Raw genomic sequence first — 56158 nt, 5'->3', positions numbered from 1 at the left:
CTTCGGCTGGTTGCTCGACGAGAGCATCGAAGGCTCGCTGGGCCGCTTCCTGACCCGTGCAGAGCAGCCGCAAGAGCTGCTGCTGGCCGATGACCGGCGTGGTAACCCGACACCGGTCGACGATGCCGCACGGGTGATTCTGTCGGTGCTCAAGCAGCTCGATTGCAGTGCGCCGCTCTGGGGCACTTACCATTACGCCGGCAACGAGGCGACCACGCCGCTGGCGCTGGGCCAGGCTATCCTTACCGAAGCAGGCCAATACCGCCAACTGGCGGTGCAGGCGCCGACACCGCAGGCCCATGCGGCACGGCCGGATGCCAGCGAAGAGCCGCAGAACGCTGTACTGGCCTGCAAGAAAATCCTTCATACCTTCGGCATCAAGCCGCGCGCCTGGCGCGCCGGCCTGCCGCCTCTACTGGACCGGTTCTACCGCCATGGCTGACGCCCCCATCCTGATCACCGGCGGTGCCGGCTTCATTGGCTCCCACCTGTGCGATGCGTTGTTGGACAAAGGCTACGCCGTACGCATTCTCGACGACTTCTCCACCGGCCGGCGCAGCAACCTGCAGGTTGACCACCCACGGCTAGAGCTGATTGAAGGCGATGTGGCCGACGCCGGGCTGGTCACGCAGGCTGCGGCAGGCTGCAGTGCCGTGGTGCATCTGGCGGCGGTGGCCTCGGTGCAGGCCTCGGTCGAAGACCCGGTGCGTACCCACCAAAGCAACTTCATTGGCACCCTCAATGTGTGCGAAGCCATGCGCGTGCATGGTCTGCGCCGGGTGCTGTTTGCCTCCAGTGCGGCGGTGTACGGCAACAATGGCGAGGGTGAATCGATTGCCGAAGACACGCCCAAGGCGCCGCTGACGCCCTACGCCGTGGACAAGCTGGCCAGTGAGCAGTACCTGGACTTCTACCGCCGTCAGCATGGCCTGGAGCCGGTCGTGTTCCGCTTCTTCAATATCTTCGGGCCACGCCAGGACCCGTCCTCGCCGTATTCCGGGGTAATCAGCATCTTCTGCGAGCGCGCAGTGCAGGGCTTGCCGATCACCATCTTCGGCGATGGCGAGCAGACCCGCGATTTCCTCTACGTGGGCGACCTGGTGCAGGTGATGGTGCAGGCACTGGAGCAGCCGCAGGTCGAGGAGGGGGCGGTGAACATCGGCCTCAACCAGGCCACCTCGCTGAACCAGTTGCTGGTGGCGCTGGAGAAGGTGGTGGGCAGCTTGCCGGCGATCAGCCATGTGGCGGCGCGTTCGGGTGATATTCGCCATTCGCGGGCGGACAACCAGCGGTTGCTGGCGCGGTTCGAGTTTCCGCAGGCGACGCCGATGGTTGAAGGTCTCGCGCGGTTACTGGGTAAAAGCTGATAGCGCTGGGGCCGCTTTGCGGCCCTTTCGCGGCACAAGGCCGCTCCTACAACGACCGCGTAAAGCCAATGGACTTACTGTCACTGTGGGAGCGGCCTTGTGTCGCGATGGGCTGCGCAGCAGCCCTAAAAATCACCCATGCCGCACAACCCTGCGCAGGCAATCCTCGGCCCCCAGTACCCGCCCATCCACAGCCCGCACCTGCAAAGTCTCAAGCGCCTGGCCCGTAACACCCTCCACCAATTCAGAACGCGCTTCCCCCGCTTCAAACAGGTATCGCTCCCCCCACTGCCTCAAGCCAACCACCACCGGAAACACCGACAGCCCTTTTTCGGTCAGCACATATTCCTTGTAGGCACTGCCATCCGATGCCGGCTGTGTCATCAGCAGTCCGCTTTCCACCAGCAGCTTGAGCCGTGAGGCGAGGATGTTCTTCGCCAGCCCCAGGTTCTTCTGAAACTCACTGAACCGCCGCAGGCCATCGAAGGCATCGCGCAGGATCATCAGTGCCCAGCGATCACCCAATACCTCCAGGGCTCGGGCCACCGGGCATTGGGCATTGTTTTCATCGAGCATGGGGTGGGCCTTTTCTGATTGTCTAGTTGCAGATTAAAACCACATTTGCTAAATAGCCAGGGGTGGTTTCAAATCGAAACCAAATTGACGAGGCCTGACCGATGACATCTGCGCTGACACGCGGGCTAACCCTGCTGCTTGCCATCACCAGCGCCATGGCGGTGGCGACGGTGTACTTCGCCCAACCTTTACTTGAATCGATGGCCGCCGACCTGGGAGTGGTGCAGCAGCAAATTGGCTGGGTAGTCGGCGTGACCCAGGCAGGTTATGCCCTGGGGCTGCTACTGATCGTGCCACTGGGGGACCTGATCGACCGCAAGCGCCTGTTGCTGGGCCAGTTGCTGTTTTCTGCCCTGGCGCTGGTCGGCGTCGGCATGGCGCCCAACTGGGCGATGTTGCTGCTGGCCTTGGCCATCACCGGGCTGATGGCCGTCATGGTGCAGATAATGGTGGCGCATGCGGCCAGCCTGGCTTCACCCGGTGAGCAGGGGCAGGCCGTGGGCACCGTCACCAGTGGCGTGGTGCTGGGGGTTCTATTGGCGCGCCTGGTGGCAGGTGGGCTTGCTGACTTGGCCGGTTGGCGCAGTGTGTATCTGGTTGCCGCAGGGCTGCTGACGCTGCTGGCCCTGGTGCTGTGGCGCAGCCTGCCCGGTGGGCAGCCGCTCGTACACCGGCCTGGCTACCGGGCGTTGATCGTGTCCCAGTTCCGTTTGTATCGGGAGGACAGGCTGCTGCGCCAGCGCGGCGTGTTTGGCGTATTGATCTTCGCTGCGTTCAGCGTGCTGTGGAGTGCCATGGTCATGCCCCTCAGCGCGGCGCCATTGGCGTTGAGCCATACCGAGATTGGCCTGTTCGGCCTGGCAGGTGTTGCGGGTACTTTGGCGGCTGCGCGCGCCGGTCGCTTGGCCGACCAAGGGCAGGGAGAGCGCACCACCGGGCTGGCGCTGGCGCTGCTGACGCTGTCGTGGTTGCCCACAGCTTTTGTCGGGCTGTCGCTGATGGCCTTTGTGCTAGGTGTGCTGATGCTGGACTTTGCCGTGCAGGCGGTGCATGTCACCAACCAGAGCCTGTTGCTGGCAGGGCGTGGCGCGATGGCCAGCCGATTGATCGGCGCCTACATGTGCTGCTATTCGCTTGGCAGCGGGCTGGGGGCGGTGCTTGCGAGTTGGGTGCATGCCCGATGGGGGTGGGCTGCGGTGTGTGGGCTTGGCATGGCCTTCAGTGCGGCAGCGCTGGGCTACTGGCTATGGCTGCAACGCGCGAGGGCGGCCGAAGCCGCCCTGCAGTGTTCAGGTCAGAACTTGTAGCCAAGGCCGACCATGTACACCCACGGGTCGACATCGACGTCGACCTTGGTCTTGCTGTAGCCCAGCGCGGTCGGGCCGTTGACACTGGCTTTGGTGTCGATGTCGACGTACCAGACCGAGGCGTTGACCAGCAAGTTTTCGGTCAGCATGTAGTCCATGCCCAGTTGGCCGGCAATACCGACCGAATCCTGCAGCTTGAGGTTGCTGAAGCCTTGTTGCTTGCGTGCGCTGCTCAGGTCTTCGTCGAAGAACAGGGTGTAGTTGATACCCACACCGGCGTACGGCTGGAAGCGCGAATTCGGCTCCATCGGGTAGTACTGCAGCGACAGGGTCGGTGGCAACTGCTTGATGTCTGCCAGCTTGCCGTCCAGCCCGCCGCCCAGGCCTTTAACGCCGACGGTGTGCTTGAACGGGGTGGCTGCCAGCAGTTCCAGGCCAATGTGGTCGGTGAGCATGTAGGCAAAGGTCAGGCCCAGCTGGGTGTCGCTGTCCAGGGTCGCCTTGGTGCCCGACACCTTGTTGCCGTCGAACTTCAGGTCGCCGCTGCTTTCGTTCGGGGCGGTGGTGATGGCGCCTGCGCGCAGGATCATGTCCCCCGCCTGGTAGGCGTGGGCGGCAGGGGCGGCGAGCGCAAGGGCCACAAGCGAGGCGCCGAGCAAGGACTTGTTCATGGAAGCTCCCAAAGGACGTTATTAATCGAGTAGTCCAATGGTACGGAGCTGTTTAAACAGAAAGTTTGACCCAGCTCAAAGAAGCGTCTTCACGAATTCGAAACAGTTCTCATCTCAGCTCATAAACGTATATTTTCTCGGCTTCCATCTGGTAGCCGGCGTCGGCCAGTTCGCTGCTGGAGGCTCTAACTTGCATCTTTCCCTCGATCCAGTACGGCTGGTAGAGGTCTTCGACGCGCACGCCCATCTCGCTGAAAATATGCACGATCTGGTTCGACGGCGGGGGTGGCACGTGGATGCACGCACCGTAGTAAGGGACCAGCAGGAACTCGGTGGTGCGGCCTTCTTCGCTTACCTCCAGCGGCACGATGTAGCCCGGCAGCTTGACCTGCTGGCCGTCGAGGCCCTTCACCACTGGGGCATCGGGGGCTTGCTGGCGCGCGGCGGGCGCGGACTCGGCAGACAGGGCGTTGCTGAGCTGTGACATGTCATGCAGCGGCGCCAGTTGTGGCGGGATGACCGGGGCGCCTTCGGGGATCAGGGCCGGCCAGTCCAGCTCCTTGGGTTCGGCGGCCCATAGCGGCATTGCTACCAGCAACAGCAGGGCCAGCAGCATGCGCATTGCCGGCCTCTTCGCGGGCATGCCCGCTCCCAAAGGTCCTGCACAAGGTTCGAAGCCTGCGGGGCTCCCTGTGGGAGCGGGCGTGCCCGCGAAGCAGGCGGTGAGGTGTCTGATCATTACGCGCACTCAGAGGTGTATGGACAGGCCATCGGCCAGCGACTGCCGATAGGCCCGCCACGCCGGCACGCTGCCCATCAGCAACGCCGCCCCCAGGATGATAGCCAGCAAGGTCCATTCATGAGCACTCGGCAGGGCCAGTGGCAGATACAAGCCATAGTTGGCCTGCACGTACCCCTGCGCCAGGGCAATCCCCGCATACAGCAAGCCAAGCCCGGCCACGATCCCGACCGCCGCCAGTGACAGCGCCTCCAGTATTAGCAGCCCCGCGATATGCCACGGCCTGGCCCCGACCGAACGCAAGATCGCCATCTCCCGGCGGCGCTCGTTGAGGCTGGTGAGAATCGCCGTCAGCATGCCGATCAAGCCGGTCAGCACCACGAACAGCGACACCACGAACAACGCTTGTTCCGCCGTGCCCATCAGGCTCCACAGCTCTTGCAGGGCCACGCCTGGCAGGATTGCCAGCAACGGCTCGCTGCGGTACTCGTTGATCTCGCGCTGCAGGCTGAAGGTCGCGATCTTGTTGTTCAGGCCCAGCATGAACGCGGTAATGGCGGCAGGTTGCAGGTCCATCGTGCGTGCCTGCTCGGCGCTGATGCGCCCGGCGCCTCGGGCCGGTACGCCGTTGTGCCAGTCGATATGGATGGCCTCCATACCGCCCAGGCCGATATGCAGGGTGCGGTCGACCGGTGTGCCGGTGCGCTTGAGCACACCGACCACGGTGAACGGCTTGTCGTCATGCTTGACCAGGCTGATGGCTGCCACGCCGTGGGCAAGCACCAGCTTGTCACCCAGTTTGTAGTGCAGCGCCTCGGCCACTTCGGCGCCGAGCACCACCTCGAACGGGTCGCTGGCAAACTCACGCCCTTGGCTCATTTCCAGATGCTGGCGGCGGCCGTACTGGTAATGGCTGAAGTAATCCGTCGTGGTGCCCATCACTCGGTAGCCGCGGTGCGAGTCGCCCAGCGAGATCGGGATCGCCCACTTCACGCGCGGGTCCTGTGCATAGTGCTCGAAGCTGTCCCAGCGGATGTTGTTGGTAGCGTTGCCAATGCGGAACACCGAATACAGCAGCAGGTTCACCGAACCGGAGCGGGCGCCGACGATCAGGTCGGTGCCGCTGATGGTGCTGGCGAAGCTGGCGCGCGCTTCTGTGCGAACACGTTCCACCGCCAGCAGCAGGCACACTGACAGGGCGATGGCGAAGGCGGTGAGAAAGGCGGTGAAGCGGCGGTTGGCCAGGCTGGCCAGGGCAAGGCGGAGCAGGTACATCAGGCCTCCCGGGGCTTGGCGGCGCGGTTGAGGTCGGCCAGGGAAAGGTGACGGTCGAACAGTGGTGCCAGGCTCTGGTCGTGGCTGACGAACAGCAGGCTGGCACCGGCTGCGCGGCATTCATCGAACAGCAGGCGGATGAACGCTTCGCGTGTGTCGGCATCCAGCGCCGAGGTCGGTTCGTCGGCAATCACCAGTTCTGGCTGGCCGATCAGGGCGCGTGCGGCGGCGACCCGCTGTTGCTGGCCGATCGACAGGCTGTCGGCGCGGCGGGCGAGCAGGGCGGGGTCGCCCAGGCCCAGGTGGGCCAGCAGCGTGCCGGCCGCCTGGTCGACACTGCCATGGCGCTGCTCGGCGCGGGCCTTGCGGCTGTGCGAGAAGCGGCAGGGCAGCTCGACGTTTTCACGTACAGAGAGAAACGGCAGCAGGTTGAACTGCTGGAAGATGTAACCGGTGTGATCGACCCGAAAGCGGTCGCGGGCGCCCTGGCCCAATTTGCCGAGGTCCTGGCCAAGCAACTGGATGCGGCCCTGGGCCGGCACGTTCACCCCGCCGAGCAGGCCCAGCAAGGTGGTCTTGCCACTGCCGCTGGGGCCCTTGAGGAACAGGGCTTCACCCGCGTCCAGGTGGAATGCCGGAATATCCAGCAACGGCGGCTGACCTGGCCAGCCGAACACCAGGTCATGCAGTTCGATCAACGGCTGGCTCATTCAGAAGGCGACCGCTGCCTTGGCCGGCGTGGTTTCCACGCCTTTCTGGCCGTTGGGGCCGATCAGTTGCACGTTGATTTTCTGGGTGGCCGGGAAGGCCTTGAACAATGGCGCCAGGTCCACCTGTGCCAGTTTGTCGGGGTTGGCGCAGGTGAGCTGGTAATGGGCACCGATGTCGCTGTGCTGGTGGCCATGCGCGTGTTCGTCACCCTCGTCGTCGGCTTTCAGGGCATCACCGAACAGCGGGCTTTCCAGCTCCTGCTGTTCTTCCTTGCAGTTCGCTGCTGCAGAAAGGCCGAACAGCTTGAGGGGTTGTTCGAGTTGCTGGCGCACGGCGGCGACCTTGGCCTTGTCTGCATCGCTGCTGGCGGCATGCTCGAAGCCCACCAGGTTCATTGCCGGGCTGTCCAGCTCCAGCTCCAGGGTGTTGTCATCAAGCACGACGTTGAGCTTGGCCACGCCATGCTCGTGGGCGCCGAGCGTGCCGTGGTCATGATCATGGTCATCGTGGGCATGGGCCACGGCCAGTGGCAGCAAGGCGAAGGGCAGGGCGAGCAGCAGGCGACGCATGGACGACTCCGGGGCGGGCTGGAAGATTGGGTTATGTTATAACAACTTTTCTGCGTATCGCCAGCCCACGTGGCGCAGGTTTCATCTTGGGGTAGCATGGGTACATTGACATGGGCTCAAGGAACGCATCGTGAGAATTCGTGGACAGATTGGTGACTGGCCGGTGGACCTGACCATCGAGCTGGAACCGGCGGAGTGGGCGCAGTTGGGGCGGCAAATCGAGGGGCAAGCACCGCCACCGGGTGGCACCGTGAGTGCTGCGGTGGTGCCGGCCCCGCGCCAGGATGATGGACAGTGGGCGGCAGCGCTCGAAATGTTGCGCCAAGCCGGGCGGCTATCAGGGCCAGAGTTGCTGGAGAGCCTGACGGGGCTGGCTGGGAGTCCGGCAGCAGGCAAGAGGCTGCTGGTGCGTTTGCGGCACTGTGCACAGGTCCGCGTGCTGGCAGGTGAAGATGCTCCGCTCTACTGTTGGCAGGAGAATGCAAACGGGTAGTATTGAGCAAATGCGGGCTGCGATCACCTGATGTTTCTGCCAGTTTTCATTGAGTGTTCCAAGGTGTCGAATGTGTAGATCTTCATACAGGAAGGCCTGCCATGCACACCCAGAACGCCCCGACAGCACAGCAGTACGACCTGCGCGGTTGGCGTACACACTTTGTTTTTGACGCTGAAAAACTGAACGCCTTCTGCCGGCATTATTACGAAATGCGGGCTGACACTGTCCACACCGACGCTGTGGATTTTGTCCATCAACGCCCTACCGGCTGGCTGACGACGCGTTGTGTATTGGGCAGTCCGCTGCCGGAGTTTCCAACCGGGGACGGTGAAACGATCACTGTGGCAAGGCGTTTTGTGTCATACACCAGTTACGAGTTTCACAGAGAGCATGGTGCCCATTACGCCGATATCGTTGAACTAGTTGCCGGCAGCCGGAATGAGCGCCGGGCACTGTTTCAGACCTTCAGGCTGGATCAGTGCGTTGGTACATACCAATACAACGATGACACAATTTTTACGCTGTCGGCAGGCTCCGACTTCTCAGTCGGATTTCTAGGATTCCCAGAGCGTGACACGGACGCAGGCCTGCCATTCAAGATCCGCTTCGACAAACTTCCTGCGGGTGAAAAAATCGTCGTGCTGCCCAAGACTGCGGATGTTACTTATGGCAAGTGGTTGATGCAGGATATACGTTTCTATCTGCGCCGCGTTCCAGGCCAGCTTTCGCATGTCATGTATATTGCCAATGCCGGCGATGGCGACGGCATAATACCTGCGAGCATGGAAGATGAGTGTGAGCAGGGGCCGGCAACAGCAGAAGATGCATTAGGGTATTGCTATGTAAGATCGACAGATATCCCTGCCGAAGGCTTTTATGGCCGAGACTTCGAAGAATTGGCACAGATACTCTTCCCGCTAGGGCGTGTGGCATACACCGATTTCGATTGGGGCGATCCGGTCGCCAAAGCCACGCTGGTTGAACCTTCCACGGGTCTTGAGACACCACTGCCAGACGCTGCCGTTTATTCGTCGCATATAGATCCCTTGGTCCGAATCGTATCTGCAGGCAGCGCCGGCCAGCGATTGGTGCTGAATACCGTCAACCCTGCCACGCCGATCTGGGAATTCACGTCGCCTGCTGTTGGGCAGTTAGTGCCTAACGGCCGCTCCTGTGATTACATCCCGCAAGACGAGGGGGGAGTGATTTATGGCGAAAACCCGTTGACCGGCCAGGAGGCTGCCCTGCTCAGTTCAATGACAAGAAACCCCGTCGATATTGTCCGGATTCTCTCGGGCTTTGCGCTACTTCCGTATTTCTCGACCATGGTCGTACTCAATGCCAGGCCTACCCATTACTTCAAACTCGACACGGTCGGCGGACAACTGCAGCTCACGTTACTTTATAAGCCGTGGGAAGGCGGAGAAACAGTGGTACCGCCGGAGCTTGTCGAGTGGAAAGTGCTGGCAGGGGATGGGAAAGTGTCAGATGGCATTTTTTCGCCTGGCACCATGAACAGGTTCAGTGTTGTACAGGCGATCCACCGGGACCCAGATTATTTGCTGTTCGCGGTAATCATCATTCCCATGCCATTGCTGACTGCCGCTGAGTTCGTGGCCATGCGCAATGGTGGTTGACGTCAAAAGGTGATGGGCAGGTAGCGGATGTGCTATCTGCCCTCGCTGTTCGGCTACGGTGCAGTTTAGAACATCGCCGCCGACAGCTTGCGACGATAAACGCCAACCAGCGGGTGATCACCACCCAGCAACTCGAACACCTGCAGCAACGCCTTCTGCGGCAGCCCATTCTCGTAGCCACGGTTACGCTGGAACAACTTCAACAGCCCATCCAGCGCCGCTTCATACTGCTGACGCGCCAGTTGCTGGATGCTCAGTTGGTAAGCTGCTTCGTCATCCTGCGGGTTCTGCGCCAGACGGCTTTTCAGGTCGGCCACTTCCGGCAGGCTGGCCGCCTGGCGCAGGAAGGTCAGCTGGGCCTTGGCACCGGCCAGCGCAGCTTTGTGCTCGTCGGTCTTGACCGCATCCAGCACCACCTGGGCCTCGCCCAGTTCACCGCGCTCGGCCAGGCAGCGGGCGTACAGGATCAGCGCCTCGGCATTGCTGTTGTCTTCACCCAGCAGCGCCTGCAACAGCGCTTCAGCTTCGGCAAAGCGGCTTTCGGCAAACAGCGCCTTGGCCTGCTCCAGTGGCGAAGCGGTGGGGGCGGCGGGCATCTGCACGTGTGGCTCGAGCATGGCGCGAATCGCCGATTCCGGCTGAGCCCCGGCAAAACCGTCCACCGGCTGGCCGTCCTTGAACAGCACAACGGTCGGCAGGCTGCGGATACCGAACTGGGCAACCACCTGTTGCTCCACGTCGCAGTTGATCTTGGCCAGCAGCAACTCGCCCTGGTAACCCTCGGTGATCTTGGCCAGCAACGGCATCAGTGCCTTGCACGGCGCACACCACTCGGCCCAGAAGTCCACCAGCACCGGCTTGTGGAAAGAGTTCTCGATCACCAGTTGCTGAAAGGTGGCATCGGTAGCGTCGAAAATGTAAGGCGTGTCTTGGGTCATCGCGACTCTCGCTAACTCATCAATGGCACCACTATAAGGCGTCGCGGCTGGCGTGGTACAGGCTGACCCTGCGGAATTCGTGTGGCTCGGCCAGGTCCGGCAGGGTCAGTGCTTCGAGCACGCCCAACTGCTGGTACAGCGGGTGGCTGAAGTCGCGTACCCGCGAGTCGGCCACCAGCGCCTGGCGGCCGCGGCTGAGGAAGGCATCCAGCAGCGGCAGATTGGCGCGGTCATACAGCACATCGGCGACCAGGATCAGGTCGAAGCGGTCGTCCTCGGCAAAGAAGTCGCTGCTGTAACTGAGCGCTACCCCGTTCAGCGCGGCGTTGGCGCGGCAGGCATGGAGGGCCAGCGGGTCGAGGTCGCAGGCCACCACTTCCAGTGCCCCGGAGCGCGCGGCGGCAATGCCGGCGATACCGGAGCCGGCGCCAAAGTCCAGCACGCGTTTGCCGGCCACCCATTCCGGGCGTTCGGCCAGGTAGCGGGCCATGGCCAGGCCACTGGCCCAGCAAAAGCTCCAGTAGGGCGGCTCTTCAAGAATGCGCCGGGTTTCGTCGCTGCTGAAGGCACGGTCCATGTTCTGGTCGTCGATCAACCACAGCTTCAGGTCACAGCCGGGCAGCTCGCTGACGATCAGGCGCGCTTCGCCGATCAAGCCGCCGAGAGCCTGTTGCAGGGCCAGTGGCGCCACTTAAGGTGCCTTCTCGAAACGCAGCGGGCCGGTGGCCTGGGTCTGGGCCTGGCTGATACGTACCGGCGGCAGGTGCATGATCAACTGGCCGGAACGGCTGGCGCGGCCACGTAGCTCGACCCTCGCGCCGGCCGGGAAGGCCTCGGGGTTGAAGCGAAGGTGGTAGGGCAACGCTTGCCCGGTGCCGGTCAGGTTGCTGCTGGCCAGCAGGCGTTGCGGGCGGTCGCGTTCGTCGATGACCAGCAAGGCCAGTTCCACGTCGGCACCGGCCGGGATTTCCAGCAAGGTGCCGCTCAGTTCACGCTGGTAGGCCGGCAACGGGCCCAATACTTCGGCCGGTTTGGCCGAGCGGGTTGGTGTGGGCGCCGGGGGTGTATCGGTCTTCGGCCTGTCGCTGCCGCAAGCGGCGAGCAGGGCGGCGCAGCACAGCACGACGAGCGCTCGGTAGTGCATGGGGGAGTCCTTAACGGGCAGATTTCCCATGGATGTTAACCCCTTTGGCTTGTCTTGCCAGTGCAATGCGCTACCATGGCCCTCCCTTTTTTTGTTGCCTGCCACCATGCACTGTCCCTTTTGCGGTGCCAACGACACCAAGGTCATCGACTCTCGCCTCGTTGCCGAGGGCGAGCAGGTGCGCCGCCGCCGCGAATGCGTGGCCTGTGGCGAGCGCTTCACCACCTTCGAAACCGCCGAACTGGTGCTGCCCCGGCTGATCAAGCAGGACGGCACGCGCCAGCCTTTCGACGAAGACAAGCTGCGCGCCGGCATGCAACGGGCCCTGGAAAAGCGCCCGGTCAGCGTCGAGCGCCTGGAAGCGGCGCTGGCCCACATCAAGAGCCGCCTGCGTGCCACTGGCGAGCGCGAAGTCAAATCGCTGGTGGTGGGTGAAATGGTCATGGCCGAGCTGCGCAAGCTCGACGAGGTGGCTTATATCCGCTTTGCCTCGGTGTACCGGCGCTTCCAGGACCTGGACGAGTTCCGCGAAGAAATCGACCGCCTGGCCCGTGAGCCGGCTAAAGAGTGAACATGCCCAGCCAAGCCGCCATCCTTGACGCCCACTACATGGCCCGCGCGCTGGAGCTGGCGCGCAAGGGTCTGTATACCACCCACCCCAACCCGCGCGTAGGCTGCGTGATCGTGCGTGATGGCGAAGTGGTCGGCGAAGGTTGGCACGTGCGCGCCGGCGAGCCGCATGCCGAAGTGCATGCCCTGCGCCAGGCCGGTGAGCGTGCCCGTGGCGCTTGTGCCTACGTTACCCTTGAACCGTGCAGCCACCATGGGCGCACGCCGCCGTGTGCCGAGGCGCTGGTCAAGGCTGGTGTGGCGCGGGTTGTGGCAGCCATGCAGGACCCTAACCCGCAAGTGGCGGGGCAAGGCCTGCGGCGCCTCGCCGAGGCCGGTATCGAGGTGGCCAGTGGCGTGCTCGAAGCCGAGGCCCGCGCACTCAACCCGGGCTTTCTCAAGCGCATGGAAACTGGCCTGCCGTTCGTGCGCGCCAAGTTGGCCATGAGCCTGGACGGCCGCACCGCCATGGCCAGTGGCGAAAGCCAGTGGATTACCGGCTCGGCTGCCCGTTCGGCGGTACAGCGCCTGCGCGCCCGCTCCAGCGTGGTGCTGACCAGCGCTGCCAGCGTGCTGGCCGACAACGCCCGCATGACCGTGCGTGGCGCCGAGCTGGGCCTGGATGCCGAAACCACAGCCCTGGCTCTCAGCCGAACGCCGCTGCGCGTACTGGTCGATGGCCGCCTGCGCCTGCCACTGGATGCGCCGTTCTTCCAGGCTGGCCCGGCACTGGTGGTGACCGCTGTCGCAGATGACCCGCGCTATGCCGCTGCCGGCCACGAATTGTTGAGCCTGCCAGGTGACAATGGTCAGGTCGACCTGCCGGCGCTGCTGCAGGCCCTGGCCGCTCGCGGTGTCAACGAAATCCTGCTGGAAGCCGGTGCCGGCCTGGTCGGTGCCTTTGCCCGCCAAGGCCTGGTCGACGAATATCAGCTGTTCGTTGCCGGCACCTTCCTCGGCTCCCAGGCCCGCCCGTTGCTGGACTGGCCGCTGGACAGGATGAGCGAAGCGCCGCGATTGAAAATTACCGAAATGCGGGCAGTGGGCGATGACTGGCGGGTCACAGCCATCCCCCTGCCGGCACCCGGCGTATAATGCCGGGCTTGCCCCGTGCAAACCGTTTTTGAGGAAGACCCCATGTTTACCGGCATCATCGAATCCATCGGCACCATCCGCAGCCTCACCCCCAAGGGTGGTGACGTGCGCGTCTACGTCGAAACCGGCAAGCTCGACCTGGGTGACGTCAAGCTGGGCGACAGCATCGCCGTCAATGGGGTATGCCTGACCGCTGTCGAACTGCCGGGCAATGGCTTCTGGGCCGACGTCAGCGTCGAAACCCTCAAGCGCACCGCGTTCATCGACCTCAAGAGCGGCAGCAAGGTCAACCTGGAGAAAGCCCTGACCCCCACCACCCGCCTGGGTGGGCACCTGGTCAGCGGCCATGTCGACGGCGTCGGCGAAATCATCTCGCGCAGCGATAACGCCCGCGCCATCCAGTTCCGTGTGCGTGCACCCAAGGAGCTGGCCAAGTACATCGCCCACAAGGGTTCGATCACCGTCGACGGCACCAGCCTGACGGTCAATGAGGTCAATGGCGCCGAGTTCGAGCTGACCATTGTCCCGCACACCCTGTCCGAAACCATCATGGCCGACTACCGCGCAGGGCGTCGGGTAAACCTTGAGGTCGACCTGCTGGCCCGTTATCTGGAGCGCTTGCTGCTGGGTGACAAGGCTGCCGAACCGAGCAAGGGCAGTGGCATTACCGAAAGCTTCCTGGCCGCCAACGGCTTCTTGAAATCCTGATTGAGAAGGGGGTGCCGCGTGGCGCTCAACAGCATCGAAGAACTGGTCGAAGACATCCGCCAGGGCAAAATGGTCATCCTCATGGATGACGAAGACCGCGAGAACGAAGGCGACATCATCATGGCAGCCGAATGCTGCCTGCCCGAGCACATCAACTTCATGGCCAAGCACGCCCGTGGCCTGATCTGCATGCCGATGACCCGCGAGCGTTGCGAAACGCTGAAGCTGCCGCTGATGGCGCCGCGCAACGGCTCGGGCTTCGGCACCAAGTTCACCGTGTCGATCGAAGCCGCCGAAGGCGTCACCACCGGCATCTCCGCCGCCGACCGTGCACGCACGGTGCAGGCCGCTGCCGCCAAGGACGCCAAGGCCGAAGACATCGTCAGCCCTGGTCACATCTTCCCGCTGATGGCCCAGCCCGGCGGTACCCTGGCCCGCGCCGGCCACACCGAAGCTGCCTGCGACCTGGCGCGCATGGCCGGTTTCGAGCCAAGCGGCGTGATCTGCGAAGTGATGAACGACGACGGCACCATGTCGCGCCGCGCCGAGCTGGAAGTGTTCGCCGCCGAGCACGGCCTGAAGATCGGCACCATTGCCGACCTGATCCACTACCGCATGATTCACGAGCGCACCGTGCAGCGTGTTTCCGAGCAGCCGGTGGAAAGCGAGCTGGGCGAGTTCAACCTGGTCACCTACCGCGACGCGGTGGAAGGCGACGTGCACCTGGCCCTGACCCTGGGCAAGATCTGCGCCGAAGAGCCGACCCTGGTGCGTGTGCACAACATGGACCCGCTGCGCGACCTGCTGCTGGTCAAGCAGCCAGGCCGCTGGAGCCTGCGTGCTGCCATGGCCGCCGTGGCCGAAGCCGGCAGCGGCGTGGTACTGCTGCTGGGCCACCCGCTGGATGGCGACGTGCTGCTGGCGCACATCCGCGAAAGCGCAGGCGATGCACCGGCCAAGGCACCGACCACCTACAGCACCGTGGGTGCCGGTTCGCAGATCCTGCGCGACCTTGGTGTGCGCAAGATGCGCCTGATGAGTTCGCCGATGAAGTTCAACGCGATATCCGGATTCGATCTGGAAGTTGTAGAATACGTGCCCTCCGAGTGACTTGAGGCGGCATTGACGCCCTCTGCTCGAGTCCAGACCCCTGTCGAGGCCGCTTGTATGCGGCCTCGCTCTTGAAGATGAGAATATCGGAATGACCCTGAAGACCATCGAAGGTACCTTCATCGCCCCCAAAGGTCGCTATGCTTTGGTGGTTGGCCGCTTCAACAGCTTCGTCGTTGAAAGCCTGGTAAGCGGTGCCGTTGATGCCCTGGTACGCCACGGTGTCAGCGAAAGCGACATCACCATCATCCGTGCCCCGGGCGCATTTGAAATCCCGTTGGTAGCACAGAAGGTCGCCCAGCAAGGCGCCTACGACGCGATCATCGCCCTGGGCGCCGTGATCCGTGGTGGTACCCCGCACTTCGAATACGTGGCGGGCGAATGCACCAAGGGCCTGGCCCAGGTGTCCATGGAGTTCGGTGTTCCGGTGGCCTTCGGCGTACTGACCGTCGACTCCATCGAACAAGCCATCGAGCGTTCCGGCACCAAAGCCGGCAACAAAGGTGCTGAAGCTGCCCTGTCCGCACTGGAAATGGTCAGCCTGCTGGCGCAGTTGGAGGCCAAGTGATTAGCGACGAAAGCGATCGTTTCAACCCGCGCGATCCAAAACCTGCGGATGCCGGCAAGCCCTCGAAAAGCGCCAAGCGCCGCGAAGCCCGCAAGCTCGCGACCCAGGCACTGTACCAGTGGCACATGGCGCAGCATTCGCTGAACGAGATCGAAGCGCAGTTCCGGGTGGATAACGATTTCACCGACGTCGACGGTGCCTATTTCCGTGAAATCCTGCATGGGGTTCCGGCAATCAAGGGCGAAATCGACAAGGCGCTGGTGCCTTGCATGACCATGACGCTGGAAGAGCTCGACCCGGTCGAGTTGGCCGTGCTGCGTCTGTCCACCTGGGAGTTCATCAAGCGCGTCGACGTACCGTACCGCGTGGTGATCAACGAAGGTGTCGAGCTGGCCAAGGTCTTCGGTGCCACCGATGGCCACAAGTTCGTCAACGGCGTGCTGGACAAGCTGGCACCGTCGCTGCGTGAAGCCGAAGTCAAGGCGAACAAGCGCTGATTCTGGCGCTGTAGAGCCATGGGTGAGTTCGAGCTGATCAACCATTACTTCGCCGCCGCGCCTTGTGCGCAGGGCGGCGAGGGCGTGGCCCTGGGTATCGGCGACGACTGCGCCCTGCTAGCCCTTCCCCCCGGTGAGCAACTGGCGGTGTCGACCGACACCCTGGTCGCCGGGGTGCATTTTCCCGCTGTCTGCGATCCGCTGCTGCTTGGCCAGCGTTCGTTGGCCGTGGCCGCCAGTGACCTGGCCGCCATGGGCGCGACTGCGATCGGCTTCACCCTCGCCCTGACCCTGCCGGACGTTGGCCCTGACTGGCTGGCGGCGTATGCCGACGGCCTCAGCCGCATGGCCCACCGTTGCCGCATGAGCCTGATCGGGGGGGACACCACCCGGGGCCCGCTGAGCATCACCGTCACCGTGTTTGGCCGCGTGCCGGCAGGCCAGGCGTTGCGCCGTAGCGGTGCGCGCCCAGGCGACCTGCTGTGCGTCGGTGGTGTGCTGGGCAAGGCGGCCGGCGCGCTGCCGCTGGTGCTGGGAGAACGCGAGGCACCTGCCGAGCAGGCCGAGCCGCTGCTGGCCCATTACTGGTCGCCAATGCCGCAGCTCACCCTCGGCACGCTGCTGCGTGGCCGGGCCTCGGCGGCGCTGGACATTTCCGACGGCCTGCTCGCAGATTGCGGGCATATCGCCAAGGCGTCCGGCGTAGCACTGGAGGTGAACCTGGCCCAGGTGCCGGTGTCTCCTGCTGTAGAGGCGTTTCTCGGGCGCGAGGCTGCCGTGCAGGCCGCCCTTACCGGTGGCGACGACTACGTGCTGGCCTTCACGCTGCCGCCTGAGGCGCTGGCGCCTCTGGCTGGCCTCGGCCTCGTCGAGGTGCATACCATTGGCCGTGTGCTCGAAGGGCAGGGCGTGACCTTGCGCGACGTGCAGGGCCGGGACATCACCCCCGTTCAGCGGGGCTATCAACACTTTAGGGAGACACCGTGACCGATCACCCCAATCAGGTGCCTGCGGAGTTCGTTCCGCCTTCGGTCTGGCGCAACCCGTGGCACTTCATCGCGTTTGGCTTTGGTTCTGGCACCTTGCCCAAGGCCCCGGGTACCTGGGGCTCGCTGGTGGCCATACCGTTCATCCCGTTGTGGCAGATGTTGCCTGACTGGGGCTACTGGCTATTGCTGGGCGTGAGCATGCTGTTTGGCTTCTGGTTGTGCGGCAAAGTCGCCAATGACTTGCGCGTACACGACCATGAAGGCATTGTCTGGGATGAGATCGTCGGCATGTGGATCACCCTCTGGCTGGTGCCAGAAGGCTGGCAGTGGCTGCTGGCAGGGTTCCTGATGTTCCGCTTCTTCGACATCCTCAAGCCATGGCCGATCCGCTGGATCGACCGCCATGTGCACGGGGGCGTCGGCATCATGCTCGACGATATCCTGGCCGGCGTGTTTGCCTGGCTGGGCATGCAGGTTCTGGTGTGGGCGGTTGCCTGAACAGGGAGCGCGTGAATGGCCATAAGGACGTTGCTGTTGGCAATGCTGCTGAGCGTTGCCCCATGGGTGGCGGCTGCTGAAGGCGTGCCGAAGCAGATCCACCTGGTCAGTGAGGAGTGGCTCGATTACACCAACGCTGACGGTACCGGGGTGGCCTGGGACGTGCTGCGCAAGGTGTTCGAGCCGGCAGGGGTCAAGGTGGTGCCGCAGAGCGCGCCCTACAGCCGTGCAGTCGGGCTGGTCAAACGTGGCGAAGCCGATGCCTGGGTGGGCTCGTACAAGCAAGAGAATGCCGACAACCTGTACCCGCGCTGGCACTTCGACATGGACCACATCTACGCCCTGGGGCTGGCCAGCAAACCTGCGCCTACTGCGCAGAATGTGGGCAAGTATCGCCTGGCCTGGGTACGCGGCTACGACTACGGCAGCTACCTGCCAGATGTGCATGAATACCGTGAAATTCAGCGTCGCGAAGGCATTCTGCCGATGCTCGAGCATGACCGGGTGGACTTCTACATCGATGCACAGACCGAAGTCGATTATGTCCTGAGCCAGTCATCCCAGCCCGAGCGCTTCCGTCGTACCCATGTGGCCGAGCTGCCGCTGTACCTGGCGTTTGCCCGCAACGGCCAGGCGAAGGCGCTGTGTGACCTGTTCGACAAGCGCATGGACGAACTGGTGCGCAGCGGCGAGCTGAAGCCGATTTTCGAGCACTGGAAACAGCCTTATCCGTTCACTGCAGACAGCAAACCGCATTGAAGCAGGGGCGCTTTGCACCCCATCGCCGGCAAGCCAGCTCCCACAGGATCACCACAGCTTCGAATCCTGTGCAGTACCTGTGGGAGCCGGCTTGCCGGCGATAGGGCCGAGCCTGGTTAACCTAAGCATCGAACTTTTCGATATTAACCCGCGGTATTCAGCCCGCCCACAGCCTGCAACCGGCTGATACAATCGGCCCACGAGAAATTTCCAACTTATTCCAGGAGCACAACGTGCCCGTCGTCTTTGTTGCCGCCTCTAAACTCCCGACGCCATTCGCGACCTTCACCATGCATGGCTTCCTCGACGAAGCCACTGGCCGCGAGCACGTAGTGCTCAGCTTGGGTGACATTGCGGACGGCCAGCCGGTGCTGGGGCGCCTGCACTCCGAGTGCCTGACCGGCGATGCCTTGTTCAGCCAGCGCTGCGACTGCGGTTCGCAGTTGGAAGCCGCGCTGCAGGCCATCGCCCGTGAGGGCCGTGGGGTACTGTTGTATCTGCGTCAGGAAGGCCGTGGCATCGGCCTGTTGAACAAGATCCGCGCCTACGAGCTGCAGGATGGTGGCGCCGATACCGTCGAAGCCAATGAACGCCTGGGCTTTGCCGCCGACCAGCGCGACTACGCCATCTGCTTGCCGATGCTGGAGCACTTGGGTGTGAAAGCCCTGCGACTGATGACCAATAACCCGCGCAAGGTCAAAGCGCTGACCGACATGAACATCGTGGTTGCCGAACGTGTGCCGCTGCACACCGGCCACAACCCGCACAACCGTTACTACCTGGCGACCAAGGCCGGCAAACTCGGCCACATGCTGGGCAATGAACACCAGGGCGAGGTGCCCCAGGCGTGACCCGTGCCGAGGTCAAGCGGCGCCTGGCACTGGCCTGGTGGCAGTATCTGGCGATGGGCCTGGTGCCGCTGCCGGTCATGGCCTGGGCCTTTGGTGGTGGTGACGCGCTGATCCCGGTGCTGGCCATGCCACTGTTCATCGCCGGCGCGGCGACCATGTTCCTCAGCCTGCCGCGCTTCGGCGCCTACAAGCGCGCACTGATCGCCACCTCCAAGGTGCTCGGCACGGGCGAAGAGCCCGCTGCCTGGATCGAACTGGCCCGGGTACGGCGCATGGCCATGTTGTACGCCTGCTTCCCGGCCTGGGTCGCCGCGCTGTCGGTGCTGGTCGGCCTTGAGGCGGTGCCGCAAATCCTGCTGGCACTGTCTACCGTGGTGGTGCTGTACCTCTATCGCATTCCACGCCAGCTCGGCTGATGCGCCTGCTGCCAGGCCTGCTGGCGCTGTTCGCCTGCACCGTGCTGGCCGCTGACCCCCTGCGGGTGGTCAGCCTGGCGCCCTCGATGACTGAAATCATGCTCGAACTGCGGGCCGACGACCTGCTGGTGGGGGTGCTCGACGGTGGCGAGCGGCCAGCAGCGCTGCGCGACCTGCCGTCGGTTGGGCGCCAAGGGCAACTGAACATGGAGCGCCTGCTCAGCCTGCGCCCCGAGCTGTTGTTGCTCTGGCCGGGCAGCGTGCCACCCGCCCAGCGCGACCAGCTCAAGCGCCTGGGCATCGCCACCTTCAGTGCGGAACCCCATGATATCGACCAGTTGATCGCGCAGATCGAAGCCATCGCCGAGCGTATCGGCCGTGCCGAACAAGGCCATCAGTACGCCCAGGCCCTGCGAGAGCGGCTGCAGCAGTTACGTGAGCAGTACCGGCGTGACGAGCCATTGCAGGTGTTCTACCAGGTATGGGACCAGCCGTTGTACACCCTGGGTGGCCGGCAGGTGGTGAGCGATGCCTTGGCAGTGTGCGGGGCGCGCAATGTGTTCGCCGACCTCAACCAGCCGGCACCGCAGGTGAATGTGGAGTCTGTGCTGCTGCGCAACCCACAGGTCATCCTGGCTGGCGATCCAGCGCAACTGGCGAGCTGGAAGGCCTGGCCGCAATTGCGTGCGGTTGCCGATGGCCGCTTGCTGGTGGTGCCCGACAAAGGTCTGGAGCGGCCCAGCGGGCAGATGATCGAAGCCACCGCACGCTTGTGCGCGTTGCTCGCGGCTAAAGCGCCGGCGTCCAGGTAACGCTGAACAACAGCGTGCGGCCTTCTTCGCGGTAGGGATAGTAGGCACCCTCGTAGCTGTACAGGGCACGGCTGTGAGTGTGGTCCAGCAGGTTATCCAGCTTCGCTTCCAGTTTCAGTTCGTCAGTGGCTGCCCAACTACCGCGCAAACCGAGCAGGCCATAGCCGCCGATGCGGTTGCGGTTGGCCTCATCGTCATAGCTGCCGCTGACCGCTTGCCAGCCTGCGCCCACGGTGAAACGCCCGAGTTCACGGTCCAGGTCCAGGCTCAGCGTGCGGCGTGCACGGCGGGCGAGGGTGTGGCCGCTGTCACGGTCACGAGGATCGATCAGTGCCAGGCCCAGTTGGCTGTGCCAGGCGCCCCATTGTTGCGCCAAGGCCATTTCGAAGCCGTTGATACGGGCCGAGGCAACGTTGCGGGGTATCGAGCCCTGGCCGAACACGATCGCATCGCGCAGGTCGGTGCGGTACAGCGAGGCTTCCAGGCGGCTGTCCGCAGTCAGCTGGCTGCGCCATTGCAGCTCGTAGCTTCTGGAGTGCTCGGGGTCCAGGTCCGGGTTGCTGAACTGGGGGTAGTACAGGTCGTTGAAGGTTGGCGCCCGAAAGCCTTCGCTGTAGGACAGCAGCACATCATTCTGTGCGTTCAACGGTACGGCCAAGCTGCCGCTCCAGGTGGTCTGGCCGCCGAACTGCTGGTTACGGTCATGGCGCACACCCACTTCGGTGGAAAACCGTTCGCCCTGGTAGCGGTGCTGGACGAAGACGGCGCGGTTCCAGCGGCTGTCTTCGGTGAAGTCGGTGCTGGCGTGCACACGGTCTTCGTACCAATCCGCACCCAGCAGCAGGTTGTTGCGTTCATCCATGACCAAATTGTTTTGCCAGGTTGCCTGGTCGCGATAGGTGTTGAACGGGGCGCTTGAATGCCTGAGCTTGTCTCGGCTGTCGTCGCGGTTTTCGCTATGCGCCAGTTCGAGCCTTGTATTCCACTGCTCGCTGACCTGAGCATCCAAGTAGCTGCCTATGCTGCTGACAGCGAAATTCGAATACGGCACTTGAGGGCTTGCACCGCGCGGCTCGTCGTACTCACTGCGGCCACGGCTGTCGAGCAGGTTCAGCCCGGCCTCGAAGCGCTCACCGAAGGTGTGGCTCAGGCTCAGGTTGAATGCCTTGTTGCGGTAAGCGTCGTGGCCGCCATCGCTGGCGAAGGACGGCCCGGTCGAGTCGATGCCGGCCGTTTCATCCAGGCTGGCGCCGAGGTTGAAGCGGGTTGCGCCATCCCCGCCTGAAAGCCCCAGGCTGCGTTGGAACGTCTGGTTGCTGCCGGCGGCCATTCGCAGGCGCGGCTGCAGGCCGGGGCCGTTGCTACGCCGGGTGAAGATCTGGATTACCCCACCAATGGCATCGCTGCCGTACACCGCTGAGCGCGAGCCGCGCAGCACTTCCACCCGCTCGATCTGGTCAACGTCGAGAAACTGCAGGCCGCTGTCGCCGGAGGTGGCGTTGGCAATGCGCACACCATCCACCAGTACCAGGCTTTGTGCGGCCTTGGTGCCGCGAATGAAGATGCCGGGCAGACTGCCACGGCCACCGGTAGGCGCCACTTGCACGCCGGGCACGCGGCTGAGCAGGTCGGTGACGCTGGTGGGTTGCAGGCGGTCGATGTCAGTGCGGGTGAAGACGGTGTTTGCAGCACTGGTGGCGGTGCGCGACTCGACCTGGCGGCTGGCGCTGATCAGCACGTCGGGGAGCTTGAGGGCGTCGTCGCGCTCGGCGGCCAGCAGGGGGAGGGGGAGGCAGAGCAATGTAGCAAAGCTTGGGGCTTTCATGGGCAGTACCATTTTGCGAGGGCTGCGCCCTCGATCGCGACACAGGGCCGCTCCTACAGGTGGGCGAGTCTTGGGGCGATTGTGTTGTGCGGCCTGTCAGGGCCCCATCGCCGGCAAGCCAGCTCCCACAGGTATTGCCCAAGCCTGGGGAGCGGTGCGGTCAATGTGGGAGCGGCCTTGTGTCGCGATGGGCCGCAGAGCGGCCCCGGGGATTACAAGCCGAGCATGGCCATGCGGGCCTTCACCGAAGCTTCGATCCCGGCCGCATCCAGCCCGCACTCAGCCAGCATCTGTGCAGGCTTGGCATGCTCGACGTAGATGTCGGGCAAGCCCAGGTGCAGCAGCGGCTTGAGCACTGCCTGGCTGGCCAGGAACTCACCCACCGCAGCACCCGCGCCACCCATGATGGCGTTCTCTTCAATGGTCACCAGCAGCGCATGGCTGCCAGCCAGTTCCAGCACCAGGGCCTCGTCCAGCGGTTTGACGAAGCGCATGTCAACCACTGTGGCGTTGATCTGCTCGGCCACCTGCATGGCCTCGGCCAGCTGCACGCCAAACACCAGCAGGGCGACGTTCTCGCCTTGGCGGCGAACCACGCCCTTGCCGATTTCCAGTGGCTCCAGGTCGCCGCTGATCGGCGCATTCGGGCCGGTGCCACGCGGGTAGCGCACGGCTGCCGGGCCGTTGTACAGGTGGCCGGTGCTGAGCATCTTGCGCAGCTCGTTCTCGTCGCTCGGGGTCATCACCAGCATGCCCGGGATGCAGCGCAGGTACGACAGGTCATAACTGCCCGCATGGGTCGGGCCGTCTTCGCCAACGAGGCCGGCGCGGTCGATGGCAAACAGCACATCGAGGTTCTGCACGGCCACGTCGTGGATCAGCTGGTCGTAGGCACGCTGCAGGAACGTGGAGTAGATCGCCACCACCGGCTTGCTGCCCTCGCAGGCCATGCCGGCCGCCAAGGTAACGGCGTGCTGCTCGGCGATCGCCACGTCGAAGTAGCGTTCCGGGTAGCGCTCGCTGAAGTCGACCAGGTCGGAGCCCTCCTTCATCGCCGGGGTAATGCCCACCAGGCGGTTGTCGGCGGCGGCCATGTCGCACAGCCACTGGCCGAACACGGCAGAGTATTTCGGGCCGCTGACTTTCTTTGGCGCGGCAGGCTTGTCGGCCGGCTCCAGCTTGGTGATGGCGTGATAGCCGATCGGGTCGACCTCGGCCGGGGCGAAGCCCTTGCCCTTCTTGGTCACCACGTGCAGGAACTGCGGGCCCTTCAGGTCACGCATGTTGCGCAGGGTGGCGATCATGGTCGGCAGGTCGTGGCCGTCGATGGGGCCGATGTAGTTCCAGCCCAGTTCTTCGAACAGCGTGCCCGGCACCAACATGCCCTTGGCGTATTCCTCGGTGCGGCGGGCGATTTCCCAGGCGCCTGGCAGGCGCGACAGCACTTTCTTGCTGCCTTCGCGCATGCTCGCGTAGGTGCGGCTGGAGAGGATCTTGGCCAGGTAGTTGGACAGGCCGCCGACATTGCGCGAAATCGACATGTCGTTGTCGTTGAGGATCACCAGCATGTCGGCGTTGACTTCCTGGGCGTGGTTCAACGCCTCGAAGGCCATGCCGGCAGTCAGCGCGCCGTCCCCGATCACCGCAATCGATTTGCGTGCGCTGTTCTGCAGACGGGCGGCAATGGCCATGCCCAGTGCGGCGCTGATCGAGGTGCTGGAGTGGCCGACGCCAAAGGTGTCGTACTCGCTCTCGCTGCGGCGCGGGAAAGCGGCGATGCCGTCCTTCTGGCGCAGGCTGAGCATGCGGTTACGGCGCCCGGTGAGGATCTTGTGCGGGTAGGCCTGGTGGCCCACGTCCCACACCAGCCGGTCGTCCGGGGTGTCGAACACGTAGTGCAGGGCGATGGTCAGCTCGATCACGCCCAGACCGGCGCCAAAATGCCCACCGGTCTGTCCCACGGTGTAGAGCAGTTCCTGGCGCAGTTCGTCGGCCAGGGTCTCCAGGTCGGCTTCGGCCAGCCGGCGCAGGCCGGCAGGCGTGTCAGCGCGGTCGAGCAACGGCGTGACCGGGCGTTCGCGGGGGATCTCTTGAAACGTCGTGGGCATCAGGCGAGTCGTTATAGGTGTGTGAAGACGCGGCAGTTTACCCCATTGTAGGAAATACTGCCCATTCAGACGGGTGTCGCACGGGGCTGCTTTGCAGCCCATCGCCGGCAAGCCAGCTCCCACAGGATCTTCACAGATCACAGGCCGCTGAGGTACCTGTGGGAGCTGGGTTGCCGGCGATGGGGCGCGCAGCGGCCCCAATCAATCAGTTACGGCGTTCGACGATGTAGCGCGCCAGGGCCCGCAGTGGCTCGGCCGTTTCACCGAAGCCTTGCAGTGCGATCAGCGCCTGGTCGCGCAGTTCGATTGCATAGGCCTTGGCCGCTTCCAGGCCCAGCAGGGCCGGGTAGGTCGGTTTGTCACGAGCTATGTCTGCACCCTGGCGTTTGCCCAGGGTGGCGGTGTCGCTCTCAACGTCGAGGATGTCGTCCTGCACCTGGAATGCCAGGCCGATGGCCTGTGCATAAACCTGCAGGGCATCCAGTTGCGCCTGTTCGACACGAGCGCTGGCCAGGGCGCCGAGGCGTACGCTGGCTTCAATCAGTGCGCCGGTCTTGTGCCGGTGCATGAACTCCAGTGCCTGCTGGTCCAGCTTCAGGCCTACCGAACCGAGGTCGATGGCCTGGCCGCCGACCATGCCTGCCGGGCCGGCAGCCTTGGCCAAGGCCTGGACCATGGCCAGGCGAATGCCGTCGGCCTGCGGGCTCAGGCCTGGGTCGAGCAGGGCACTGAATGCCAGGCTCTGCAAACCGTCGCCAGCGAGGATGGCGCAGGCTTCGTCAAATGCTTTGTGGGTAGTGGGTTGGCCACGACGCAGGTCGTCGTCGTCCATGGCTGGCAGGTCGTCATGCACCAGCGAGTAGGCGTGGATCAGTTCGACCGCGCAGGCCGCGCCGTTGGCCTGTTCGGCCGGGGCGCCCAAGGCTTCGCAGGCCGCGTAGGCCAGCAGCGGGCGTACGCGCTTGCCGCCGTTCATCACGCTGTAGCGCATGGCGGCGTAAAGGCGTTCCAGCTCTTTGGACGGGGCAACGAACAGCGGTTCGAGGGCAGCGTCGACCCGAGCCTGGCAGCTGGCCTGGTAAGTGCCAATCATGCTTCCGGCTCCGCGTCGAAGGGCTGCGCGGCCAGTTCGCCGTCGCGTTCCAGGAGGATTTGCACCTTCTGTTCGGCCTGGGCCAGGGCACCCTGGCAATCACGGGTCAGGGCGATGCCTTGCTCGAAGGCGGCCAGCGATTCTTCCAGCGACAACTCGCCGTTCTCCAGGCGCTCGACCAGTGCTTGCAGGTCTGCGAGGGATTGCTCGAAATCGAGGGAGGCTTTTTTGCGGGCCATGGCGACTTTCTCGGTGGCATTCAGAACGGCGCGACACTAGCAGAGCGGGGCGGGGGGAGCAAACTTCCGACAGCTGCCCGGCTCATACAGGCCGCTCTCAAAAGGGCCGCAAAGCGGCCCTGTCCGGAGGATCAGGCCGGCTCTGCTTCCCGTTCCAGCATCGCCTCGCGGTACCGCGCCAGCTCCTCGATGGTCAGCACCGGCAAGTTGTACTGCCGCGCATAAACCGCCACCTGCTCGCCACGCGCCATGCTGCCATCGGGGTTCATCAGCTCGCACAGCACTGCCGCGGGGCGCAGGCCGGCCAGGCGCGCCAGGTCCACCGAGCCTTCGGTGTGCCCACGGCGGGTCAGCACCCCGCCATTGCGGGCGCGCAGCGGGAACACATGCCCCGGGCTGACGATATGACGCTGTTCGGCGCTGGAGCGCAGTGCCGCGCCAATGGTGGTGATGCGGTCCTGGGCAGAAACCCCGGTGGTGATGCCTTCTGCAGCCTCGATGGTGACCGTGAAGCCGGTGCCGTGGCGGGCCTGGTTGTTCTGCACCATTGGCGCCAGTTGCAGTGCGTCGACGGTGGCTTCGTCCAGGCACAGGCAGACGATGCCGCTGCAGTCGCGGATCATCATGGCCATGGTCTGCAGCGTAATGTTTTCGGCAGCGGCAATGATGTCCGCTTCGTCCTCGCGGTCGTCATCGTCAAGCAGCAGCACAGGGCGCCCGGCCTGGAAGGCGGCGATGGCGGCGGAAACAGCGGGGAATTGCGGATGGTTACGGGTGGACATGAAACGCTCCTCGTGAATGATCGATGAACGTCTCGGGGCGAACAAAATGCGCGCGCAGGGGCGCCCGGATGGCCCCTGCCTGACGCCTTCTTTCATCCGGACTATGACCGTCGGCTCTGGAGTTGCACCAGATCTGCTGACCCCCGGCATGGCCGGGGCGCTCGCGGGCTCATCTTTCGATTTACCGCCGGTGGGGACTTTCACCCCGCCCTGAAGACCGCCCAAGCATACCGCACCTTGCCACCCCGCTGGCAACCCACGGCTCTACGACCTTTGGCGGTATCATGCCGTCATGCATTCGAGGAACAAGCCCATGGATATTCTCCAGGTCGCCGGTGGCAAGCCGATCAAGTTGTGGACCGATGGCGTGCCGGTCGAAGACGAGGCCCGCCAACAACTGCTGAACACGGCCAGGATGCCGTTCATCTTCAAGCACCTGGCGGTGATGCCCGACGTGCACCTGGGCAAGGGCTCGACCATCGGCAGCGTGATCCCTACGGTCGGCGCGATCATCCCCGCTGCGGTTGGCGTGGACATCGGCTGCGGCATGATCGCCGCGCGCACCTCGCTGCACGCGCGTGACCTGCCAGACAACCTGCATGGCTTGCGCAGTGCCATCGAGCAGGCGGTGCCGCATGGCAAGAGCTTCGGCAAACGTGACCAGGGCGCCTGGGCCGATGTGCCGGCCAAGGCGGACAAGGCCTGGGGCCAGCTGGCCGGGCGGTTCAAGGCCATTACCGACAAATACCCGCGGCTGGAAAAGACCAATAACCGCCACCACCTGGGCACACTGGGCGGTGGCAACCACTTCATCGAAGTGTGCCTGGATGAAGCCGACCGCGTCTGGTTCATGCTGCACAGCGGCTCGCGCGGTGTGGGCAATGCCATCGGCAACCTGTTCATCGAGCTGGCCCAGGCCGACATGCGCCAGCACCTCGCCAACCTGCCAGACGAGGACCTGGCGTACTTCGAAGAAGGCAGCCGCCATTTCGCCGACTATGTCGAAGCGGTGGAGTGGGCGCAGGAGTACGCCCGGCAGAACCGCGAGCTGATGATGCTGGCCGTGGTCGGCGCTGCTCGCAAGGCGCTGGGCAAACCGTTCGAGGCCAGCCTGGAAGCGGTGAACTGCCACCACAACTACGTGCAGCGTGAGCAGCATTTTGGCCGCGAAGTGCTGGTGACGCGCAAAGGGGCGGTGTCGGCACAGAAGGGGGAACTGGGCATCATCCCGGGCTCGATGGGGGCCAGGAGCTTCATCGTGCGTGGGCTGGGCAACGAGGAGTCGTTCTGTTCCTGCAGCCATGGCGCAGGCCGGGTGATGAGCCGGACCAAGGCCAAAAGCCGCTTTACCGTCGAGGACCAACGGCGTGCCACGGCGCATGTGGAGTGCCGCAAGGACAAGGACGTCGTCGACGAGATCCCGATGGCGTACAAAGACATCGAGGCGGTGATGCGTGCCCAGCAGGCGCTTGTAGAGGTGGTTCATACACTGCGCCAGGTTGTGTGTGTGAAGGGGTAGCGAGAAGTGCCATAACTGGCTACCACACAGTGCGCCGGGGTAGTTCCTAGAGTGTTGCGCAGCCCGCTTGGGGCAGACACCAGAGGATTGCAGAAATGGCCACGCTTTACCCGTTCACTGACAGCGACGTCGATGATGCCTTCGCCCAGCTCGACCAAGCATTGTTCGACAAAGTGCGCGAAGCTGATGGACCTGGAAGTGACCCCACCCCGAACATGCTGATCGTTGCCGGTGCGCAAGGGTCAGGCAAGACCTACCTGCTGGAGAAGCAGCTGCTGCCCAGCGAGCGCTACCAGAACCATGTGCGGCTTTACCTGCCAGAATTTCGCAAGCTGCACCCGCACTACACCGAAATGAGCGAGCACGGTGTGCTGCACGTATACGAGCACACCGAAGCCTTCATCAGGGCATTGAGCGGCAAGGTTTTTGGGTACGCTTTCGCCAACCGCTACAACATCATCATGGAAACGGCACTGGACGACGAAGCATTCGCCGGTTTCCCGCCTGCAGCCGTAGAGGCGGGTTACCGCTTCGAGATTCACATGATCGCCTGCAAGGTGGAATTCAGCCATTGGGCGACCCTCGACCGCGGTGTGAAGAGCGTTGCCAAGGGCGAAATCGAGCGATTCGTGGCGTTGTCGCAGATCCAGGCCTCACAGGCGAATGCCAAAAAGATCCTGAACGCTTTCGAACACGCCTGTACGCAGGCCCCTGGTTCGCAGGTCACGCTTTATGAGCGTGGCTTCGAAACGGATCAGCAGAGCAAGGTGCTGTGCCACAGCATCTGTGATGCCCCTGGTGTGTTGACTCCCCAGGCGGACTACGATGGCCAGCCCTTTTTCCGGGCGCCTTACCACGACACACTGGTTGAAATCCGGCGCAGCCCTGAAGGCAACGACTCTGGCACCTACCTGCAATTCTTCCAGGTTGTGCATGCCGGCATGCTTGATGAGCCGGTGCGCCAACAGATGGTCATGGCCTGCTGCAAGACCCTTGGCCGTAGCACCGACCTGGTACCGCGGATTTCCAGGGATGCCTTCCGCGACCTGAGCCAGTACCTGCTCAAGTACACCTATCCCTGATGCTACGAGGGCTCAGCAGGCCGGAGCCGGATAGGCGGTTATCTGGCCAGCTGCTCGACCACCGTCTGCAAAGAGGCCCCCAGCATTTCCCCATGGCCCAGCCCTTCGAACCTTTCGAAACGCACCTGAAGGCCTTGTACCATGGCCAGGTCTGCCGCCAGTTCTCGTGCAGGCTTCTCGACATCGCCCTTTAACTGCGCCCTGGGGTTGGCAGGTTCCTCGCTACCGCGCATCAGCAGCAGCCGCACAGGGTTGCTGCCCAACCGTTGTTCAAGGCCCTGTGCCTCCTGCACGATTGCCCCGTCATGCCACCACAGCGAAGGGCTGGCCGCCGCATAGTCACTGAACGCCCCGGGCCGGGTGAACAGCGCATGCAGCACGGCCAGCCCGCCGTAGGAGTGGCCCCACAGCGTCTGTCGCTGCAGGTCGATGGGGGCCAGCCCGGCCACCATCGGCCGCATGCGCTCGGTCAGCAGATCCAGAAATGCATCCACGCCACCACTGGGCAGGCCGGTCAGCGGGTCACGCTGCTCGGCCTGCCCAGGCAACGCCGGGGTATAGTCATAAGTCCGCCCCGCCCGCTCGATACGCTGCCCGGTCTGGTACCCCACGGCCACCAGCAAGGGCGCCTGGCCGGCGGCCAGTTTGGCCAGTTGCTGGCTGTTCAGCGCGCCGAGCGCAGCATTGCCGTCGAGCATCCACAGTACCGGGTACCCCGATGCTGGCGCCGGGCGGTTCGGCTTACCGACCCACAAACGGTAATGACGCTGGCCATCCGCAGAGTCCAGGTCGAGCTGGGTGAAGCGGTAGGCCAGGTCCTGACGCTGCAGCAGCGAGGTGTCCATCTTCTGGTTGCGCTCGGGCTGTGCCAGGGCAACGGGGGCTGCAAGGGCCAGTGCCAAAGCCAGCGTCAGGGTCATCTTGCTCATCAGGCGTCTCGTCAGGGCTTTGCGAGGAACGCAAGGCTGGAACGCCCAGATGATAATCAGTCCTGATTGAGCGTAAAGCGCATTAACTTTCTAAACAGTCCCTGGCCATCGGCAAGGTCAGGTGCAGGCACAGCCCAGGGCGGCCATTGCTGGCCCACAAGCGGCCGCCTTGCAGCTCGATGGCGCGGCGGGCGATGGCCAGGCCCAGGCCGAAGCCCGCGCCGCTGTCGGTCAGGCGCTGGTAAGGCTTGAAGATGCGTTCAAGGTCGGCGTCAGGTACGCCGGGGCCCTGGTCGCTCAGGCGCAGGTGCCAGCAGTCGCCTTCACGCCAGCCCTCCAGGCTGACCCGGCCCTCGGCCGGCGAGTGGCGAATGGCATTGCGCATCAGGTTTTCCAGGGCCTGGGCCAGGCTGTCCAGATGGGCCTGTACCAGGCAATCGGTGCCGAGTGAACACGGCAGGCGTGCACGGTCCCAGCCACTTTCGAAGCAGGCGTCCTGGCACAGTGCCTCCCATACGGAAACCATCAGTATCGGCTCGGTCGGCAAGCTGGGTTGTTCGGTGTCCATCCAGGCCAGGTCCAGCGTGTCTTCCAGCAGCTTCTGCATGTCGGCGACTTCGCGGTCCAGGCGCTCGCGCAACTGCAGCGGCGGCAAGTCGCTGTCATGGGCGATTCGCAACCGTGCCAGGGGTGTGCGCAGTTCGTGAGACAGCGTGCGCAGCAGCAGGCGCTGTTGCTCCAGGCTCTGGCGCAGGCGCCCGGCCATGTGCTCGAAGGCTTGTGCCAGTTCACCCAGCTCGTCACGGCGTGCCAGCAGGGGCAGGGCGGGGCTATCGAGGTCATCGGCACGCAGGGCGTCGGCGCGGTCGCGCAGGCGGTTCAGTGGTACGACTAAATGCCGGTACAACGCCAGGCCCAGTAGCAGGGCGAGCAGTGCAGGTGCAACGCCGTGGGTGATCACATGGGTCCATGGCGTCAGGCCGGTGGGCAGCAGGCGTTCGGGCAGTTGCAGCACCAGGCGGCCGCGCTCGGGGTGTTGCGGGAATTCGATGCTCACGTAGGGCAGCTCATCCTGCAGGCGCCGGCTCATGGGCCAGTCCAGTTTGCGCATGAAGGTCAGGTGGCTGGCCTCCTCGGCGCTCAGCGGCGTGGTGCCGAGGCTTTGCAGGTGTGGGCCGATCACCGCCACCCAGGTGTCCTCGGCCTGTTCCAGTTGCCTGCGCCAGGCCTCGGCGCCTACCGCACCGCCCTGGTTCCAGGCGTCTTCAGCTTGTTGCGCATAGCGCGCCAGGTAATCCTGGTCGGCCGGGGACAGAAAATAGGTGCTGCGCTCCACCGACAGGCCCCAGGTCCATATCAGCCAGATCAGCAACAGGCAGAAGCTGACCTGCAGTACGGCCAGTTTCCACAGCAACGGGTGGCGACGCATCAGGGCTGTTCCGTGTCGACCAGGATATACCCCTGCCCGCGCACGGCCTGGATCTGCAGGTGCTGGGCACTGATGTCGGCCAGTTTGCGGCGCAGGTTGCACACGTGCACGTCCAGGCCCCGGTCCAGGCGGGTATAGGCCCGGTGCAGCACGGTCTGGTACAGGAAGGGTTTGCTCAAGGTTTCGCCGGGATGCGCCCGCAGCGTCACCAGCAAGCGGAATTCGGATGCGGTGAGGCCAGCGGCATTGCCGTTGTGGATAACGTCCTGGCGGTCGTGGTCCAGCATCACTTCGCCGACGTCGGCACGCAGCGCCGTGCCGCGATCAAATGCCACGCGCCGCAGCAAGGCATCGACCCGTGCGTCCAGCTCCGCCAGGCTGAAGGGCTTGGGCAGGTAGTCGTCGGCACCACGGGTAAAGCCACTGATGCGGTCCTGCTCGGCGCCCAGCGCCGACATCAGCATGACCGGCACCGCCTGCTGCCGGCGCAATTCGTCGAGCAGGCTGAGGCCATCGATACCCGGCAGCATGATGTCCAGCAACACCAGTTCGAACGGTGTTTGCCGAATGGCGTCCAGGGCCTGGGTACCCGTGGCGCAGGCGTGTACCCGGAAACCGCGTTTGAGGAAATGGCGTTCCAGGTCCTGACGCAGGCTTGCGTCGTCTTCGGCGAGGAGAAGTGAGGTGGGCACGGGGAGCCTTGAATGAGAACCTGTATCAGTTACGAATCATCCCATTGCCAGCAAGGGAGGGCAACGCCTGGGTGTGTTAAGAAGGTTAATCCTGCTGCGCCCCCGTTTTCCCTCCGGTATCGTTCGCAAAAAGCAACTTGTTTCGTTTGCGAATTACTATCATTTGGGCGAAGGGTGTGTCATGAACGGTTTCAAAGGTGTGGGGAGCTCGCGACGGGCTCGGGGCTGGCTGGTGCTGGGGTTGCTGGCGCCGTTTTCGGTGTCGGCACTGGCCGAAACGGTAGCGACCCAGGCGGCAGCCGAGGACACCTCGCTCGACCTGCCGGCATTGACCATCGAAGGCAACCGGCTGTACGACATGCTGCCCTCGGAAGCCACCGGTGGCTACAGCGTCGATGCCGCGACCGTGGGCACCAAGACGCCAGCAGCGCTGAAGGACATCCCCCAGTCGATCACCGTATACACCCAGGACTACGTCAAAGACCGCCAGTTCGTACACCTGGATGACCTGGCCAAGTACACCGCCGGCCTGCGCACCCTGACCAACGACAGCGGCCGGTCGTCGATCTACGCCCGTGGCTACGAGTACAGCGAATTCAACATTGACGGCCTGCCGGCGCCGATGGCCAGCATCTTCGGTACCGTACCGTCGCTGGCGGCGTTCGACCGTGTCGAAATCATGCGCGGCCCGGCCGGGCTGTTCAGCAGCACCAGTGAACTGGGTGGCATCGTCAACATGGTGCGCAAGCGCCCGACTGCCGAGTTCCAGGGCCACGTCGAAGGCAGCTATGGCACCTGGGACACCAACCACGAAGAAATCGACCTGAGCGGGCCGCTGGATGACGCCGGCCGCGTGCGCGGGCGTTTCGTCGCGTCCCGTGACGACACCAATGGCGAAGTCGATTACAACGCCAACACCAGTAACAGCTACTACGGCGCGCTGGACGTCGACCTGGACGACGCCACCACGCTGTCGTTCGGCCTGATGCACGAAGTGAAGAACATCACACCGCACAATGGCTACCCGGCAACGTTGTCCGGTGATGTGCCCGACTTCAGCCGTTCCCGTTTCCTGGGGGCGGACTGGAACTACTTCGACGGCAAGACCACCGACCTGGTCGCCGAGCTGACCCACCGCTTCGACAACGGCGGCTATGGCCGTATCGCGGCGCGTGGTTCACACCGCGACACCAATTACCTCTACGCCTTCACCGCCACCAATGCCACCACCGGTGCCAACTCCGAGCGCGCCAGCGCGCGCGACTTCACCCAGGACACCTACTCGCTGGACGCCAGCTACAGCCAGCCGTTCGAAACCCTTGGCCAGGTCAGCGAGTTTGTGGTCGGCACCGACTACAAGAACTACGACACCGAGTACCTCAACGGCAGCACCAACCTGGGCGCCATCAACGTCAACACCTACTCGCCCAAGCAGTTCGCCAAACCGTCGCCCAACTACAGCACCGAGACCGGCATGCAGGAAGAGGAGTATGGCTTGTATTCCAAGGTCACCTTCCGCCCGATCGAGCGCCTGGCGCTGATCGCCGGTGGCCGCTTCAGCTGGTACCGCGGTGATTTCTACACCACCACCCTGAGCAGCGGTGCCAGCACCAACGACAGCAAGCGCGTGGACGGCCACTTCACGCCGTATGGCGGCCTGGTCTACGACCTGACCGAGAACCATGCGCTGTACGCCAGCTACTCGCAGGTGTTCAAGCCGCAGTCCGACACCGACAGCAACGGCCGGGTGCTGAAGCCGCGTGAAGGCGAGCAGTACGAATTCGGCCTCAAGAGCAGCTACTTTGGCGGCGACCTGAATACCCGTTTCTCGGTATTCCGCCTGACCGACAAGAACCGCGCCACCACCGAATATGACGAGGATGGTGTAGACACCAATTTCTCGATTGCCTCCGGCAAGACCCGCGTCAAAGGCGCGGAAGTGGAAGTGAGCGGCAAGCTGACGCCAAACTGGGAGTTGCTGGCCGGCTACACCTGGATGGAAACCGAAACCCTCAAGGGTGACGCCGAAACCACCTTCTTCATCATGCCGCGCAACCAGGCTTCGCTGTGGAGCAAGTACACCATCAGCCAAGGCCCGCTGACCGGCCTGGCCATTGGCGGCGGTGTATCCGCGATGAGCAGCTTCTATTCCGAGAACGGTGGCGTGCGTATCGATGCACCCGGCTATGCCACGGTTGACGCGATGCTGTCGTACCCGGTTACCTCGAAGCTGACGGCCACCTTCAACGTCAACAATCTGTTCGACCGGGACTACCTGTCGCGGGTGGGGTCGACGTCCACGTTCAACTTCTACGGGCCGTCGCGCAGCATGATGGTTGGCGCGCGTTACGATTTCTGATCGGTTCGTTCCGGTACGCGTGCGGTCCCTGTAGGAGCGGCAAACGATGAGAAATTGTTGCTACACCGCGTGTGCAATCTGTGAAGGCGCACTAGAGTGAACTCGAACGGAGCGCTTGCTGCGTACGCAGGAGGTCTGCAAGGACGCTACAACGTTGTTGAGATGGACGGCTGGTATTGAGGAGTAAGCCCCATGTAAACAATTTGAAAGTTAGTGTCCTGGCATCCCTGTGAGGGGAATATGATTGAAGACCCATACATGTTGTTCACCCGTATTCCTGTTGTCGTAGACGAGCAAGGTGGTTTGTTTACAGACCCCTTGTGGGTCAAAGATATAGAGCTTCACCTCACCTACATAGAAAACTTCGGCATGTGCTGCCCTGTCGAGAGAGGCGGCAACGTCGACGGGCTGCAAAGCATTAGCCATCTGGATGTTAAATGGCTCTATGGGTTGCGCAAAGACTATGGGCTTTCGTCAGTATTAAAGAACTTTTTTCCGAATTTCATAACCGTCATCAATGCCTGCAAGCATGCCCGGATCGTTCATTCTGACGGCGCCGGTTGGGCATTTCCCTTGTCCTTTTACCTATTGCCGCTCAAGCCGTTGTTCCGCTTCCAATGGGTAATTGTCATAGAGTCTTCATTCTGGATGTTGGCTCAGGGGCAGGCGCGAACCCTCAGAGCAATCATCGAACACCACGTGCACACCCTGTTATTGAAGTGCTGCCTGAAGTTGGCGAATGCCAGGATTTTTACCCAGTCCTTCTACAAGGAATATTTTCTTGGGAGCAATAACAGTCGCACGTTAATTAACCCTGCCAGCTGGCTCGACAAGAAATTCATGGCATCCCCTGAGGCCGTCAGACATAGATTTGAAGTCAGGCGCAGCCGCACACTCAACGTGCTTTACCCATCCCGCCTTGTTCTGGATAAAGGTGTACTGGTAGTCCTTGAAGCCATTGAACAGCTGAAAACCGAAGACGTTGATATCACCGTCACCCTGATGGGTGATGGTGATTTGAAAGAGCACTGCCGACGCTTTGCTGCCGAAAAGCGTGGCGGCGTCGAGGTGAGGTTCCAGGACGCGGTTGATTACGGCAAAGATTTTTTCAGGATCATTGCCCAACATGACTGGCTGTTGGTGCCGACATTGAAACAGGAACAACCCCGAATCATTTTTGACGCATTCAGCCAGGGCGTTCCCGTCATCGGTTCTGACACATCCGGGGTCCTGGACATAACCAGCAAGCACAACGCGCTGACGTTCGAAACCGGGAACCCGTCCAGCCTGGCAGACCGTATTCGTCATGCTGCCCGGCATCCCGAGCTGGCGCTGGAAATGGGGCTTGCGGGGTTGGATTATGCGACCGGGAAAACACACTTGCAGATGCATCAGGTGCGCGAGGAGTTCCTGAAGAGCAGTTTGACACCCTCTGCAAGCCCGCGCGCCCCAAATGACTGACGACGGGCGCCCCGATCACCGACTGATAACCAGGCGCCCACCAGCTTGGCGAACCTGCAGCCCATAGGTCTGGGCCAGCATGGCCAACGCCAGCGGCATATCATCGACCGGGAAGGTGCCAGACACCCGCAGTTCGCTCAACGCGGGGTCGCACTCCAGGCGCTGGTCGGCGTAGCGCATCAATGCCTGCGCCCACTGTTGCAATGGCATGTCATCGGCCACCAGCAAGCCGCGTTGCCACGCCAGGCTGGTTTCACGCACCTCCCCGACAAGGCCCAGACGCTTCCGGGTGAATCGAACCTGCTGCCCGGCGCGAATGATGTTCTCGACTGCCGTCACGCTGGTGCTTTCGGGTCGTACCTGCACGGCGCCTTCGTACACCTCGAGCAAGGTTTCATCGGCCAGCTGACGCACGCTGAACCGCGTGCCCAGTGCAAGCAACTGCCCATGCACGGTCTGCACCATCAGCGGCCGTGGGTCGGCAGCGGTCACGATGTACACCTCGCCACGGCGCAGATGCAGCAACCGTTGCGCGCTATCGAAAAGCAGCTGCAGGGCACTGTCGGTATTCAGGATGATCTGCGTGCCATCGGCCAGCCGCGCGTGTCTGCGCTCGCCCACAGCCGTATGGTAATCACTGGCAAAACGCCCGGCCTGCGAGCGCCAGCCCCACCAGCCAAGCGGTGCGGCACCCATCAGCAGAACCAGCCCGCGCAGTACCGCGCGCCTGCCCGGGGGGCGTTGCAGGGTGTGCCTGGCCAGCGTTGGCGGCAGGCTGCCCAGGCGTGAAAGCAGGCGCTGCGCCCTTTTCCACGCACGTTCGTGCTCATCACTGGCAAGCCGCCAGCGTTCCAGTTCGAGCTGCTGGGCAGGCAGCAGCGGCCCTTCCTGCATCAGCATCAGCCACGAGGCTGCCTGGGCAAGCACATGCTGCGCGATGGTATCGTCGGGCGTTGCAGTACCGTTAGTCATCGGGCATCTGCGTCAGGCAGGTCAGGTAGCCGTCGTGGATGTACTTCTTCACCGTCGGCAGCGCTATGTTCAAGGCCACGGCGATGTCCTTGTGCTTCATGCCGTCCAGGGTCGCCATCAGGAATGCCTGCCTTGCACGCGGTCGCAGCTTGTGCAGAACTGCGTCGATCTCATGCAGGGTCTCGAGGATCACACATTGCAGCTCAGGCGACGGATACTCGGGCTCTGGCAGCAACAGCAGCGCTTCGAGCCAAGCCTGCTCCAGCGACTGCCGGCGCCGCCAGCTCACCAGCACGCAGTTCGCGATGCGCGTGAGGTAGGCGCGGGGTTGACGAATCGGCTCGACCCGCGCGCCCTCGCGGCTGGCCAGCACACGCAGGAACGTATCCTGGGCCAGATCGTCGGCCACCCCGCGCCCCCATGACCTCAGCCGGTAGGCAAGCCAGTTACGCAGCCAGGCGTGGTTCTCGATGTACAGCGTTTCGATACTGCACGGCTCGGTACTGTCAGGCGGGGAGAAGGGGGCATTCATCGTCGATTGAATTGATACATGGGCTGTCGCAAATGCAAACCATTATCACTAGAATTGCTCAAGTCACAAGGCCAGTTCGGTAAATTCGGACGCTTCCTAGCCATTCATATCCTTTTTTCGATCTCGTGCGACAGAGGAGGTAACTAGCCCGCTGCCAGTGGTGGGCGCGAACCCTACGAGCGAGAAAACCATGCTCCCAGTACGTTGTCCTTCACCTGCTCCGCGCCCTCGGCCTTGCCTGTCGCCCATCAACTTTGTGCTGCGTTGCACGCTGACCAGTTGCTGCGCTTCAGGCCTGCTGCACAGCAGCGCGGTTTTGGCCGAGGATGCCCACAAGGCTGCGCTCACGGCTACCCGCCTGGACGACGCCACGCTGCTTGACTACAACATTGCCCAAGGCCCGTTGGGGGCAGCCCTCGGCAGCTTCAGCAGCCAGGCCGGGCTGCTGCTGTCGTACGAGCCTGACCTGATTCGCGGGCGAACAGCGCCCGCCTTGAAAGGGCGGTATACGGTCAGCGAGGGCATGCAGCGGTTGCTCGCCAATACCGGTTTGCGGCTGGTGCCAAGTGCTACCGGCACCTACGTGTTGATGGCGCAGGGCACCGCTGCCCGTGCAGCAGCAGAGTTGTCGCCGACCATGGTCGAGGCCGCCGCGCAGGGCCCAGAGGTGGAAACCTACAGAGCGCCACGTTCGTCAGTGCACCTGACCAGCGAGCAGATCGACCGCTTCGGCCGGGTGTCTGCGGGCGACCTGCTCAACGGTATCCCTGGCGTGCAGGTTGGTGACACCCGCAATGGCGGTGCCCTGGACGTCAACATCCGCGGCATCCAGGGCCAGAGCCGGGTGGCGGTCAAGGTCGATGGTTCTGAGCAGGCCCTGGATGTCTATCGAGGTTATGGCGGTACCCAGCAGCGCAGCTATATCGATCCCGACCTGATCAGCAGTCTGACCGTGAACAAAGGGCCGTCGACCAAGTCCGGGGCGATAGGCGGCACGGTGGAGATGCAGACGATCGGTGTGCAGGACATTCTGGTGGACGGCAACCAGGTCGGCGTGCGCCTCAAGGGTGATTTCTGGGACAACGGCGTAGCCCCCGCCCACCGCAGCGCCAGCTCCAGGGATGAAAGCCTGACCGCGCCGCCACGCGACAGCCGGGGCAGCCTGTTTGGCTCCGAGGCTGAGTCTGGCAGCGCTGCCTTTGCCTTTACCACAGAGCGGCTGGACGTGGTGGCGGCGTATGCACACCGTAACCAGGGCAACTACTTTTCCGGCAAGAAAGGCCAGGACCGCTACCGCATCCATGACGAAGACGGCCGGGAGCAGCCAAGCGTGGCAATGACCTACAACGCCGGCGAAGAAGTGCTCAACTCTTCATCGAAAACCGACTCGTACCTGCTGAAGGCAACCTGGCGGATAGCCGACGACCATACGCTGGACCTGGGCTATCGCCGCTACGACGGTCGCACTGCCGAGATCATGCCTTCCGACATCTATCGTTTCGGCACCGCGGGTATCTACCAGTACCCCTTGGGCGAGGTGAAGATCGACACCTACACGGCGCGCTACCACTACCTGCCTGCCGGTAACCCCTGGGTCGACCTGACCAGCAACCTGTGGATGACAGACGCCAAAACCAGCACCTTGAGCTCAGCCTGGACGGCGCCTGCTTCGCAATTGTTTCGTTCTGACCGCAGCTGGACCCGCCAGGACAACCGCCGTATTGGTGGCGACCTGAACAACGTCTCCCGGTTCGAGACGACCCATGGCGACTTCAAGCTCGACCTGGGCGGCGCTTTCCAGCTCGAAGACCTGCAACCGCAGAAAAGTGTGCTTATCACCCAGCATGACATCGATGCCAACCGCACCCTGCGCGATGCCTCCAGGCAGGAGTTCAACTTCAACGGCAAGCTCGAGTACCAGCCGATCGAGCAACTGACCCTGTGGGGCGGTGGCCGTTACAGCCACTTCCGCACTAGGGACAACACCGTGCTGGCCACCGCCCGGCGTCAGGACCGCGAGGTACGATACATCTCGGCGAGTGGCCCGAAAGGCTGGGGCAGTATGACCTGGTTCCCTGACCAGAACGGCCAGTACACCGATGCCACCGACCCCAGGCTGAACAACGGCATCGTCTTTGGCAACAGCAACGAGCCGTTCAATGGCGTGCGTTTCAACGACTTCGGCGCGACCAGCGTGGAGGTCGGTACCGAAGGCATCAGCAGCGTAGTCACAGGCTACGACCATAGCCCGCAGGGCAGCAGCAGTGGCGGCGGCTTCTCGCCGGCATTCGGCATCAACGTCGAGCTGATGCCCGACACGTTCTTCTATGTCACCTACACCCAGGGCCTGCGCCTGCCGTCTTTGTTCGAGACCAGCCAGGGTACCCAGCAAGTCTCCCCCGGTAAAAGCCTGAAGCCCGAACGCTCGCAGAGCTGGGAGATCGGCGTCAGTGCGTTGCGCGACAACCTGTTGACCGAGCACGATTCGGCCGCGGTCAAGCTTGCCTACTTCGACAACGTGATCAAGAACTACATCACCCGTTACTACGACCCAAGCCCGGGGCTTTGGGGCCTGATGACCTTCAGCAACACCGACAGCTTCAGCACCCGCGGCCTTGAGCTGCAATCACACTACGATGCCGGCCGTGTGTTTGCCGACCTCTCGGCCACCTACTACCTCAAGACCGAGACCTGCGATGCGGACTTCGCCGGCAAACTCCGCGCTACCGCCAACCCGTACCAGAAGACCGAGAACACGCCCAACTGTACGCCGGGCAGTTTCATGGGCTCTTACACCAACACCCAGAACCCGCCACGGTTTTCAGCCAACCTGACTGGCGGCGTGCGCTTCCTCGACGAGGCATTGACCGTGGGTGGCCGGGTGACCTACACCTCCGGGCCGACCAGTACCCTCGACAAGCCCTGGCAGTCCGGTGCTACCACGCCGCAGATCGAATACCGCTCGGTTGCGCTGTTCGATCTGTTCCTGAAATACAAGTTGCTCGAGAACACCGAGGTGAATGCCTCGCTGCAGAACTTGACCGATCGCTACTATCTGGACCCGCTGGCGCAAAGCTTCATGCCGGCGCCGGGGCGCACGCTGCGGGTGGGGGTAGTGACGCGGTTCTGAAGGCCGCAGAGGGCGTTGGCGCAGAAGGTTTCGCCAGCGCCCCGATATTTTTGCGGGCATTAAAAAGCCGGCTTGTGGCCGGCTTCTCGGGGACGCTTCCGACTAATTTATGGTAAGCCGCAATCGCCTTAACTGTGTGGCCATCAAGGGCCTGAAAGAGATGGCAGATGCCCGTGTGGGATATCGCCGAGCCCTCTGGACCGCGGCTCGCGCCGGTCGGGGCTTAATGTGCGGCGTAGCATACAAGGGCACGCGCAGGATGCCCAGCAAAAAATGGCACAGGTTGTTTCAGCCGGGCCGCTGCTGGCGGAAATGCGACCAGTGGAATACCCAACCGATAATCTCCAGCCCCTGCGCCTGGCGCTGGGCGCAGGTGTAGCGTTCGACGGCGTAATTGCGACGGTCATGGCTGTGCAGGTACAGCGTGCCCTGCGGGCCGAGGCTGAGGTTGTTTACCCTGAGCACGCCATTGTGCAGCAGGGCATAGGTTTCGCCCTCTATTACCCGGGTCATGCCCAGGTCCACGGCCAGGATGGCCTCCTGCGGAATAAGCGGGACCATGTTGCTGGCGGGCATGGCCAGGCAGATGGCGTGATGGGCGTGCACACCCAACCCTTTCAGCGCTTTTGCCGGCAGGCGCAGGTGTTTGCTGGCCACCGGCGCAAGCAGGCCGTTTCGCAGTTCGTAAAAAGGCACCCTCAGCTCCCGGGCACGGTGTGCCGACAGTGGGCTGGGCGGGTTGGCCGGTGCCTGGCGTGGCGGGTGGTTGCGCTGGACCGGGTTTGGGTGTTTGGGCCCTTCGCCTGTGCGTAGCCAGCGCCGATGCACACAGAACAGGTCGGCCATTTCGTCCAGGCGGGCCAGGGGTACGCCGCGGTTGAACCAGTTGTTGACGTGCTGCGGTGTGACGCTGCGCTGAGCGGCGAAATCAGAAGCGGACAGGCCACATTCGTGGAGAAGGGTTTTGAGGCGGTCGCCGGAAGTGTTCATGGGGGCGAGTGTAGCGACGGGGTACCCGCAAGGAAATGAACCGCTTGTTGACGGAATTTGTACGAAAAGTGCCTGCTTGTAGGGCGTTGGTGTAGGACTGCGTAGGACTTTTTACCGAATGAAGGTGCTGTCGCCCCTTCGGGCAAAAAAAAACCCGCCGGAGCGGGTTTTTTTTACAACCGGTATCAGCCTTTGTAGGCAGCAACCGATTTGGTGATCGCAGCACGGGCGGCGTCAGCGCCATCCCAGCCTTCGATCTTGACCCACTTGCCCTTCTCGAGATCTTTGTAGTTGGCAAAGAAGTGCTCGATCTGCTGGATCAGCAGGGCTGGCAGGTCGGTGTATTCCTTCACGTCGACGTACAGCTGCGACAGCTTGTCGTGAGGAACAGCGATGACCTTGGCGTCACCGCCGCCGTCGTCGGTCATGTTCAGGATGCCAACCGGACGGGCGCGGATAACCGAGCCTGGCGCTACCGGGTAAGGGGTAACCACCAGCACGTCCAGCGGATCACCGTCGTCAGCCAGGGTGTTCGGGATGAAGCCGTAGTTGGCTGGGTAGAACATCGGGGTAGCCATGAAACGGTCGACGAACAGGGTGTCGCTGTCCTTGTCGATCTCGTATTTGATCGGCGCGTGGTTGGCCGGGATTTCGATGGCGACGTAGATGTCGTTCGGCAGGTCTTTGCCCGCCGGAATCTTGCTGTAGCTCATTGGGCAGTGCCCCCGTGTTTGACCAAAAAAGTGGCGGCGATTATAGGCACATTCTGCCGGGGCATGCCACGCCTGGCCGGATGTGCGGCCCCGTCAGGCGTGGCTTTCGCGGTACTCGGGGTGTTCGGCCTGCAGCCGAAGCAGCCGCGCCAGCGGGTCTTGCCGGTAGAACTGCGACAACTGGTGGTAGACCCGTGGATAAGCCTGATGCAGCAGGTCGGGGGCACTAAAGAAGTATTCGCTGGTTACAGCAAAGAACTCCGCCGGGTTTTCCGCGGCATACGGGTCGATGGCGGTTTCGGCGTCGGGGTTGTTGTCCAGCTGGCGGTTGAGGTCGTCGTAGGCCTGCTGCATGGCCGTTGCCCACTCATCCACCGGCATGCCGCTGTGCAGCGGCGGCAGGCCGTTGGCATCGCCATTGAGCATGTCGAGCTTGTGCGCCAGCTCATGGATGACCAGGTTGTAGGCCTCCCAGCCACCGCTGGCCAGCACGCCGTTCCAGGCCAGGATGATCGGCCCCTGTTGCCAGGCCTCGCCGCTGTGCTCGCCGTCCCACACGTGCTCCACGCCACTGGCATCGCGGTGGCGCTGGGGGCTCTTGAAGTCGTCGGGGTACAGGATGATTTCGTGGAAGCCCTGGTACCAGTTCAGCTCGCCCAGGTGCAGCAGCGGCAACTGCGCCTGGGCGGCCAGCAACAGGCGCTGCTCGTCGTCGGGTTCGACACCTGGCAGGCAGGTGAGGTGCTTGTCGAGCAGGAACAGGATGCAGGCTTCGCGCAGCCAGTGGTCTTCGTCGTCGCTGATGCCGTCCAGCATGGGCAGGCGCTCGCGCACGGCCTGCCACTGCTTTGGCTCGATGGGGTAGCGCGCCAGTGCGCGCTTGCGCCGCCAGGCGCTGAACGACCACATGACTGCTGTTCTCTAAGTGTTCAGTGAGCCTTGGCCGCACGGCCCATGCGGCCGCGCAACAGGCCGAGGATCATCGGTACCAGCGACAGGATGATGATGCCCACCACCATCAGCGACAGGTGCTGCTTGATGAATGGCACGTTGCCGAAGAAGTAGCCCAGGGTGACCAGGCCGCCGACCCACAGGATTGAACCGGCAACGCTGAAGCCCAGGAAACGTGGGTAATGCATGTGGGCGATGCCGGCGACGAACGGTGCGAAGGTGCGCAGGATGGGCAGGAAGCGCGCGAGCGTCACGGTCTTGCCGCCATGGCGTTCATAGAACTCATGGGTGCGCTGCAGGTAGTCGCGGCGGAATATTTTCGAGTTGGGGTTGTTGAACAACCGCTCGCCAGCTGTTCGGCCGATCACGTAGTTGGTGCTGTCGCCCAGGATTGCGGCAGCCATCAACAGGCCAGCCAGCAGCACCGGGTCCATACCGCCACCCGCCGCTACGGCGCCAGCGATGAACAGCAGCGAGTCGCCCGGCAGGAAGGGCATTACCACCAGCCCGGTTTCGCAAAAGATCACGGTGAAAAGGATGGCGTAGATCCAGGGACCGTAATTGGTGACCAGCAGATCGAGGTAGGCATCGAGATGCAGGATAAGGTCCAACGGGTTGAAATCCATGTACAGCACCTGTGTTCTTGGGCGTAGGCTGGGTTACCTGGGGATGGGTAAATTTTCACACATGACAGGTGGGGCATTATACGGCGAAGTGAAGATCATGCCCGGGGAGTTTGTAGCGGGGGGTTACGGTGAAAGGCCTGGATAGTTGTATCGACTGTACCGGCCTCATCGCCGGCAAGCCAGCTCCCACAGGTTGACCACTAGCTCAGGGCAGTAGTTGACCTGTGGGAGCTGGCTTGCCGGCGATGAGGCCGGGGCAGGCATGAGGGTCAATCCTGGCTGATGGGAAGGATGTAGCTCTTGAACTCGGTATCTTCACGAAACCCGATGGATTCGTAGGTCTTGTGCGCTACCTCATTGTTCGCGCTGGTCGACACCCGCATGCGCACGGCGTTGGTCTCTTTGGCCATTTTCTTCGCTTCACGCATCAGGTGGTCGGCCACCAGCATGCGCCGCGAGTCTTCGGCCACGTAGATGTCGTTGAGAATCCACACGCGCTTGAGCGACAGCGACGAGAAGCTCGGGTAAAGCTGGCAAAAGCCCATCAACTTGCCGTCATCATCATCGGGAAGTGCCAGGTAGATCACTGAATCATCCCGCTTCAGGCGCTTTTCCAGGAAGCTGCGCGAGCTGTCGGGGTAGGGGAGCTGCCCGTAGAACTCACGGTATTTGACGAACAATGGCGTGAGCAGGTCGAGGTGTTCCAGGGTTGCCTTGATGATGCGCATGTGCGGCCCTCAGAGTCCATTTAGGGAAACAGCGGAATGCCAGCGGCTTACAAGGGCATGCTGCCCAATGTGCGTCACAAGTGCAATCCGCCTTCCGTGACATGTTGTTTACTCTTTGCCGAGCAGGAAGTTGCCCTTCTGGTTACCAGTGTGCTCACTTTCCAGGCTATGGACCTCGGCTTCGTCCTTGAGATTCACTCCGGAAAGCTGCCGACGGCAGGCTTCGCGCATCAGGTACAGCAGGCGGTGCGCCGCCATGCCATAGCTCAACCCCTCCAGGCGGATGTTGGAGATGCAGTTGCGGTAGGCATCGGTCAGGCCGACTTTTGGCCCGTAGGTGAAATACAGGCCAAGGCTGTCGGGGGAGCTCAGCCCCGGGCGTTCGCCGATCAGCATCACGGTCATCCGTGCGCCCAGCAGTTCACCGACCTCGTCAGCCACTGCCACGCGGCCCTGCTGCACCAGCACAACCGGGGCGCTGGTCCAGCCGTCAGCGGCGGCCTGTTCCTCGAAACGGACCAGGAACGGCAAGGTGTGGCGGTGCACCGCCAGCGCCGACAGGCCATCGGCGACCACAATGGCCAGGTCGACGCCGCCGGGGTTGGCCTGGGCATGCTGGCGCAGGGTGGCAATCGACTCTTCGTTCAGGCGCCGGCCCAGGTCCGGGCGCTGCAGGTACTGGTGGCGGTCAGTGGCAGCGCTGTGCAGCACGAGGCTTTCGCGCCCGCGGTCACCCAGCTGGGTAGCCAGGCCGGCATGGTCGAAGGCCAGGTGCACGGCATCGCGGGCCTGGGCATGGGCGAACTGGAAGTCCAGCTGCGCCCCGGTCGGCAGGCTGGTACCAGCACGGCCCAGGGCGATGCGCGCCGGGGTCAGGTTGCGCAGGGCCAGCCAAGGGTTGTCGGGGGTAGGCGTGCGATGGTCCATGGTCATCCCTATGCAAGCTGTGCCAAGGCCTGGCGGAAGGCCGGTGGCAGGTTGTCACCAAAGCGCACCCGGCCATCGGCCTGGGTGAAGATGCCGGTGCGGGCCAGCCATGCCTCGAATTCCGGCCCGGGCTTCAGGCCCAGGGTCTGGCGCGCGTACAGCGCGTCGTGGAACGAGGTGGTCTGGTAGTTGAGCATGATGTCGTCGGAGCCGGGGATGCCCATGATGAAGTTGATCCCGGCCACCCCCAGCAGGGTCAGCAGGGTATCCATGTCGTCCTGGTCGGCTTCGGCGTGGTTGGTGTAGCAAATGTCGCAGCCCATCGGCACGCCCAGCAGCTTGCCGCAGAAGTGGTCTTCCAGGCCCGCGCGGATGATCTGCTTGCCGTTGTACAAGTACTCCGGGCCGATGAAACCGACCACGGTGTTGACCAGAAACGGCTTGAAGTGGCGGGCCACGGCATAGGCGCGGGTCTCGCAGGTTTGCTGGTCGACGCCATGGTGGGCGTTGGCCGACAGTGCGCTGCCCTGGCCGGTTTCGAAATACATCAGGTTTTGCCCGAGGGTGCCGCGTTTCAGCGACAGGCCCGCTTCGTAACCCTCCTGCAACACGTTCAGGTTGATGCCAAACCCGGCGTTGGCCGCCTCGGTGCCGGCAATGGACTGGAACACCAGGTCCAGCGGCACGCCACGGTTGATCGCCTCGATCGAAGTGGTGACATGGGTCAGCACGCAGGCTTGGGTGGGGATGTCGTAGCGCTGGATGATGGCGTCGAGCATTTCCAGCAGGGCACAGATCGAGGCGATGCTGTCGGTGGCCGGGTTGATGCCGATCATCGCGTCGCCGTTGCCGTACAGCAGGCCGTCAAGAATGCTGGCGGCGATACCGGCCGGCTCGTCGGTCGGGTGGTTGGGCTGCAAGCGCGTAGACAAGCGCCCGCGCAAGCCCATGGTGCCGCGGAACCGGGTGACCACGCGAATCTTCTGCGCCACCAGCACCAGGTCCTGCACGCGCATGATCTTCGACACGGCCGCAGCCATTTCCGGCGTCAGCCCTGGCGCCAGGGCGCGCAGGCTGTCTTCATTGGCCTCTTCGCTCAGCAGCCAGTCGCGCAGGCCGCCCACGGTCAGGTGGCTGACCGGGGCGAAAGCCTGGGCATCGTGGGTGTCGATGATCAGCCGGGTGACTTCATCGGCTTCGTAAGGGATCAGGGCTTCATTGAGGAAATGGGTCAGCGGGATATTGGCCAGCGCCATCTGCGCAGCGACACGCTCGCCGTCATTGCTGGCCGCGACGCCTGCCAGGAAGTCCCCCGAGCGGGCCGGGCTGGCCTTGGCCATCACGTCCTTGAGGCTGTCGAAGCGGTAGACCAGGTGGCCTACCGTGTGTACGAAACTTGCCATACAGAATCTCCAGAGCCGCGGGTTGCCCCGCGGCGGGTGGCGGCAATCAGTGCAAGGCCTCTTCGGCCTGCTGGATGGCGGCGAATTCCTCTTCCGGCGTGCCCGCGACCAGGTGGTGGCGGCTGTAGAAAGCAAAGTAGGCAATTAGTACCGCATAGATCACTGCGGCGCCAATTACCACCCGTGGGTCGACCAGGAAGCCGGCAACCACGGCGATGCACGCCAGCACCAGTGCCACGCCCGAAGTGAAGATGCCACCGGGGGTGCGGTACGGGCGCTCCATCTTCGGCCGGCGGATGCGCAGGGTGATGTGCGCGGCCATCATCAGCACATAGGACAGCGTAGCGCCGAACACCGCCACCAGGATCAGCAAGTCGCCCTGGCCGGTCAGCGACAGGGCAAAGCCAATGATGCCGGGGATGATCAAGGCCAGTACCGGGGCCTTGCTTTTGTTGGTCTCCGACAGTTTGCGCGGCAGGTAGCCGGCACGGGACAGGGCAAAGATCTGGCGGGAATAAGCGTAGATGATCGAGAAGAAGCTGGCGATCAGCCCGGCCAGGCCGACCAGGTTGACGAAGCCGCCCATCCAGGTGCTGCCGCCGTAGGCCTTGGACAGCGCTTCGACCAGCGGGTTGCCGGATGCCTTCAGCGCTTCGGAGCCTGCACCACCGGGGCCGACCACCAGGATCAGCAGGGCGAAGGCCAGCAGTACCAGCATGGCGCCGATCAGGCCGCGTGGCAGGTCACGCTTGGGGTTCTTGGTTTCTTCGGCGGCCAGCGGCACGCCTTCGACGGCAAGGAAGAACCAGATGGCGTAAGGGATGGCCGCCCACACGCCGACATAGCCGAACGGCAGGAAGCTGCTGGCGCCTACTGCGTCCGTTTTGGCGATGTCGAACAGGTTGGCTGCATCAAAATGGGGCACCATGCTCACCAGGAACACCGCCAGGGCGATGGCGGCGACGGCGGTGATGATGAACATCAGTTTCAACGCTTCACCCACACCGAAGATGTGGATGCCGATGAACACGATATAGAACGCCAGGTAGATCACCCAGCCGCCGATGCCGAACAGTGACTCGCAATAGGCGCCGATGAACACGGCGATGGCAGCGGGCGCAATGGCGTATTCGATGAGGATTGCCGTGCCGGTCAGGAAGCCGCCCCATGGGCCGAACGCACTGCGGGCAAAGCCGTAGCCGCCGCCTGCGGTGGGGATCATCGACGACAGCTCGGCCAGCGAGAAGCACATGCACAGGTACATGGTGGCCATCAGCAAGGTGGCGAGGAACATGCCGCCCCAGCCGCCCTGGGCCAGTCCGAAGTTCCAGCCGGCATAGTCGCCGGAGATGACATAGGCCACGCCCAGGCCGACCAGCAGTACCCAGCCGGCGGCGCCTTTTTTCAGTTCACGTTGCTGGAAATAGTCCGACCCGACTTTTTCGAAGTCGACGGAAGAGCCTGCCGGCGAGCCGGCGGAATGATCGCTTGGCATAGATTCACCTGTTGTTTTTCTTGGTGGCCGGAAGGGTTCGGGCCGATGGTGATGTGTACTGCAGGAAGCGAGCCAGAGCGGTTGGTGCACGGTGCCGCTCTGGGTTTTGTGTAGATCAGGTCCGGCCTCTTCGCGGGCTTGCCCGCTCCCACAGGTGTTGCATCGGTTCTGGAAGCAACGATGAACCTGTGGGAGCGGGCGAGCCCGCGAAGGCCGCGACGCGGTTTAGAAGAAGCCCAGCGGGTTGATGTCGTAGCTCACCAGCAGGTTCTTGGTCTGCTGATAGTGATCCAGCATCATCTTGTGGGTCTCGCGGCCGACGCCGGACTTCTTGTACCCGCCAAACGCGGCATGCGCGGGGTACAGGTGGTAGCAGTTGGTCCACACACGCCCGGCCTTGATCCCGCGGCCCATGCGGTAGGCACGGTTGATGTCACGGGTCCACACGCCGGCACCCAGGCCGAACTCGGTGTCGTTGGCAATCGCCAGTGCTTCGGCTTCGTCCTTGAAGGTGGTGACGCTGACCACCGGGCCAAAGATTTCTTCCTGGAACACGCGCATCTTGTTGTTGCCCTTGAGCAGGGTCGGCTGGATGTAGTAACCGGTGGCCAGCGAGCCTTCCAGCTTCTCGACCTTGCCGCCGGTCAGCAGCTCGGCGCCTTCTTCCTGGGCGATCTGCAGGTACGAGAGAATCTTCTCGAACTGCTGCTGCGAAGCCTGGGCGCCGACCATGGTGTCGGTGTCCAGCGGGTCGCCGCGCTTGATCTGCAGCACCTTCTTCATCACCACTTCCATGAACTGCGGGTAGATCGACTCCTGTACCAGGGCACGCGACGGGCAGGTGCACACCTCGCCCTGGTTGAAGAACGCCAGCACCATGCCCTCGGCAGCCTTCTCGATGAAGCTTGGCTCGGCCTGCATGATGTCTTCGAAGTACACGTTCGGCGACTTGCCGCCCAGCTCGACGGTGGACGGGATGATGTTTTCGGCCGCGCATTTCATGATGTGCGAGCCCACCGGGGTAGACCCGGTGAAGGCGATCTTGGCGATACGCTTGCTGGTGGCCAGGGCTTCACCGGCTTCGCGGCCGTAGCCTTGCACCACGTTGAGTACGCCAGGTGGCAGCAGGTCGCCGATTACTTCCAGCAGCACGGTGATGCCCAGTGGGGTCTGCTCGGCAGGCTTGAGCACCACGCAGTTACCGGCGGCCAGCGCAGGCGCCAGCTTCCAGGCCGCCATCAGGATCGGGAAGTTCCACGGAATGATCTGCCCGACGACGCCCAGCGGCTCGTGGATGTGATAAGCCACGGTCCCTTCATTGATCTCGGCAGCGCCGCCTTCCTGGGCGCGGATGCAGCCGGCGAAGTAGCGGAAGTGATCGACGGCCAGCGGAATGTCGGCGTTGAGGGTTTCGCGGACAGGTTTGCCGTTGTCCCAGGTTTCGGTAATGGCCAGCAGTTCAAGGTTCTGCTCGATGCGGTCGGCAATCTTCAACAGCACGTTGGAGCGGTCCTGCACGGAAGTGCGGCCCCAGGCGTCGGCAGCGGCATGGGCAGCGTCGAGCGCTTTATCGATGTCTTCGGCAGTGGAGCGGGGGAATTCGGCAATCAGTTTGCCATTCACCGGGGACGTATTCTCGAAGTACTGCCCCTTGACCGGAGCTACGAACTCGCCACCGATGTAGTTGCCGTAGCGGTTCTTGAAGGAAACCTTCGCGCCGTCGGTACCGGGATGTGCGTAACGCATGGTGTGTCTCCTGGCTGTTATGTTTGTTGAGGAGTTGAGAAGCGTAGAGCAAAGGTTGGGCCAGCGTTGGGCACCCCAGGCAAATCAATGATTTAGGTCAGTTGCCCGGCCCCGGTGAGCGGCCGTTGTGCCAGGGCCGGTACACGCGGGGGTGACACTTTGTGCCATTTGCGACACGTCACGGCAGGCTGCATTGCAAAGCCTTCCCGGGTGGAGGATGCTGATGTGACTCTCTATCTGCAGAGAACTACAACAATGCAGAGCAATCATTTCAGTCGCCATGCCCAGCAAGTCCATACCGTTGCCCATGGTGGCGCCGGGGAGGGCGGCAGTGACCCGTCTATCGCCCGCTCCTGGCTGCGTTGCCTGGAGGACTACCACCTCGACCCTGCGGTGATCGCGGCCCCGGTGGTGCTTGAGCACGGGCGCCTGCTGGAAAGCCGCGAGCGCCTGCGCCAGGTGCTGCAAATTGCCGACCCTGAAATGAACAGCCTGCACCAGCAGCTTTCCGGGGCCGGCCACGCGGTACTGCTGACCGACGCCCGTGGGGTAATCCTCAACTGCGTCAGCGCGCCCACCGAGCGGCGCAGCTTCGAGCGTGCCGGGCTGTGGCTGGGCGCCGACTGGAGCGAAGCGCGCGAGGGCACCAACGGCATCGGCACCTGCCTGGTCGAGCGCCAGGCCCTGACCATCCACCAGAACGAGCACTTTCGTGGCCGCCATACCGGCCTGACCTGTTCGGCGAGCCCGGTGTTCGACCCGCATGGCGAACTGCTGGCGGTGCTTGACGTATCGTCGGCCCGGCCCGATGTTTCGCGCCAGAGCCAGTTCCACACCATGGCGTTGGTCAACCTTTCGGCGAAGATGATCGAAAGCTGCTATTTCCTTCGCCATTTCGAGCAGCAGTGGCTGCTGCGTTTCCACCTGCAGGCCGAGTCGGTCGGCCTGTTCAGTGAAGGGCTGCTGGCCTTCGACGGTGACGGGCGCATCTGCGCGGCCAACCAGAGCGCGCTGAACCTGCTGGGTACTGTGCGCGGTGGCGTGCTGGGCAAACCCATGCAGCGCTTCTTCGCCTGCAGCCACGACGAATTGTTCAACCGCGCCATGCCCGCTGGCAGCACGGTATGGCCGCTACACACCCTGGACGGCCGCCAGGTGTTCGCCAGCCTGCGTGGCCAGGCCCGTACGCCGGTATGGTCAGTGCCCACCGCCTACCGGCAGCCCGTTCGCGAGGTGGAACCGGCCATCTGCCTGCTCGACCCGGCGTTGCAAAACGATTTTCGCCGCTGCGTGCGGGTGTTCGAGCGTGACGTGCCGTTGTTGCTGCGCGGCGAAACCGGTTGTGGCAAGGAGGCGTTCGCCCAGGCCGTGCACCAGGCCAGCGAGCGGCGCGGCAAGCCGTTTGTCGCCATCAACTGCGCCTCGATCCCGGAGAGCCTGATTGAAAGCGAGCTGTTCGGTTACCGCGGTGGCAGCTTTACCGGCGCACGCAAGGAAGGCATGCGCGGCAAGCTGTTGCAGGCTGACGGCGGGACCTTGCTACTGGACGAGATCGGCGACATGCCGCTGGCCCTGCAAACCCGCCTGCTGCGGGTGCTGGAAGAGCGCCAGGTGGTGCCGATCGGGGGTGAACCGCAAGCGGTTGACGTGCGCATTGTCAGCGCTACCCACCGCCACCTGCTGGAACGGGTGGAGCAGGGCAGTTTCCGCGAGGACCTGTATTACCGCCTGAATGGCCTGGAGGTAGCGTTGCCGGCGGTGCGCGATCGCAGTGACAAGGCGCAGTTGCTGGACTTCCTGCTGCGTCAGGAGGCGCAGGGGCATCGGGTCGAGCTGGAACCCAGTGCGCGCCAGGCGCTGCTGGACTTCACCTGGCCGGGGAACGTGCGGCAGATGCGCAATGTGCTGCGTACATTGGTAGCGCTTTGCGAAGATGCCCGAATCATGTTCTCGGATCTCCCCGCCGTCGTCCGCGAGGGCTCTGCCCTCGATCGCCGGCAAGCCAGCTCCCACCCCGATCACACTGGCTTCAAGCCATTTGTAAATCCAAGGGGATCCGGCTTGCCGGTGGCAGGGCCAGAACAGGCGCTGGAAGGCAGTTGCACCTACAGGGTAAATAGGGCTTTCGAAGCTGACGCTGCACCTGTGGGAGCTGGCTTGCCGGCGATAGGGTCGGCAGCGTTGAAAGAGGCCGAGCGCCATGCGCTGCTGGCGACCCTGGAGGCAAAACACTGGCACCTGACCCGCGTCGCCGAGCACCTGGGCATCAGCCGCAATACCTTGTATCGAAAACTGCGCAAACACGGCATCACCAGGGCCGACTGAGCGAAACAGCGGGTGCGATTTGTCGCGCCCTGGGCTACCCTGCCTCGATGTTTTGCGAGGTCGACCATGCATATTCACATTCTCGGTATTTGCGGCACTTTCATGGGTTCGCTGGCAGTGCTGGCCAAGGAACTTGGCCATCGCGTCACCGGCTCGGACGCCAACGTCTATCCCCCGATGAGCACCCAGCTCGAAGCCCAGGGCATCGAGCTGACCCAAGGCTATGACCCAGCCCAGCTGGACCCGGCGCCAGACCTGGTGGTCATCGGCAATGCCATGTCGCGGGGCAACCCGGCAGTGGAGTACGTGCTGAACAAGGGCCTGCCTTATGTGTCCGGCCCGCAATGGCTGGCTGACCACGTGCTGCAAGGCCGTTGGGTACTGGCCGTTGCCGGCACTCATGGCAAGACCACCACCAGCAGCATGCTGGCCTGGGTGCTGGAACATGCCGGCATGAGCCCGGGCTTCCTGATTGGTGGTGTGCCGCAGAACTTCTCCGTGTCGGCGCGCCTGGGCGACACGCCGTTCTTCGTGGTCGAAGCCGATGAATACGACAGCGCCTTCTTCGACAAGCGCTCGAAGTTTGTCCACTACCACCCACGTACCGCGATCCTCAACAACCTTGAGTTCGATCATGCGGACATCTTCCCGGACCTGGCCTCGATCGAGCGGCAGTTCCACCACCTGGTGCGCACCATCCCGGGTGAAGGCCTGGTCATTCACCCCACCACCGAGCACGCGCTGGAGCGGGTCATCGGCATGGGCTGCTGGACCCCGGTGCAGACGACCGGCGAAGGTGGCCAGTGGCAGGCGCGCCTGCTCAGCCCCGACGGCTCGCGTTTCGAAGTGCTGTTCGAGGGCGAGGCGCAGGGCGTTGTGGACTGGGCAATGACTGGCCAGCACAACGTCGCCAACGCCTTGGCTACCTTGGCAGCGGCCCGCCATGTTGGCGTGGTGCCGGCCATGGGTATCGAAGGCCTGAGCGCCTTCAAGAGCGTCAAGCGGCGCATGGAAAAGGTTGCCGAAGTACAGGGCGTGACCATCTACGATGACTTCGCCCACCACCCGACCGCCATCGCCACCACCCTCGACGGCCTGCGCAAGCGCGTTGGCGAGGCGCCGGTGATTGCCGTGATCGAACCACGCTCCAACTCGATGAAGCTCGGCGCCCACCGTGACGGTTTGCCGGAAAGCGTCAACGACGCCGATCAGGTGATCTGGTACGCCCCGGCCAACCTCGGCTGGGACCTGGCCGCCACTGCGGCGAAGTGCAACGTACCGAGCGTGGTGGCCGACAGCCTCGACGCGATCATCGAGCGGGTCAAAGGTCAGGCACGCCCGGGCACCCACGTGGTGATCATGAGCAACGGCGGCTTCGGTGGCCTGCACGGCAAGCTGGCCGAGGCCCTGAAGTGAGCGGGCCGGAACGCATCACCCTGGCCATGACTGGCGCCTCGGGCGCCCAGTATGGCCTGCGCCTGCTCGATTGCCTGGTGCGCGAGGACCGTGAGGTGCATTTCCTGATCTCCAAGGCCGCGCAACTGGTGATGGCCACCGAGACCGACGTGGTGCTGCCGGCCAAGCCCCAGGCGATGCAGGCATTCCTTACCGAATACACCGGCGCCGCCGATGGGCAGATCCGGGTGTATGGCAAGGAAGACTGGATGTCGCCGGTAGCCTCCGGCTCTGGCGCCCCGGCGGCGATGGTTGTGGTGCCCTGTTCCACCGGCACCCTGTCGGCGATTGCCACGGGGGCCTGCAACAACCTGATCGAACGCGCTGCCGACGTTACCCTCAAGGAGCGGCGCCAACTGATCCTGGTGCCGCGCGAAGCGCCGTTTTCCACCATCCACCTGGAGAACATGCTCAAGCTGTCGCAAATGGGTGCGGTGATCCTGCCGGCGGCGCCCGGCTTCTATCACCAGCCGCAGACCATCGACGACCTGGTCGACTTTGTCGTGGCGCGCATTCTCAACCTGCTGGCCATTCCCCAGGACATGTTGCCGCGCTGGGGCGAGCACCACTTCGGGGTGGATGATTGAAGCGAGCGCTGTTGGGTGTGGCGGCGCTGGTGATGCTGGGTGGCTGCGCCACGGTGCGCACGCTGGATGCTGCAAAACCTGGGGCGCCGGTGGTGTATGCCGGTACCCGGCTGGATTTGTACGTGATCAATGGCGGGTGCTGCCCGCGCGATCATTACGGGGCTGATGCACCGGCGTATCCACGCCTGGACCTGCCCGGCAGCATGGTGCTCGATACGCTGTTGTTGCCGTTGTCATTGCTGACTGCGGCCGGTGTCGGCTTCCAGGCCACCGGCGGCCTGTGATGGCCATTTCGCGGGCTAGCCCGCTCCCACAGGATTGTGTGGTCCTCAGTTGATCACAGTACCTGTGGGAGCGGGCGTGCCCGCGAAGAGGCCCTTTCAGGAAAAGCTTATATCTTGCCCAACTTGCGAAGCTCGTCCGACTCCACAATCCGCACCCCGTCTTCTTCCTCCAGCGCCAACCGCCACAAGGCCCGGGCCAAGGTACACGCCTCAATCCCCCGGTACTTGCCAGGTATCAACCTGGAAAACGGCGAAACCAGTTGTTCTGCCAGCCGTGGCTCGATCCGCTCGCCCAGCAGCAACGACGGCCGCACGATGGTCAGTTGCGGCCAGTCCTGGGCCTTGAGCGCCTCTTCCATCTCGCCCTTGACCCGGTTGTAGAAAATCGACGATTTCGGGTCGGCGCCCAGCGCACTGACTACCAACAGATGCCGCGCGCCCATCTCCCGGGCACGCTTGCTGAACGCCACTACCATGTCCAGGTCCACTGCGCGGAAGGCCGATTCGGAGCCGGCCTGCTTCAGTGTGGTGCCCAGGCAGCAGTAAGCGATATCGACCCGCCCGGCCAGCTGTGGAAGGAATACCGCCGGGTCGCCCACCGGGTTTTCCAAGTGCGGATGCTCGGCCAGCGGCCGGCGGGTAGGCGCCAGTACGCGGGTGATGGTGGGTTCGTTGAGCAGGCGGTCCAGCAGGTGTTCACCGGTCAGGCCGGTAGCACCGGCAAGCAGGACATGCTGAGGCGTCAAATACATGATGTCTCTCCCTTGTTACACACAAGTCTAGTGGCTGCCAGGTGTTTTTGCCTGTACCCCCACGTTGGCCTGTGCGGCGTTACGCAATGCTTCTTCGGCCTGTTGCCGGCGCAGGTGCTGCCAGTGTTCCAGTACTGCTGGCGGTGCCCACAGCTGCGGCTCCGAGGCCTCGAAGCCTTCCCTTTGTTCTCTTTCGGCAACGCTGGAGCGTGCCAGTTCAAACGCCTGTTTCAGGTCGTCGGTCTGGTTCAGTGCTTCTGCGAACAACGCATCGCCAAAGTAGGTGAAGTCGGCTTCTTCCGAGCACCCGAAGGATACGCGGTCGGCCCGGGCGGCGGTCATGATCACCGTGCGATCGTCCTTGAGCGGGGCGATGTAGCCCCCTGAATAGCAAGCCGAGATGACGATTACCTTGTCGCGGTCCTTCAATGGCGCCAGGGCAGTGGCCAGTTCGTCGGCAGAAAGGTCGGCCAGTTGCAGGCGCGGCTGGTCGAGCACCAACTGATGGTCCTGGCTGCCATGGCTGGTGAGGTAGATGAACACCAGGTCTTCGGGGCCGCTGCGTTCGGCCAGGGTACTGGCGGCGCGGGTGAGGTTCTCGCGGGTGGCCATGGGGCGGGTGGCCATGTGGTCACGATGGTTGACCAGGGTCACCTGGCCGCGGGCGCCAAAGCGCACCTTG

At 63.4% G+C, this 56158-nt stretch carries 56 protein-coding genes and 1 riboswitch (2 of these 57 only partly in view); of the genes, 26 read left to right on the top strand and 30 right to left on the bottom strand.

Annotated elements, in window-relative coordinates:
* Both WF331_RS13025 and WF331_RS13020 read left to right on the top strand, forming a co-directional pair.
* Positions 1-442, top strand: partial view of a sugar nucleotide-binding protein gene (locus WF331_RS13025; RefSeq protein ID WP_340622983.1) — the end only. It extends 443 nt beyond the left edge of the window; only the last 442 of its 885 coding nucleotides appear in the window; the start codon falls outside the window, past its left edge; it ends in the stop codon at positions 440-442.
* Positions 435-1367 (top strand): NAD-dependent epimerase/dehydratase family protein, encoded by a 933-nt coding sequence (locus WF331_RS13020; RefSeq protein ID WP_016497766.1) that lies wholly within the window; start codon positions 435-437, stop codon positions 1365-1367. Before WF331_RS13025 ends, WF331_RS13020 begins: the two co-directional genes overlap by 8 nt.
* 132 nt (positions 1368-1499) lie before the next feature.
* Here the strand turns inward: WF331_RS13020 and WF331_RS13015 are convergent, their stop codons facing one another.
* Positions 1500-1943 (bottom strand): winged helix-turn-helix transcriptional regulator, encoded by a 444-nt coding sequence (locus tag WF331_RS13015; protein WP_284398805.1) that lies wholly within the window; start codon positions 1941-1943, stop codon positions 1500-1502.
* A gap of 101 nt (positions 1944-2044) precedes the next feature.
* On the opposite strand from WF331_RS13015, the gene WF331_RS13010 reads away from it, so the two are divergent.
* The gene (locus WF331_RS13010) at positions 2045-3250 is read left to right on the top strand and encodes an MFS transporter (protein WP_340622982.1); all 1206 of its coding nucleotides are present in this window, start codon (positions 2045-2047) and stop codon (positions 3248-3250) included.
* Here the strand turns inward: WF331_RS13010 and WF331_RS13005 are convergent.
* The 5 genes from WF331_RS13005 to WF331_RS12985 form a co-directional block, all read right to left on the bottom strand.
* Entirely contained in the window at positions 3238-3921 is a 684-nt protein-coding gene (locus tag WF331_RS13005) for an OmpW/AlkL family protein (RefSeq protein WP_016497769.1), read from the bottom strand. The genes WF331_RS13010 and WF331_RS13005 overlap by 13 nt on opposite strands.
* Before the next feature lie 109 nt (positions 3922-4030).
* Positions 4031-4543 (bottom strand): DUF3299 domain-containing protein, encoded by a 513-nt coding sequence (locus WF331_RS13000; protein ID WP_016497770.1) that lies wholly within the window; start codon positions 4541-4543, stop codon positions 4031-4033.
* 126 nt (positions 4544-4669) lie between these two features.
* Complete coding sequence (locus tag WF331_RS12995; protein WP_016497771.1) at positions 4670-5935, bottom strand: ABC transporter permease; 1266 nt, start codon at positions 5933-5935, stop codon at positions 4670-4672.
* Positions 5935-6645, bottom strand: a complete 711-nt coding sequence (locus tag WF331_RS12990) for an ABC transporter ATP-binding protein (protein ID WP_016497772.1) — start codon at positions 6643-6645, stop codon at positions 5935-5937. Before WF331_RS12990 ends, WF331_RS12995 begins: the two co-directional genes overlap by 1 nt.
* On the bottom strand, positions 6646-7215 hold the full coding sequence (locus WF331_RS12985) for a DUF2796 domain-containing protein (RefSeq protein ID WP_016497773.1): 570 nt from the start codon (positions 7213-7215) through the stop codon (positions 6646-6648). It abuts the gene before it with no gap.
* 130 nt (positions 7216-7345) lie between these two features.
* Here WF331_RS12985 and WF331_RS12980 point away from each other — a divergent pair, with 130 nt between their 5' ends.
* Together WF331_RS12980 and WF331_RS12975 are read left to right on the top strand one after the other, a co-directional pair.
* Positions 7346-7708, top strand: coding sequence for a hypothetical protein (locus tag WF331_RS12980; protein WP_016497774.1), 363 nt, complete (start codon positions 7346-7348; stop codon positions 7706-7708).
* A 101-nt stretch (positions 7709-7809) separates the two neighbouring features.
* Positions 7810-9348: a hypothetical protein gene (locus tag WF331_RS12975; protein ID WP_340622981.1), complete on the top strand. Its 1539-nt coding sequence runs from the start codon at positions 7810-7812 to the stop codon at positions 9346-9348.
* 65 nt (positions 9349-9413) lie between these two features.
* Here WF331_RS12975 and trxA read toward each other — a convergent pair whose 3' ends face one another.
* From trxA to WF331_RS12960, 3 genes are read right to left on the bottom strand one after another with little or no spacing between them, the layout of a single operon-like run.
* Positions 9414-10286, bottom strand: coding sequence for a thioredoxin (gene trxA, locus WF331_RS12970; RefSeq protein WP_016497776.1), 873 nt, complete (start codon positions 10284-10286; stop codon positions 9414-9416).
* Between the two features lie 31 nt (positions 10287-10317).
* On the bottom strand, positions 10318-10977 hold the full coding sequence (locus tag WF331_RS12965) for a class I SAM-dependent methyltransferase (RefSeq protein ID WP_340622980.1): 660 nt from the start codon (positions 10975-10977) through the stop codon (positions 10318-10320).
* Positions 10978-11430 (bottom strand): YbaY family lipoprotein, encoded by a 453-nt coding sequence (locus tag WF331_RS12960; protein ID WP_016497778.1) that lies wholly within the window; start codon positions 11428-11430, stop codon positions 10978-10980. It abuts the gene before it with no gap.
* A gap of 106 nt (positions 11431-11536) precedes the next feature.
* On the opposite strand from WF331_RS12960, the gene nrdR reads away from it, so the two are divergent.
* The 12 genes from nrdR (at position 11537) to WF331_RS12900 (ending at position 20342) form a co-directional block, all read left to right on the top strand.
* Complete coding sequence (gene nrdR / locus WF331_RS12955; protein ID WP_009685710.1) at positions 11537-12001, top strand: transcriptional regulator NrdR; 465 nt, start codon at positions 11537-11539, stop codon at positions 11999-12001.
* A 2-nt stretch (positions 12002-12003) separates the two neighbouring features.
* Positions 12004-13134 carry a bifunctional diaminohydroxyphosphoribosylaminopyrimidine deaminase/5-amino-6-(5-phosphoribosylamino)uracil reductase RibD gene (ribD, locus tag WF331_RS12950; protein WP_340622979.1) on the top strand — a complete coding sequence of 377 codons (1131 nt, stop codon included), beginning with the start codon at positions 12004-12006 and terminating at the stop codon, positions 13132-13134.
* A gap of 42 nt (positions 13135-13176) precedes the next feature.
* On the top strand, positions 13177-13842 hold the full coding sequence (locus WF331_RS12945; protein WP_016497780.1) for a riboflavin synthase: 666 nt from the start codon (positions 13177-13179) through the stop codon (positions 13840-13842).
* Between the two features lie 18 nt (positions 13843-13860).
* Positions 13861-14952, top strand: a complete 1092-nt coding sequence (gene ribBA, locus WF331_RS12940; RefSeq protein WP_016497781.1) for a bifunctional 3,4-dihydroxy-2-butanone-4-phosphate synthase/GTP cyclohydrolase II — start codon at positions 13861-13863, stop codon at positions 14950-14952.
* A 91-nt stretch (positions 14953-15043) separates the two neighbouring features.
* Positions 15044-15520 carry a 6,7-dimethyl-8-ribityllumazine synthase gene (gene ribH, locus WF331_RS12935; RefSeq protein WP_003255395.1) on the top strand — a complete coding sequence of 159 codons (477 nt, stop codon included), beginning with the start codon at positions 15044-15046 and terminating at the stop codon, positions 15518-15520.
* Positions 15517-16017: a transcription antitermination factor NusB gene (nusB, locus tag WF331_RS12930; protein ID WP_016497782.1), complete on the top strand. Its 501-nt coding sequence runs from the start codon at positions 15517-15519 to the stop codon at positions 16015-16017. The genes ribH and nusB overlap by 4 nt, the downstream gene beginning before the upstream one ends.
* Positions 16018-16035: 18 nt before the next feature.
* Positions 16036-17004, top strand: a complete 969-nt coding sequence (thiL, locus tag WF331_RS12925; protein WP_284365263.1) for a thiamine-phosphate kinase — start codon at positions 16036-16038, stop codon at positions 17002-17004.
* Positions 17001-17504, top strand: a complete 504-nt coding sequence (locus tag WF331_RS12920; RefSeq protein WP_003255391.1) for a phosphatidylglycerophosphatase A family protein — start codon at positions 17001-17003, stop codon at positions 17502-17504. The genes thiL and WF331_RS12920 overlap by 4 nt, the downstream gene beginning before the upstream one ends.
* 15 nt (positions 17505-17519) lie before the next feature.
* Positions 17520-18263, top strand: coding sequence for a substrate-binding periplasmic protein (locus tag WF331_RS12915; RefSeq protein WP_049277429.1), 744 nt, complete (start codon positions 17520-17522; stop codon positions 18261-18263).
* Between the two features lie 233 nt (positions 18264-18496).
* A complete protein-coding gene (gene ribA / locus WF331_RS12910; protein ID WP_016484701.1) occupies positions 18497-19114 on the top strand; it encodes a GTP cyclohydrolase II in 618 nt (205 codons plus the stop codon).
* Positions 19111-19530 carry a hypothetical protein gene (locus tag WF331_RS12905; RefSeq protein ID WP_016497785.1) on the top strand — a complete coding sequence of 140 codons (420 nt, stop codon included), beginning with the start codon at positions 19111-19113 and terminating at the stop codon, positions 19528-19530. The genes ribA and WF331_RS12905 overlap by 4 nt, the downstream gene beginning before the upstream one ends.
* Entirely contained in the window at positions 19530-20342 is an 813-nt protein-coding gene (locus tag WF331_RS12900) for a cobalamin-binding protein (RefSeq protein ID WP_084966982.1), read from the top strand. The genes WF331_RS12905 and WF331_RS12900 overlap by 1 nt, the downstream gene beginning before the upstream one ends.
* Here the strand turns inward: WF331_RS12900 and WF331_RS12895 are convergent.
* The 5 genes from WF331_RS12895 to ribB form a co-directional block, all read right to left on the bottom strand.
* The gene (locus WF331_RS12895; protein WP_340622978.1) at positions 20320-22167 is read right to left on the bottom strand and encodes a TonB-dependent receptor domain-containing protein; all 1848 of its coding nucleotides are present in this window, start codon (positions 22165-22167) and stop codon (positions 20320-20322) included. The two genes, WF331_RS12900 and WF331_RS12895, sit on opposite strands and share 23 nt — an antisense overlap.
* Before the next feature lie 212 nt (positions 22168-22379).
* A complete protein-coding gene (dxs, locus tag WF331_RS12890; RefSeq protein WP_016497788.1) occupies positions 22380-24275 on the bottom strand; it encodes a 1-deoxy-D-xylulose-5-phosphate synthase in 1896 nt (631 codons plus the stop codon).
* 205 nt (positions 24276-24480) lie between these two features.
* A complete protein-coding gene (ispA, locus tag WF331_RS12885) occupies positions 24481-25368 on the bottom strand; it encodes a (2E,6E)-farnesyl diphosphate synthase (protein WP_284364870.1) in 888 nt (295 codons plus the stop codon).
* On the bottom strand, positions 25365-25607 hold the full coding sequence (locus WF331_RS12880) for an exodeoxyribonuclease VII small subunit (RefSeq protein ID WP_003255380.1): 243 nt from the start codon (positions 25605-25607) through the stop codon (positions 25365-25367). The genes ispA and WF331_RS12880 overlap by 4 nt, the downstream gene beginning before the upstream one ends.
* 131 nt (positions 25608-25738) lie before the next feature.
* On the bottom strand, positions 25739-26389 hold the full coding sequence (gene ribB / locus WF331_RS12875) for a 3,4-dihydroxy-2-butanone-4-phosphate synthase (RefSeq protein WP_016497790.1): 651 nt from the start codon (positions 26387-26389) through the stop codon (positions 25739-25741).
* Between the two features lie 80 nt (positions 26390-26469).
* Positions 26470-26611, bottom strand: a riboswitch (FMN riboswitch).
* Between the two features lie 70 nt (positions 26612-26681).
* Here ribB and WF331_RS12870 point away from each other — a divergent pair.
* Both WF331_RS12870 and WF331_RS12865 read left to right on the top strand, forming a co-directional pair.
* Positions 26682-27908 carry an RtcB family protein gene (locus tag WF331_RS12870; protein ID WP_431357547.1) on the top strand — a complete coding sequence of 409 codons (1227 nt, stop codon included), beginning with the start codon at positions 26682-26684 and terminating at the stop codon, positions 27906-27908.
* Positions 27909-28003: 95 nt separating this feature from the next.
* Entirely contained in the window at positions 28004-28990 is a 987-nt protein-coding gene (locus WF331_RS12865; protein ID WP_284364874.1) for a zeta toxin family protein, read from the top strand.
* Between the two features lie 38 nt (positions 28991-29028).
* On the opposite strand, the gene WF331_RS12860 is transcribed toward WF331_RS12865, so the two are convergent.
* From WF331_RS12860 to WF331_RS12850, 3 genes are all read right to left on the bottom strand, one after another.
* The gene (locus tag WF331_RS12860; RefSeq protein ID WP_016497793.1) at positions 29029-29919 is read right to left on the bottom strand and encodes an alpha/beta hydrolase; all 891 of its coding nucleotides are present in this window, start codon (positions 29917-29919) and stop codon (positions 29029-29031) included.
* An 82-nt stretch (positions 29920-30001) separates the two neighbouring features.
* Complete coding sequence (locus WF331_RS12855) at positions 30002-31348, bottom strand: HAMP domain-containing sensor histidine kinase (protein ID WP_016497794.1); 1347 nt, start codon at positions 31346-31348, stop codon at positions 30002-30004.
* Positions 31348-32040: a response regulator transcription factor gene (locus tag WF331_RS12850; protein ID WP_340622977.1), complete on the bottom strand. Its 693-nt coding sequence runs from the start codon at positions 32038-32040 to the stop codon at positions 31348-31350. The genes WF331_RS12855 and WF331_RS12850 overlap by 1 nt, the downstream gene beginning before the upstream one ends.
* Positions 32041-32221: 181 nt before the next feature.
* Between WF331_RS12850 and WF331_RS12845 the strand changes: the two genes are divergently transcribed.
* Both WF331_RS12845 and WF331_RS12840 read left to right on the top strand, forming a co-directional pair.
* Entirely contained in the window at positions 32222-34399 is a 2178-nt protein-coding gene (locus WF331_RS12845) for a TonB-dependent siderophore receptor (RefSeq protein WP_340622976.1), read from the top strand.
* A gap of 258 nt (positions 34400-34657) precedes the next feature.
* Positions 34658-35860 carry a glycosyltransferase family 4 protein gene (locus WF331_RS12840; RefSeq protein ID WP_231859010.1) on the top strand — a complete coding sequence of 401 codons (1203 nt, stop codon included), beginning with the start codon at positions 34658-34660 and terminating at the stop codon, positions 35858-35860.
* A 15-nt stretch (positions 35861-35875) separates the two neighbouring features.
* Here WF331_RS12840 and WF331_RS12835 read toward each other — a convergent pair whose 3' ends face one another.
* Positions 35876-36832: a FecR domain-containing protein gene (locus WF331_RS12835; protein WP_340622975.1), complete on the bottom strand. Its 957-nt coding sequence runs from the start codon at positions 36830-36832 to the stop codon at positions 35876-35878.
* Complete coding sequence (locus WF331_RS12830; protein WP_016497832.1) at positions 36825-37364, bottom strand: sigma-70 family RNA polymerase sigma factor; 540 nt, start codon at positions 37362-37364, stop codon at positions 36825-36827. Before WF331_RS12830 ends, WF331_RS12835 begins: the two co-directional genes overlap by 8 nt.
* Positions 37365-37554: 190 nt before the next feature.
* Here WF331_RS12830 and WF331_RS12825 point away from each other — a divergent pair, with 190 nt between their 5' ends.
* The gene (locus WF331_RS12825; RefSeq protein WP_340622974.1) at positions 37555-40494 is read left to right on the top strand and encodes a TonB-dependent receptor; all 2940 of its coding nucleotides are present in this window, start codon (positions 37555-37557) and stop codon (positions 40492-40494) included.
* Between the two features lie 288 nt (positions 40495-40782).
* On the opposite strand, the gene WF331_RS12820 is transcribed toward WF331_RS12825, so the two are convergent.
* The 9 genes from WF331_RS12820 to exaC form a co-directional block, all read right to left on the bottom strand.
* The gene (locus tag WF331_RS12820; RefSeq protein ID WP_340622973.1) at positions 40783-41484 is read right to left on the bottom strand and encodes a LexA family transcriptional regulator; all 702 of its coding nucleotides are present in this window, start codon (positions 41482-41484) and stop codon (positions 40783-40785) included.
* Between the two features lie 185 nt (positions 41485-41669).
* Entirely contained in the window at positions 41670-42197 is a 528-nt protein-coding gene (gene ppa / locus WF331_RS12815) for an inorganic diphosphatase (RefSeq protein WP_016497835.1), read from the bottom strand.
* A 93-nt stretch (positions 42198-42290) separates the two neighbouring features.
* Positions 42291-43106 carry a M90 family metallopeptidase gene (locus WF331_RS12810; RefSeq protein WP_016497836.1) on the bottom strand — a complete coding sequence of 272 codons (816 nt, stop codon included), beginning with the start codon at positions 43104-43106 and terminating at the stop codon, positions 42291-42293.
* Between the two features lie 20 nt (positions 43107-43126).
* Positions 43127-43774: a DedA family protein gene (locus tag WF331_RS12805; protein ID WP_340622972.1), complete on the bottom strand. Its 648-nt coding sequence runs from the start codon at positions 43772-43774 to the stop codon at positions 43127-43129.
* 269 nt (positions 43775-44043) lie between these two features.
* A complete protein-coding gene (locus WF331_RS12800; protein WP_229609765.1) occupies positions 44044-44502 on the bottom strand; it encodes a GNAT family N-acetyltransferase in 459 nt (152 codons plus the stop codon).
* A gap of 108 nt (positions 44503-44610) precedes the next feature.
* Positions 44611-45429, bottom strand: a complete 819-nt coding sequence (eutC, locus tag WF331_RS12795; protein WP_041167957.1) for an ethanolamine ammonia-lyase subunit EutC — start codon at positions 45427-45429, stop codon at positions 44611-44613.
* An 8-nt stretch (positions 45430-45437) separates the two neighbouring features.
* Positions 45438-46832: an ethanolamine ammonia-lyase subunit EutB gene (locus WF331_RS12790; protein ID WP_016497840.1), complete on the bottom strand. Its 1395-nt coding sequence runs from the start codon at positions 46830-46832 to the stop codon at positions 45438-45440.
* A gap of 46 nt (positions 46833-46878) precedes the next feature.
* On the bottom strand, positions 46879-48327 hold the full coding sequence (gene eat / locus WF331_RS12785) for an ethanolamine permease (RefSeq protein WP_049277561.1): 1449 nt from the start codon (positions 48325-48327) through the stop codon (positions 46879-46881).
* 225 nt (positions 48328-48552) lie between these two features.
* Positions 48553-50073, bottom strand: coding sequence for an acetaldehyde dehydrogenase ExaC (gene exaC, locus WF331_RS12780; protein WP_016497842.1), 1521 nt, complete (start codon positions 50071-50073; stop codon positions 48553-48555).
* Positions 50074-50328: 255 nt separating this feature from the next.
* Between exaC and WF331_RS12775 the strand changes: the two genes are divergently transcribed.
* The 4 genes from WF331_RS12775 (at position 50329) to WF331_RS12760 (ending at position 54724) form a co-directional block, all read left to right on the top strand.
* Entirely contained in the window at positions 50329-52398 is a 2070-nt protein-coding gene (locus WF331_RS12775; protein WP_284364895.1) for a sigma-54-dependent Fis family transcriptional regulator, read from the top strand.
* 66 nt (positions 52399-52464) lie between these two features.
* Complete coding sequence (mpl, locus tag WF331_RS12770) at positions 52465-53814, top strand: UDP-N-acetylmuramate:L-alanyl-gamma-D-glutamyl-meso-diaminopimelate ligase (protein ID WP_284364897.1); 1350 nt, start codon at positions 52465-52467, stop codon at positions 53812-53814.
* Positions 53811-54440 carry a flavin prenyltransferase UbiX gene (gene ubiX / locus WF331_RS12765; RefSeq protein ID WP_019472370.1) on the top strand — a complete coding sequence of 210 codons (630 nt, stop codon included), beginning with the start codon at positions 53811-53813 and terminating at the stop codon, positions 54438-54440. Before mpl ends, ubiX begins: the two co-directional genes overlap by 4 nt.
* Positions 54437-54724, top strand: a complete 288-nt coding sequence (locus tag WF331_RS12760; protein WP_041167543.1) for a YceK/YidQ family lipoprotein — start codon at positions 54437-54439, stop codon at positions 54722-54724. The genes ubiX and WF331_RS12760 overlap by 4 nt, the downstream gene beginning before the upstream one ends.
* A 107-nt stretch (positions 54725-54831) precedes the next feature.
* On the opposite strand, the gene WF331_RS12755 is transcribed toward WF331_RS12760, so the two are convergent.
* Positions 54832-55476: an oxidoreductase gene (locus WF331_RS12755; protein ID WP_016497847.1), complete on the bottom strand. Its 645-nt coding sequence runs from the start codon at positions 55474-55476 to the stop codon at positions 54832-54834.
* Between the two features lie 27 nt (positions 55477-55503).
* Positions 55504-56158, bottom strand: partial view of a C13 family peptidase gene (locus WF331_RS12750; RefSeq protein ID WP_284398766.1) — the end only. 1079 nt of this gene lie beyond the right edge of the window; 655 of the gene's 1734 nt are visible here — the last part of the coding sequence; its start codon lies beyond the right edge, outside the window — the gene reads right to left on this strand; it ends in the stop codon at positions 55504-55506.

Origin of the sequence: Pseudomonas sp. YNh (assembly GCF_037993085.1) — a bacterium.
Lineage (GTDB): Bacteria > Pseudomonadota > Gammaproteobacteria > Pseudomonadales > Pseudomonadaceae > Aquipseudomonas > Aquipseudomonas putida.
This window is presented reverse-complemented; position numbering and strand designations above follow the sequence as displayed.

Coding starts and splice junctions, on each gene's coding strand:
- nrdR (WP_009685710.1), top strand. CDS start 11,537: ATGCACTGTCCCTTTTGCGGTGCCAACGACACCAAGGTCATCGACTCT.
- WF331_RS12895 (WP_340622978.1), bottom strand. CDS start 22,167: ATGAAAGCCCCAAGCTTTGCTACATTGCTCTGCCTCCCCCTCCCCCTG.
- exaC (WP_016497842.1), bottom strand. CDS start 50,073: ATGCGTTACGCACATCCCGGTACCGACGGCGCGAAGGTTTCCTTCAAG.
- WF331_RS12880 (WP_003255380.1), bottom strand. CDS start 25,607: ATGGCCCGCAAAAAAGCCTCCCTCGATTTCGAGCAATCCCTCGCAGAC.
- ispA (WP_284364870.1), bottom strand. CDS start 25,368: ATGATTGGCACTTACCAGGCCAGCTGCCAGGCTCGGGTCGACGCTGCC.
- WF331_RS12840 (WP_231859010.1), top strand. CDS start 34,658: ATGTTGTTCACCCGTATTCCTGTTGTCGTAGACGAGCAAGGTGGTTTG.
- WF331_RS12915 (WP_049277429.1), top strand. CDS start 17,520: ATGGCCATAAGGACGTTGCTGTTGGCAATGCTGCTGAGCGTTGCCCCA.
- ribB (WP_016497790.1), bottom strand. CDS start 26,389: ATGTCCACCCGTAACCATCCGCAATTCCCCGCTGTTTCCGCCGCCATC.
- WF331_RS12810 (WP_016497836.1), bottom strand. CDS start 43,106: ATGTGGTCGTTCAGCGCCTGGCGGCGCAAGCGCGCACTGGCGCGCTAC.
- WF331_RS13020 (WP_016497766.1), top strand. CDS start 435: ATGGCTGACGCCCCCATCCTGATCACCGGCGGTGCCGGCTTCATTGGC.
- WF331_RS12945 (WP_016497780.1), top strand. CDS start 13,177: ATGTTTACCGGCATCATCGAATCCATCGGCACCATCCGCAGCCTCACC.
- trxA (WP_016497776.1), bottom strand. CDS start 10,286: ATGACCCAAGACACGCCTTACATTTTCGACGCTACCGATGCCACCTTT.
- WF331_RS12790 (WP_016497840.1), bottom strand. CDS start 46,832: ATGGCAAGTTTCGTACACACGGTAGGCCACCTGGTCTACCGCTTCGAC.
- WF331_RS13005 (WP_016497769.1), bottom strand. CDS start 3,921: ATGAACAAGTCCTTGCTCGGCGCCTCGCTTGTGGCCCTTGCGCTCGCC.
- WF331_RS12775 (WP_284364895.1), top strand. CDS start 50,329: ATGCAGAGCAATCATTTCAGTCGCCATGCCCAGCAAGTCCATACCGTT.
- WF331_RS12900 (WP_084966982.1), top strand. CDS start 19,530: ATGCGCCTGCTGCCAGGCCTGCTGGCGCTGTTCGCCTGCACCGTGCTG.
- WF331_RS12995 (WP_016497771.1), bottom strand. CDS start 5,935: ATGTACCTGCTCCGCCTTGCCCTGGCCAGCCTGGCCAACCGCCGCTTC.
- WF331_RS12855 (WP_016497794.1), bottom strand. CDS start 31,348: ATGCGTCGCCACCCGTTGCTGTGGAAACTGGCCGTACTGCAGGTCAGC.
- WF331_RS12755 (WP_016497847.1), bottom strand. CDS start 55,476: ATGTATTTGACGCCTCAGCATGTCCTGCTTGCCGGTGCTACCGGCCTG.
- ribD (WP_340622979.1), top strand. CDS start 12,004: ATGCCCAGCCAAGCCGCCATCCTTGACGCCCACTACATGGCCCGCGCG.
- WF331_RS13010 (WP_340622982.1), top strand. CDS start 2,045: ATGACATCTGCGCTGACACGCGGGCTAACCCTGCTGCTTGCCATCACC.
- WF331_RS12960 (WP_016497778.1), bottom strand. CDS start 11,430: ATGCACTACCGAGCGCTCGTCGTGCTGTGCTGCGCCGCCCTGCTCGCC.
- WF331_RS12825 (WP_340622974.1), top strand. CDS start 37,555: ATGCTCCCAGTACGTTGTCCTTCACCTGCTCCGCGCCCTCGGCCTTGC.
- WF331_RS12975 (WP_340622981.1), top strand. CDS start 7,810: ATGCACACCCAGAACGCCCCGACAGCACAGCAGTACGACCTGCGCGGT.
- WF331_RS12990 (WP_016497772.1), bottom strand. CDS start 6,645: ATGAGCCAGCCGTTGATCGAACTGCATGACCTGGTGTTCGGCTGGCCA.
- WF331_RS13000 (WP_016497770.1), bottom strand. CDS start 4,543: ATGCGCATGCTGCTGGCCCTGCTGTTGCTGGTAGCAATGCCGCTATGG.
- WF331_RS12835 (WP_340622975.1), bottom strand. CDS start 36,832: ATGACTAACGGTACTGCAACGCCCGACGATACCATCGCGCAGCATGTG.
- WF331_RS12985 (WP_016497773.1), bottom strand. CDS start 7,215: ATGCGTCGCCTGCTGCTCGCCCTGCCCTTCGCCTTGCTGCCACTGGCC.
- WF331_RS12830 (WP_016497832.1), bottom strand. CDS start 37,364: ATGAATGCCCCCTTCTCCCCGCCTGACAGTACCGAGCCGTGCAGTATC.
- WF331_RS12800 (WP_229609765.1), bottom strand. CDS start 44,502: ATGCGCATCATCAAGGCAACCCTGGAACACCTCGACCTGCTCACGCCA.
- WF331_RS12870 (WP_431357547.1), top strand. CDS start 26,682: ATGCATTCGAGGAACAAGCCCATGGATATTCTCCAGGTCGCCGGTGGC.
- WF331_RS12820 (WP_340622973.1), bottom strand. CDS start 41,484: ATGAACACTTCCGGCGACCGCCTCAAAACCCTTCTCCACGAATGTGGC.
- dxs (WP_016497788.1), bottom strand. CDS start 24,275: ATGCCCACGACGTTTCAAGAGATCCCCCGCGAACGCCCGGTCACGCCG.
- WF331_RS12860 (WP_016497793.1), bottom strand. CDS start 29,919: ATGAGCAAGATGACCCTGACGCTGGCTTTGGCACTGGCCCTTGCAGCC.
- eutC (WP_041167957.1), bottom strand. CDS start 45,429: ATGGACCATCGCACGCCTACCCCCGACAACCCTTGGCTGGCCCTGCGC.
- WF331_RS12845 (WP_340622976.1), top strand. CDS start 32,222: ATGAACGGTTTCAAAGGTGTGGGGAGCTCGCGACGGGCTCGGGGCTGG.
- WF331_RS13015 (WP_284398805.1), bottom strand. CDS start 1,943: ATGCTCGATGAAAACAATGCCCAATGCCCGGTGGCCCGAGCCCTGGAG.
- ribH (WP_003255395.1), top strand. CDS start 15,044: ATGACCCTGAAGACCATCGAAGGTACCTTCATCGCCCCCAAAGGTCGC.
- WF331_RS12805 (WP_340622972.1), bottom strand. CDS start 43,774: ATGGATTTCAACCCGTTGGACCTTATCCTGCATCTCGATGCCTACCTC.
- mpl (WP_284364897.1), top strand. CDS start 52,465: ATGCATATTCACATTCTCGGTATTTGCGGCACTTTCATGGGTTCGCTG.
- ppa (WP_016497835.1), bottom strand. CDS start 42,197: ATGAGCTACAGCAAGATTCCGGCGGGCAAAGACCTGCCGAACGACATC.
- WF331_RS12865 (WP_284364874.1), top strand. CDS start 28,004: ATGGCCACGCTTTACCCGTTCACTGACAGCGACGTCGATGATGCCTTC.
- thiL (WP_284365263.1), top strand. CDS start 16,036: ATGGGTGAGTTCGAGCTGATCAACCATTACTTCGCCGCCGCGCCTTGT.
- eat (WP_049277561.1), bottom strand. CDS start 48,327: ATGCCAAGCGATCATTCCGCCGGCTCGCCGGCAGGCTCTTCCGTCGAC.